Genomic DNA, 57,671 nt, shown 5'->3' with positions numbered 1-57,671 from the left:
ATAGATGGTGATCGGGCCCGCCGAGAACGCGACGGGGTCCAGGCTATGGTAGAGCTCGTTCAGCACGAGATCCCCCTTTCAGATGGATGGGCACGGAAGGCGACACCGGCCTGCGATGCATCGCGTCCGAGGATGCGCCTGCAGGCGATACGCGTCAATCGCCGTTCTGGGCGTCGACGGCACCGGCGTCCCGCGGGTGCGCCGCCGGGCCGCGCCGGATGAAATGCAGGCAGCGGCGGCACTCCTCCTTGATGGCGGACATGCGGTCGACACGCGGATCGAGCAGGTCCTCAAGAGAGGTCGCCTCCGCATGCCAGGGGCGCTGGCAGTGCGTGTAGACGCAGGTCGCCGGACAGGGTGAATAGCGGTCGGCCACGTTGTGCGGGCACTCGTCGACCATATAGCCGGTGAAGCCGTACACACCCTCGCAGCCGCGCACCTCCCAGCAGCGCGCCACGCCGTCAGGACCCTTCGGGTCGATGGGCGCAACGTCTCGCCCGGCCGTATGCCCCACCGCAGCGCCCGGGGCGACCCGGGTCATCTGGGGCGCCGCGTCATTGCGCGATGCCGCAGGCGCCGTATTGCGATCGCGCTTGCCCATAACTCCTCCTTGCCGCCCGCACCGGGTCATGTGCGCCCCGCGGCGGACATAGCCCCTCAACAGCGATGGGGCCGCTTGACGCGGCCCCATTCGTTCACGTTGCTTGAAGGCTTAGAACGGCGCGTACTCGTCGTACAGGTCGGTCATGCCGCCATTCATGTCGTTGACGGCCACGACGCGCGTCACGCCGGGCACATGTTCCTTCAGGATGCGCTCGATGCCCATGGAGAGCGTGAGCTGGCTCATCGGGCAGCCGGCGCAATGACCGGTGAGCTCGAGGGAGACGACACCGTCGTCATCCACACCGTGATATTCCATGTCGCCGCCGTCGGCCTGGAGATTCGGACGGATCTCGTCGAGCACGGCGAGCAGAAGCTGTTCGTTAACGGCCACAAGGGCTCCTTTCCTACAGTGATGCGCACAGGAGAATGCACGCAGGTAGCGTTTATCATATCATGACACCAAGAACTGTTCCCCGCCTGCGGTTCTCGATACGCTCCCCAAAAAAGCCCATGCAATATACCCGGTTTGGCGCCGTCAGCCGGCGAGCCCCGCGGCGACCGTCGCGAAGGCCACGATAACCCCGACGATGCTCTCGCCGCCGAGCACGCCCGACGCCACCACGACGCCCGTCTCCTCGGATGCCTCCGCGTCAAGCCCGCGCGAGGCGCACACGCGGTCGTACACCCAGCGCACCACGGCGCCGAGCACCGTCGTGAGCGACATGTAGAACGGCAGGTACACGCCGAGACCGAGCATCATTGACGGGATGCCCGCGCAGTAGAGCACCGTGCCGGCAACGAGGCCCGCGCAGAAGCCCCCGACGCTCGGGATGCCCGACACCATCGTGGCGACCACATTCGCCTGGGCGGAGACGAACAGCGCGTCGGGGCCGAATGCGTCGGGGCCGTAGGCGCCCACGAGCGCGACCAGGACCGCCACGGCCACGAATGTGCCGAGCACGGCGCCGATGGCCTGCCCCATCCACATGGAGCGCGGGCTCGTGCCGATGATCTGACCCGTCTTGAAATCGCTCATGACGTCGCCCGCAAGACCGCACGCCACGGCGATCACGCCCGCGACGAAGAAGAGCTGCACCTCGGTCGCCTCGGAGAAGGCGGCCACGAACAGCAGGACGATAAGGCCGAAGATCTCCATGGGGTCGATGCCCGACTGGCCGACCGACTGCGCGCTCATGACGGAGCACACGAAAGCGAGCAGCACCACCGCCATGGCGACGAGCGGCCCGAGCCCCAGCGCGAAGCAGACGATGAGCGCGGCGGAGGCGACCATGAGCGCAAGCATCCCGGCGTCGTAGCGCGTGATGAGCCGCGAGACGAACCCAGGTGAGCCGCCGGCACCCTTAGCGTCCACGCGCGCACGGCCCGCGCGCGCCCGACGGATAAGCGGCAGGGCGATGTCCCGGATGACCACGCCGGCGCCCGACCCCATCATGAGGCCCATTCCGAGGCTGCTCACGATACCCTGGGCGCCGACGGCGTCCCACAGGCCGAGGGCGGTACCGCCCACGACGATACCGAACCAGCCGAGCACCGCACCGAGCGCCCAGTAGATGATGGCGCGGCGACCCGCCAGAAAGCCGACGGCCCAGCGCATGGGCGAGTTCTGGATGCCGAAGGCGACGCCCGGCACCGGAAGCTGCGCCACAAGCGACGGCATGAGGCCGAGCACGTCGCGCGCAACGCACCAGAGCCCTGAGATCGCCATGGAACCGAAGAGCTTCCTGCCCGTCGATCCACCGGCGCGGCTCGCGATCAGCGTCTCAGCCGCCGCGGTGCCGATGGGGTACTCCAAGTCCGATTCCTCGACGAAGTGACGCTGGATGAGCGCCGTGCACACGAGACCGAGCAGGGTGCCCGCAAGTGCCACGGCGAGCATCTCGATCCAGTCGACCTCGTCGGTGAGGCCGAGCATCCAGATGCCCGGGATGGTGAAGGCGAGACCACCGGCAACCATGGAGCCGGCGGACATGATGACCTGGGTGATATTCGCTTCGCCAAGAGACGTTCTGCCCACCGCGCGCAACAGCACGAGCGCGGTGATGGAGGTGAAGATGGTCGGCCACGGCAGCGAGCCCATCTTGAGGGCCGTGTACACCGAGGACGCCGTGATGATGACGCAGCCGATGCAACCGATCAGCATGCCGGCTGCAGACAGCTGCCCGCGCAGACCCGCGCGGTCGCTCGTTGAGCTCATAGTATTCTCCTTCGTATATCCGCTCCCCCTCGATCGGGAAGTCGGGTTACGCCTTCGGATTATGGCAGATGGGACAAGTTGCAGCTCCATCATCTTGAGGATGCATAGCAGCATCACGGCTTCGGCCTGCCGGCCCTCCCCTTCCGTCATGCTCTAGAATGATGGCACCCTATACTGTCACGCCTGTCGCAAGGAGCGCTATGGATACCGTGCTGACCGTCGATGTGGGAAACACCACGACGCGCTTCGGCCTGTTCGCCGCGGGCGGCACAGGAGCGCCGGAGCTTATCGGCACCTGCGAGTTCACGACGGCATCGCCCCTCACCTGCGACGAGGCGTGCATCCAGATCGCCCAGGCGCAAACGCTGCTGCCCGCGGCGACGGCCGACGGGGCCATCCTCTCCTGCGTCATCCCCTCGCTGACCGACACCTGGCGCCGGGCGCTCTTGCGCGCCTGCGGAGCGCGCCCGCTTGTCGTGGGACCCGGTTTGAAATCGGGCGTGCAGATGAAATACGACGATCCCTCCGAGGTGGGGCCCGACCGCGTGGCAGATGTCGTGGCCGCGCGTGGCGCCTACGGCGCTCCGGCCATCGTCGTCGACCTCGGTACAACCACGAACTTCGAGGCCATCGATGCCGCAGGGGCCTTCGCGGGCGGCATCATCGCACCGGGCGTGGCGCTCGGCGCCCGCGCACTCGCCGACGCCGCCGCGCGCCTGCCCGAAATCGAGCTGCGCGCACCGCGTCGCGTCATCGGCCGCAGCACGCGGGCGGCCATGCAGTCGGGCGTGGTGCTTGGCGAGGCGGCGCGCATCGACGGCCTCATCGACGCCATGTTGGCAGAGCTCGGCTGCACGGACGACACGCCCGTCATCGTCACGGGCGACGGTACCGCGGCCATCGCGGCCCTGCTGCGTCACGCTGTCACCGTGGACGACACACTCACCCTGCGCGGGCTGGCGCTCCTTTGGCAGGCAAACCGTCCGTAGGACATGCAGCCTTAAGGAGCGTGTCGCATTATGGCAGGCATCCTGTCGCCTCACTCAAACCACGTGAAGATTCGCTTACGTTTTTGTCAGTCTTTTTATCTCTTGACTTGCGCCTACCCCCCCCCTGATAGACTTTCCGGCGATTTGCATGACGAAAATCTGATGGGGGCGAGAGATGGATCGGCAGGCGATGCGTGCACGCGAGCCGCACCGAAGCGCACGCACGCTCTGCGCGGTTGTGCTGGGCTTGCTGTGCGCCCTGCTCGTCTCGGTCGACCTCGCCCCGGTCTCGACGAAGGCCGTCGAGGCGCTTTGGCCCGACCCCACCGGTGCCGTCTACATCGCCCTCGAGGTCCTTTGCTCGTTTCCCGCGCGTGAGAACAGCCTGCTTGTCATCGCGCTCGGCTTTGCGCTCGCGCGCCCGATGGAACAGGTCTTTCTCCGACGCGACACCGATCTGGCGCGCGGCGCCTCCACCTGGATCGTGCCCGCCTTGTTTGCGCTCGCCATGGTGTTCGGGCGCAGCTTCGATGTCGCCGGGACCGCCGAGCTCGTCTGCGGCGGCATCTCGCAGGGCATTAAGGCAACCTTGAACTTTTCCGGTTGGCTGCTGCTCGCGCACACGGGTATCGTTTACCTCTTCAGCTTTCTCGACCGGACCTGCGCACCGTCTGGCGTCGCGCCCGCAAGCGGCACCCGCACCGCGTCGCGCGCCAGCCGTGCCCTCGCGTTCATATTCGACCGCTACCCGTTTGCAGGTCCCGCCGCCCTGCTCGCCCTCGCCTGGCTCCCCTGTCTTATCGGATACGCGCCGGGCCTGTTCATGTGGGATACCGGCACGCAGATCCTGCAGTGGTTCGGCCACCCCAACAACGCAAGCTCCTACCTGAACCTCATCGATCCTGACGTGACCATCCTCACGCAGCACCACCCGCCGGCAACGACCGCCCTCATCGGATCGTTCGTTCAGCTGGGACTGGCCCTGTGGAACAGCGAGACCGCCGGGGTCTTCCTCTACATCTGCCTTCAGTTCGTCTTGGTCATCTGCTCGTTCGCCCATGCCCATGCGGTGCTTGCGCGCGTAGGATGCGCGCGCCAGGAGCGCATAGCCGCCTTCGCCTTCGTGCTCATCGTGCCGGTCTTCTCGAACTACGCCGTGCTGCTGACCAAAGACGTCCTGTTCGCCGCGGCGCTTCTGCTGTTCGTCTCGCAGCTCATCCTGCTCGTGCACGCCCAGCGCGATGAGGGCGCGCGCTTCGCCGTCCGCGACATCGCCCTTCTCGTTGCAGGTGCCCTCGGGATGACCCTCGCGCGCAACGGCATGCTCGTCGCGGTCGCGGCGGGCGTGGCCCCCGTCGCCATCACCTGCCTGCGCACGCAGAAACGCCATCGCCCGCTTGCCGGCACGCGGCGCGGCCTGCGCATCGCCCTCGGCGTATTCATCGCTGTCGCGGCTGTCAACGTCGCCCTCACCGGCGTCGTCTACCCCGCCCTCAAGATCACGCCGGGCAGCCGCCGTGAGACCCTCTCCATCCCCTTCCAACAGACGGCACGCTACGTGAGCAAGCATGGCGATGAGCTGAGCCAGCAGGAGCGCGACGCCATCGGCGCCGTCCTGGATATCGACACCATCGGCGAGGCCTATGACCCGAACAAATCCGACGCCGTGAAGAACACCTACAACGAGGACGCGACGGCGAACGACCTTGCTGCCTACTTACGCGTCTGGGCCGACGAGCTCACGCGCGACCCGGTCTGCTATCTGGAGGCGACCGCCGCCAACTACTACGGCTATTTCTACGCCGGGCACTCCACCCGCTGGTCCTACACCTCCGAGTTCAGCCGCGAAGTTATGGACTGGGACATGCTCACGCCCTACTTCTCCTTCTCGACGCCTGAAAGCACGTTCATCACCAAGCTCGATACTCTGTGCTCGCTGTGGCGCACGGCGTTCCAGAAGCTGCCGCTCACCACCCTGACCATGCAGGCCGCCCTCTACTGCTGGAGCCTCGTCGTCTTGACTGCCTACGCCCTGCGCACCCGACACGGCAATCTGGCGGTCGTGCTTTCGCCCCTGTGGGCAATCCTGCTCATCACACTTATCGGCCCGTGCAATGCCGTCACGTATTTCCGTTACGCCTACCCACTCGCCGTCGTCATGCCGTACGCCTTCGCGTACCTCGCGCGCGGCAACCGACACCCAGAAGAGGTGAGCTCAGATGAATAATGAGACGTACCCGCTCGAAGCCGCACGCGCCGCGGCGCGCAGCAAGGTTACGGAGCGCGTCGCCGTGCTCATACCCTGCTACAACGAGGAAATCACCATCGGCAAGGTCGTCGACGTCTTCCGCCGCGAGCTGCCGGAGGCTGCCATCTACGTCTACGACAACAACTCGTCTGACCGCACGTCCGAAATCGCACGGGCTCATGGCGCCATCGTGCGCTTCGAGCCGCGCCAGGGCAAGGGTGTGACGGTCCGCCAGATGTTCCGCGACATCGAGGCCGACTGCTATCTGCTCGTCGACGGAGACGATACCTACCCGGCCGAAGCCGCCCGCGACCTCATCGAGCCGATCCTTTCCGGCGAGGCGGACATGACCGTGGGCGACCGCCTGACGAACGGGACCTACGCGCGCGAGAACACGCGGGCCTTCCACACCTTCGGCAACAACCTTGTGCGCTGGCTCATCCGCCTGATGTACGGCTACGGCTTCCACGACGTCATGACCGGTTACCGGGCCTTCTCGCGCCTGTTCGTGAAGACGATGCCCGTCCTCTCGAACGGTTTCCAGATCGAGTGCGAGGTCTCCATCCAGGCAGTGGACAAGCGCTGGCGCATCCGCGAGATTCCCATCGACTACCGCGACCGCCCGGCGGGCAGCACCTCGAAGCTTTCCACCGTCTCGGACGGCATGCGCGTCCTCATGGCCGTCGGGTCGCTCTTCAAAGACTACCGGCCCCTGAAGTTCTTCACGCTCGTCGCGATCCTCTTCGGCGTCGCCGGCCTCATCGCCGGCGTGCCGGTCATCGGCGAGTACCTGGCGACCTCGTACGTGAGCCGCGTGCCCTCGGCCATCCTTGCATCCGCTCTCATGTTCTGCGGCGCGCTGTCGCTCTGCACGGGCGTCATCCTGGACACCGTCGCCAAAAACGAGCGCAAGCGCTGGGAACTCTCCGTCTACGAGGCGCAGGAACGAGCTTTGTAGAAGTGGCTGTCCTCAAAGAACAATGGGGCCGCCCCGAAGGACGGCCCCTTTTGCAAGCTGTCGAGGTTTCGCGCGGCTACTTCCGCATCAGGCGCTCCGCGACGGCAGCGACCGCCTCCTCGGAAACCGCCCCGCAGGCGCGGCAAGAACCGCCCTCATCCTCCAACGGATTGCGCATGTCGGCATCCTCCGCGTGATGCGGACGGAAGTGCGCGTCGACCGCGTCCATCTCGAGCGGCTTGATGTGCTCGAGGGTGAAGCCCTTGCCCGCGCGCATGTTCTCCTTAGCGACCGAGATCATGAGCTTGATGCGGTTCAGCTGGTTCACCTCGGAGGCACCCGGGTCGTAGTCGACGGCCACGATGTTGCTCTCGGGGTGACGGCGGCGCAGCTCCTTGATGACCGACTTGCCCACCACGTGGTTCGGCAGACAGGCGAAGGGCTGCGTGCAGATGATGTTCGGCGCGCCGTGGTCGATGAGGTCGAGCATCTCAGCCGTGAGCAGCCAGCCCTCGCCCATCGTGTTGCACAGCGACAGCACCTGGCTCGCCTTATCCGCGAGCGCGCTGATGGGCTCAGGGCGCTCGAAGCGACGCGACTTCTCCAGGATCTCGTCGGCAGGGCCGCGCATCCAGTCGATGAGCTTGATGAGCGCGCTCATGGCCGCGCGCTGCGCGGCGGAGCTGCCGAGCTCACCGCGGTCGTTCTCCGCACCGCTCATGGCGAACAGGAAGAAGTCGAGCAGGCCCGGCACCACGGCCTCGCAGCCCTCGTGCTCGATGACGTCGACGACGTGGTTGTTCGCCGTGGGGTGGAACTTCACGAGGATCTCGCCCACCACGCCCACGCGCGGCTTGGTGCCCTCGCCCACAAGCGGCATGGTGTCGAACGCGCGCACGCTCTCGCGCACGAGCTTCGTGTAGCTGCGGCGCGTGAACGTCGGCGCCAGCTCGCGGGCCTTCGCCATGTACTTCTCGTACAGCGCGTTGGCAGCACCGGGCTCGGCCTCGTAGGGACGGCAGCGGTAGAGCATCTGCATCATGATGTCGCCGTAGAGCACCGCGTACACGGCCGCCTTCAGGATCTGCGGCGTCACCTTGAAGCCGGGGTTGTCCTCATCGAGCTTGACCGCGGAGATGGAGATGACCGGGATCTCGGGATGGCCGGAGTCCTTCAGCGCCTTGCGGATGAGCGCGATGTAGTTCGTGGCGCGGCAGCCGCCGCCGGTCTGCGAGATGATGACGGCGGTCTTCGACAGGTCGTAGCGACCGGACTCGATGGCCTCCATGATCTGGCCCGTCACGAGGATCGATGGGTAGCAGATGTCGTTGTTCACGTACTTGAGGCCCGCCTCGACGGCGCCACGGTCCGTGGAGGGCAGAAGCTCCAGGTTGTAGCCGTTCTTGCGGAAGACCTCCTTCACCAGGTCGAAGTGGATGGGCGCCATCTGCGGACAGAGGATTGTGTAGCCCTCGCGGCGCATCTCCTCGGTGAACTTCACCTTGGGGAACGCCGCCGAGGCGGCACGGCGCTGCGCGGACAGCGCGTACTTGTGCGTCGCGAACACGGGCGCCTCGTCGGAGGGCGCGACCGGAGCGGCATCGCCCTGCTCATAGGTCTCACCCACCGCGGCGGCAGCGAGCGCGCGCTCGGCCTCCTGGTCCTTGAGGGCCGCCATGAGCGAGCGGATGCGGATGCGCGCCGCACCGAGGTTCGAGACCTCGTCGATCTTCAGCACGGTGTAGATCTTGCCGGAACCCTCGAGGATCTCCTGTACCTGGTCGGTGGTGAGGGCGTCCAGACCGCAGCCGAACGAGTTCAGCTGGATGAGGTCGAGGTCGTTGCGCAGCGTCACGAGCTTGGCCGCGCGGTAGAGGCGGCTGTGGTACATCCACTGGTCCACGACGCGGATCGGGCGGTCGGGCTTCACGAGGTGCGCCACCGAGTCCTCGGTGAGCACGGCGAAGCCGAACGAGCTGATGAGCTCAGGCAGGGCGTGGTTGATCTCGGGATCGTTGTGGTAGGGACGGCCGGCGAGCACGATGCCGTGGCCGCCGTGCTCCTCGATCCAGTGGATGGCCTCCTCGCCCATCGTCTGGATCTGCTCGTGGAACTCAGCGTCCACCTCATAGGCGTAGTTCACGGCCTCGTCGATCTCGTGGCGCGTGAGCTTCGGCCCGCGCACGCGGCCGCGACCCGCCTCGGCGTCGGCCACGCGGTCGACCGCCAGAATCTCGTACAGGCGGCGCTTGAGCTCCACGCGGTCGTTATAGGGCACGAACGGGTACATGAACTCGATGTCCTTCTCGGCAAGCTCGTCGATGTTGAGACCGAGCGCGGTCGGATAGCTCATGACGATCGGGCAGTTGTAGCAGTTGCCCGCCGCCGGATCCTCCTTGCGCTCCTTGCGGATGCACGGCATCCAGATGAAGTCCGGGTCCTTGTCGATGAGGTTCATGATGTGGCCGTGGGAGAGCTTGGCCGGGTAGCACACCGACTCCGACGGCATGGACTCGATGCCCGCCTCGTAGGTCTTCTTGGTCGAGTCGTCCGACAGCACCACCGCAAAGCCGAGCTTCGTGAAGAGCGCATGCCAGAACGGGTAGTCCTCATACATGTTGAGCGCGCGCGGGATGCCCACCGTGCCGCGCGGAGCCTCGTCCGCCGCCAGGCACGCGCGGTCGAACAGCAGCTCGTTTTTCTTCTTGAACAGGTTCGGCGCCTCGGTCTTCCCCTTCTTGTGGCCCGCACCCTTCTCGCAGCGGTTGCCGGTGATGAAGCGGCGGCCGCCGCCGAAGTCATTGATGGTGAGCTGGCAGTTGTTGGAGCAGCGGCCGCAGCGCGCATGCTTCTGCGTCACGGTCAGCGTCGCGATCTCGTCGGCCGAAAGGATATGCGAGACGCCCTCGGCGCCGGCGCGGTCGCGCGCGAGCAGGGCGGCGCCGTAGGCGCCCATGCAGCCGGCGATGTCGGGACGGACGGCATCAAGGCCGGTCAGAAGCTCGAAGGCGCGCAGCGTGGCGTCGGACATGAACGTGCCGCCCTGGACGATGACCTGCGTGCCGATCTCGGACGGGTCGCGCAGCTTGATGACCTTGAACAGGGCGTTCTTGATGACCGAGTAGGACAGGCCGGCCGCGATGTCGCCCACCGTGGCGCCCTCTTTCTGCGCCTGCTTCACGCGGGAGTTCATGAAGACGGTGCAGCGGCTGCCCAGGTCGACCGGCTTCTTCGCGCCGATGGCCTCCTTCGCGAACTGCACGACGTCCATGTTCATGGACACCGCGAAGCTCTCGATGAAGCTGCCGCAGCCCGAAGAGCACGCCTCGTTCAGCATGATGTGCTCGATCACGCCGTCGCGCACGCGCAGGCACTTCATATCCTGGCCGCCGATGTCCAGGATGAACTGGACGCCGGGCAAAAACGCGCGGGCACCGCGCAGGTGCGCCACGGTCTCGATCTCGCCGGAGTCGGCCTTCAGCGCCTCGATGAGCAGCGCCTCGCCGTAGCCGGTCGTGGTCACGTGACCGATGGTGCAGCCCGCCGGGATATGCGCGTAGAAATCGGCCATGATGGTCTTGGCCGTGCCGAGGATGTCGCCGTTGTTGTTGCCGTACCAGGTGTGCAGCAGCTGACCGTCCTCGCCGACCATGGCGGCCTTCATCGTCGTGGAACCGGCGTCGATGCCGATGAACACGCGGCGCCCGCTATAGCTCGCAAGATCGCCCTTCGGCACCACCTCGCGGTCGTGGCGCTCCTTGAACTCGCGGTAGGCCTCCTCGTCGGCAAACAGCGGGTCTAGGCGCGCGACCTCGGAACCCTGGGTATCGCCGAGCGCGTCGATGGCGCGAATGAGCTCGGGGAACGTCGCGAGCTTGTTGGACTCGTGCGCCATGGCCGCACCGCTTGCCACGAACAGATGCGCGTTTTCGGGCACGATGCGGTGCGCCTCGTCGAGCTCGAGCGTGATGTAGAAGCGGCGACGGAGCTCGGAGAGGTACTGCAGCGGGCCGCCGAGGAAGGCGACGTTGCCGCGGATGGGGCGGCCGCACGCCAGGCCGGAGATGGTCTGGGTCACGACGGCCTGGAAGATCGAGGCGGCCACGTCCTCGGGACGGGCGCCCTCGTTCAGCAGCGGCTGGACGTCGGTCTTGGCGAACACGCCGCAGCGGGAGGCAATCGGGTAGATGGTGGTCGCACCCTTCGCCAGCTCGTTCAGGCCGGAGGCGTCGGTGTGCAGAAGCGTCGCCATCTGGTCGATGAACGCGCCCGTGCCGCCGGCGCAGGTGCCGTTCATGCGCTGCTCGATACCCTGGTCGAAATAGATGATCTTGGCGTCCTCGCCGCCGAGCTCGATGGCGACGTCCGTCTCGGGGATGAGGGTCTCCACGGCGCGCTTGCTCGCGATGACCTCCTGCACGAACTCCAGACCGAGCCACTGGCTGAGCAGAAGACCGCCCGAGCCGGTGATGGCGCAGGTCATGGGTAGGTTCTTGAGGAGGCCGGACGCGCCCACGAACAGATCGCGCGCGCAGGCGCGCACGTCGGTATGGTGGCGCTGGTACTTGGCGTAGACGATGTTGTTGTCATCGTTCAGCACGGCGAGCTTCACCGTGGTGGAGCCCACGTCGATACCCAGGTGCAGGGTGCCGTAGGCGTTATCCGGGTTCCAGATCGCCCCCTCGGGGACCTGCGCGTTCGACTCGGCGGCAGCGGGCGCGCAGGCGACGCCCTCTGCCGCCTGCGCGCCCGCGCTCGCGGCGTCGACCGTCGCGGGTTCGACGACCTGATCGGCCGCCTTGTCATCCGTTTTCCTCTTGAAGAATCCCATGGTTAGATCTCCTCGGTCTCAAAGTGCAGGTTCAAGAGCTTCATGCCGTATTCCGGCACGTTGATATCGATCGGTTTGCCGTACAGGTCGCCGGGGCGCACGAAGGCGATCACCGTCATGATGCGCGCCATGGTCTCGGGGCTCTCGCGCAGCCCCGTCTCGAACCAGCGCTGGATCACGCCGACCTCGGCGGTGACGACATAGCTCAGGTAATAATCGAAAAACGCGCCGAGCGCACCCGGGAAGATACCCGTCTGCATGCGGCCGGCCACCGCCTCGCGCGCCAGATCGATGAGCTTCTTGATGAAGGCGGGGTCCCCACCCGGGCCGAGCAGCGATCCGATGAGCTCGCCGCGGTCGCGCAGGTAGCTGAGCAGCTCGACCGAACCAGGGGCAGGAGCCAGCTCATCGATATTGCGATAGAGCTCGGGCAGCGTGGCCGCGCCGATGCGCGCGACCAGCTTGCGGATATCCGCCAGAATCGCGCTCTCGACCTGCTCGACGAAGTCCGGTATGTCCTTGTAATGCGTGTAGAACGTGCGCCGTGTGAGGCCCGCGCGCTCGGTGAGCGACGCCACCGTGACGCGCGAGAGGTCCTCGCCCTCGCTCAGCTGCTGCACGAGCGCGTCGAGCAGGGCGTGCTGCGAGCGCAGCGACCGCCGATCGCACTTGAACTCTGCCTGTGGCATGCAGTCCTCTCGGTTGCAATTTCACTACGCGTGCATTATTGCACACAGTGTGTACGAAATTGAGGCGAGCACGGTCTCTGCACAACTGCGAGCGCAGGAGGCGAGGACAGCTGATAGCTGCGACGGCACGGTACCCTGCTGAAGTCCGTATTCAGCCGACGGGTACCTGACGGCCCCTGACGGACTGTGCGGACAAAGTGGGCATACTAAGGGCATGCATCGAAAAGGAGTTGGTCCGCTATGTCCGTTGTTGCCGCGTTCGCCGTCCCGCACCCGCCGCTGATCGTCCCCGGCGTCGGCCATGGTCGCGAGGCGGAAATCCAAAAGACGATCGACGCCTATCGCGAGGTCGCGCGCCGCATCGCCGATCTGGCACCCGAGACGATCGCGATCTCGAGCCCGCACTCCACCTCGTACCTCGACTACCTGCATATCTCGCAGGGAGACGGCGCGTCGGGCACCTTCGCGCAGTTCGGCGACCGCGCCGACGGCAGCCGCGTGACCTACGACCGGGATTTCATCGACGCGCTCTGCCGCGCAGCGGATGCATGCGGCCTTGCCGCCGGGACAGCGGGCGAACGCGATCCCGAGCTCGACTGGGGCGTGCTCGTGCCCCTGCATTTCGTGCAGGAGGAATATGCCCGCAGGCGCGACGCCGGCACGGAGCCGCCCGCCTACCGCGTCGTGCGCATGGGTCTATCGGGCCTCTCGCCGCGCGACCATTACCGCATGGGCCAGCTCGTCCAACACGTTGCCGACAAGCTGGGGCGCCGCGTGGTCACAATCGCCTCGGGTGACCTCTCCCACAAGCTGAAAGATGACGGCCCCTACGGCTTCTCACCCGATGGCCCCGTCTTCGACGACTACGTCTGCCGCGCGTTTGCCGACGGCGACTTTCTCGCTCTTCTGACCGCCGACCCCGGCATGTGCGAGCGCGCCGCCGAATGCGGGCTGCGTTCGTTCCAGATCATGGCGGGCGCCCTCGACCGCACGCCGGTCGCACCCGAGCTGCTCTCGCACGAAGGTCCCTTCGGCGTGGGATACGGCATCGCCGCGTTCACGCCCACGGGCCCCGCCGGCACAGACGAAAACCGCGCCTTCGCCGAGCAGTACGATGCGTGGCATGCCGATGCGATTGCGCGCACCCGCGCCGCGGAAAGCCCCTGGGTCCGTCTGGCGCGCTTCTCACTCGAATCGTACGTGCGCGAGGGCAGGCGCATCGACCCGGCATGCGACCTGCCCGCCGACCTCGCCGCCGCGCTGCCCGACGAGCTCACCTCCACGCGCGCCGGCGCGTTCGTCTCCCTCAAGAAGGACGGCCAGCTCCGCGGCTGCATCGGCACCATCCTGCCCACGCGGGACACGCTCGCCGCCGAGATCTGCGCAAACGCCATATCGGCGGGCTGCCGCGACCCGCGCTTCTCGCCCGTGGAGGCCTCCGAGCTCCCCGAGCTCGTCTACGACGTCGATGTCCTGTCCGCCCCCGAGCCCATCGACGGCCCGGAGGACCTCGACCCCAAGCGCTACGGCGTCATCGTCAGCGCGAGCCGCGGTCGGCGCGGGCTGCTGCTGCCCGATCTCGACGGCATCGACACGGTCGAGGAGCAAATCCGCATCGCCGCGCGCAAGGGCGGCATCAACCCGGACGAGTCGAGCGTACGGCTCGAGCGGTTCACCGTCACGCGCCATCTGTAGGGCTGAAAGCCCGCGCGCCGCGGGCAGAATCGAGACGCCATGGAAGCTCGCGAACCATATGCGACCTGTACGGTCTGCCCGCATCACTGCCGGCTCTCCCCCGGACAGCTCGGCGCCTGCCGCGCCCGGCGCAACAGGGACGGCGCGGTCGTCGCCGACAACTACGGACGCGTGACATCGCTTGCCCTCGACCCCATCGAGAAGAAGCCGCTCGCCCGCTTCATGCCGGGAACGCTCGTCGTGTCGCTCGGGAACTACGGATGCAACCTGCACTGCCCGTTTTGCCAGAACGCCGAGATATCGCAGGCAGGAAAGACACAGGTTCCATGGCGGGACCTCTCCCCTGAAGAGCTCGTCGCGCTCACGGCCGACGCACGCGGGCGAGACCGGCGCGTCGTCGGCATCGCCTATACCTACAACGAGCCGCTTGTGGGCTGGGAATACGTTCGCGACTGCGCCCGCCTCGCACACGAGCACGGCCTCGTGAACGTGCTGGTGTCGAATGGATGCGCCGCGCGCTGCGTTCTCGACGAGCTGTCGGGTCTCATCGACGCGGCGAATATCGACCTCAAAGGATTCACCGATGCCTTCTACGATGCCTGCGTGGCGGGTCCAGGCGCGCTCGCGTGCGTGCGCGACACCATTGCGCGCCTGGCAGCGGACCCCGCATGCCACCTTGAGGTCACCACGCTTATCGTGCCCGGCATGAACGACACGGAAGACGAAATCGACGCGGCGGCGTCCTGGCTCGCTGGGCTCGATGGCGGCCGCGGCGCCGACACGATCACCTACCACGTCACCCGGTTCTTCCCCCGCTGGCACATGCGCGACCGCGCGCCGACGCCCGTCGAGACCGTCTACCGGCTCGCCGACGTAGCGCGCCGCCATCTCGCGCACGTCTACACGGGCAATTGCTAGCCCCGCGGCGGGGCGCGACGCCAAGGACTCCCCGCCGCCTACGCACCCGCGCATTTCGCGACGTTGTGGGCGTCAGCGAGCACGCGGGCGATGTCGGCGACGATGACCATGCCGCGGTCGGCGATCTGCGCGGGCAGCAGGTCATACCGGTCAGCGACAGCACGCCCCGCCGCCTACCGGAACATCATGATGTTCCGAAGGCAGGGGCGGCAAGCGGGCGGCAAGCGGGCGGCGACGCACACGAACAGACGGGCCGCACCCGCACGGCATCGCTACTCGATGCGCGTGTAGGCGGGAACCCGGCTCTGCCTCCTCAGCGTCGCCAGAATGTGGCGCGGCACGGCGTGCAGCGCGCAGGGGCCGATCACGGTGCCGGCCGCGCGCTTCGCCTCCCGGCTGCCGTTCGCCGTCGCGTAGGCGTGCTCGAAGCGCTCGAGCATCGCGATGTCGTTGCCGCCGTCGCCGTAGACCGCGACCTCATCCTCCTCGATGCCGTAGAAGCGCGCGAGCCAGGCGATCGAGGCGCCCTTGTTGACTGCCGGGTCGGTCAGCTCGAACATCACCGGCGAGAACGGCGCGTTGACCACCAGGTCCGCATGCGCGGCGACAAACGCCTTCAGCTCCTCGGCGCGCGCCGGGTCGGGCACGCGGCAGTTGACCTTGAGGACCTCGCGCTCCAGCAGGACGGCCAGCGGCGTCTCGAAGTGAATGGAGCTCTGGAACGTCTGGCGCATACCGCGCATGGCGATCTGGCGCCACCACGGGTCGGAGGAGAAGCCCGCCATGCGCATGTCCGCCGTGCCCGTGGCGAACATCCCCTCCAGCGTGACGCATTCGAAGCAGATGTCGGGAAATGCCGGCACGAGCTCCTCAAGTAGCCGCGGCTGGAGCGGGAACGTCTTGAGCACGCCCTCGGGGCCGACCACGATCGACCCGTTGCCGCTGCACATCTCGACCGGCAACCCGTCAAAGCCGTGCTCGCGGTTGGAGAGCATGGTGCGCCCGGTGGCGAGCACCATGTGCGCCCCTGCATCGGCCACCGCCCTCACCGCGCGCGCCACGGTGCGGTCAACCTTGTGAAACGCGTTCAGCAGCGTGCCGTCCAGGTCGGCGGCGAACAGTTTGATCATGTGGGTCCCCCACTCTCGCGAATCTGCCGCCCTCCATGGTACTCCCAGCCGAGATGCAGACCGCACGTGACCTACCGCGCATGACGCAACCCTGACGGGACGGCGCGCATGCGCATGCGCGCAAAAAGACCGGGGCCGCCGCATGCCGAGTTGATATCGGCACGCAGCGGCCCCGGGCACGAAGGCACGGTATCGACCATGGGTGGAAGGCGCGCTACCCGAGCGCGACGTCGAGCACCATCATGATGACGAACCCCACAATCACCCCGAACGTTCCCACGTTGGAATGCTCGCCCAGATGGGCCTCGGGGATGAGCTCTTCGACGACCACGTAGATCATCGCGCCCGCGGCGAAGGAGAGCAGCCACGGCATGAACGGCTCGATCCAGGAGGACGCGAGCACGACGAGAATGCCGAAGATGGGCTCGACGATACCCGACAGGCTGCCCATGACGAACGCCCGCCGGCGCGACATGCCCTCGCGCACCAGCGGCAGCGAGATGGCGGCGCCCTCGGGGAAGTTCTGCAGGCCGATGCCGAGCGCCAGGGCAAACGCCATACCCAGATACGCCTCGCCGGCAGCGCCGGCGGTTTGCGCCGCCATGGCGAACAGCAAGCCCACGCTCATGCCCTCGGGGATGTTGTGCAGCGTCACCGCGGAGACGAGCAGCGTCGTGCGCTTCCAGCTGCTCTGCAGGCCCTCCGGCTCGTCGGAATCCATGTGGAGGTGCGGCAGCAGGCTGTCGAGTAGCACAAGGAACGCCACGCCGAGCAAAAAGCCTCCCGCAGCGGGGATCCATCCGATCTGCCCCAGCGCCTCCGCCTGCTCGATAGCCGGGTTCAGCAGCGACCATACGCTCGCCGCGATCATCACGCCCGCCGCAAAGCCCAGGAAAATGTGGTGCATGAGCTTGCGCTCGCTGCGGAAGAAGAACACCACGGCAGAGCCTGCCGTCGTCATGAGCCACGTGAAGCCGCAGCCCAGCGCTGCCCACGTCAGGGCGCGCATCACCTCGGGAGAAAACATAGGGAACCTCGTTTCCAAACTTCTGCCGAGCGCAGCGCACCGACAGATCATCTTGTATTACTGCTTATCCCCGCACAACCGAAGCGCATTCACCTCCGAACGGGGCAGACGGCGCCGCACCATCCGAAAACGCCGACCGGGGCGCTCCACACCAGATGCCGTCGCGCCGAGCATCTGCGGGCACGCTCCCGCGGGCGCGCCCGCGTCGGCGCCGCGGCGCCGCGCTCCGTCCTCGCCTGCATCCGCCTCGTCTGCGCATCCTCGGCCGCAAAAGCCTTTGGCCGAAACGCCTTTAACGCAGGAGCCCCGCAAGACGCGGATACACCTCATCGAGCGTGTCGAACATGCGCCCCATGGCGGCGATGCCGAACAGCCCCGCAACCTCCGGCACGAGGAACACGTCGCTTTCACACGTCAGCATGGCGGACTCATCGATCACGTATTTCAGCCAGCGGTACTCGCCGTTGAGCGCGTTGATCTCCTCAAGTGCCTGTGCACGCATCTCCGGGGCGACCTCGCCGAGTGGAAGCGTCTCGAGATGGGCGCCGCGGTCGTTCACGCGGATGAGGATCGTCACGCGCGGCACGTGGGCGCCCGCCCAGCCGACGCGCACGGTATCGAACACGTTGGTGTCGTCTTCGGGGGTGTCGCTGCGGTGCTCGATGCCTGCCGCGCGCATCTCGTACATCAGCGCACGCGTATTGTCGTACATGAATGGTCCTCTCGTCTCTTCCCGAAACTCCACGAGCAGCATACAGCCGCCTGTCCCCGCAGGGTACCGCTCCCGATGGGGTCCGTCGACCCTGGCGGGCATATCCGCCGGATGCGCCCGGCATGCCGGATTCGACTGCATCCGAAATGTTATCGCACCTATCATATTTCATCATCACGCACACCGCTGCGAAAACGGCGGCACGCAGCCGCCTCGCTCTCCGCCGCCCTCACCGGACGAGCCGCCCGCCGCGGCGCGTATACTGCCGTATGGAGCAACCCTCGCACACTCGCCACACATCGGGCGTCGTTTTGTGAGACACTGAATTTCTTGAGGGAATGAAGGCCCATAGATGGGATTGAATCTTTATGGGGAGGAAGCGCACAGCATGTACCTTTCGCGCATCGCAACACCTGACGATGTCAAGGTGCTCGACCGTTGCGAGCTCCCCTTGCTATGTAGCGAAATTCGCGAGGCCATCATCGCCAGCTCCGCTGCCGTGGGCGGCCATGTCGGCCCCAATCTCGGCAGCATCGAGCTGACGGTCGCCCTGCACCGCGTGTTCAACTCCCCGCACGACAAGATCATCTTCGACGTCTCGCACCAGACCTACGCCCACAAGGCGCTCACCGGCCGCGCGCGGGCCTATCTCGATCCGGCGCACTACAACGAGGTGTCGGGGTTCTCCAACCCCACCGAGTCCGAGCACGACCTGTTCGCCATGGGCCACACCTCGACCTCCATCGGCCTCGCCCTCGGCATGGCCTGCGCGCGCGACCTCGCGCACGACACCTACGACGTCGTCGCCATCATCGGCGACGGGTCGCTATCCTGCGGCCTAGCGTTCGAGGGGCTCGATAACGCCGCCGACTACACCGGCGGCCTCATCATCATCGTGAACGATAACGAGCAGTCCATCGCCGAGAACCACGGCGGCCTCTACCGCAATCTCGCCGAGCTGCGCGCAAGCCGCGGCACCGCGCCGAACAACCTCTTTCGCGCGCTCGGCCTCGACTACCGCTACGTCGGCGAGGGCAACGACGTCCTCGCGCTCGTCGACGCCCTCGAAAAGCTGCGAAGCTGCGACCATCCTGTCGTGGTACACGTGCATACGCGCAAGGGCATGGGGTTCGCGCCCGCCGAGCGCGATCCGGAGGGCTGGCACCACGTGGGTCCCTTCGATCGCGAAACCGGCCAGAAGCTCTCCTCCCGCACCGCGAGCGCAGGCCCCGACTACGCCGAGCTGACCGCCGCCGCCCTCATATCGCGCATGCAGGACGATGAAAACGTCATCGCCATCACGGCCGCGACCCCCTACATCATGGGGTTCACGCCGCAGCGCCGGGCGCAGGCGGGTCGGCAGTTCGTCGACGTGGGTATCGCCGAGGAGTATGCGGTCACGTTCGCCGCAGCGCTTGCCCGAGCGGGCGCCAAACCGGTCCTCGGCATCTACGGCACGTTTCTGCAGCGCGCCTACGACCAGCTGTGGCACGACGTCTGCCTGAACGGCACGCCCGCCACCATCCTAGTCTTCGGGGCATCCGTGTTCGGCACGACCGACCAGACCCATCTCGGCTATTTCGACATCTCGATGCTCGGCAACATGCCGGGCCTGCGCTACCTGGCGCCCACGGGCCCCGAAGAGTACCTGGCGATGCTCGCTTGGTCGCTCGACCAGCGCGACTGCCCCGTTGCGATCCGCGTTCCCGTGGCGCTGCCCTACCCCGCCGCCGCACTTCCGACCGATGCGGCCTTTGATGCGCCGGCCTATCAGACGGTGCGGACGGGCTCGCACATCGCCATCCTCGCCCTGGGAGACTTCTTCGTGCTCGGCGAGCAGCTGGCGGCAGCAATCGAGCAGCGCGCGGGCATCGTCCCGACGCTGGTGAACCCGCGCTTCGTCACCGAGCTCGACAAGCCCTACCTCACCGAGCTCGCGCAGACGCACGACCTCATCATCACGCTAGAGGACGGCGTGCTCGAGGGCGGATGGGGCGAGAAGATCGCCCGCTACCTCAGCCCGCTCGGCACGCATGTGCGCTGCCACGGCGTGCACATCGGCTTCCCCGACCGCTACGTACCCCAGGAGCTCCTCGCAGAGAACGGCATGACCGTCGACGCCATGGCCGAAGACGCGCTTCGGCTGCTGGGCACCATCGAGTAGGGACGGCCCTGCTATCAAGCGGAGCGGGCATCCTGCCGTTCGCCGACCGCTGAACGGCAGGCGAAACATCCTATCTACCATAGGGGGTATAAACGCGAGCGGTGCGCCGCGTGCGCCCGCCTGTCCGAACCCGTCTCGATGGAAGCCCGCTCATGCTCGACCACCTCATATCCGCGTCAACGACCTCGATGGCATGGCCGCCTACTACGAGCGCGTCATGGGAACCCTCGGCTACCACAAGGGCGTCGAGTGCCCCGGCGGCGTGCAGTTCGTGAACGATGAGGACGGCGACGCCGTGTGGATCTCGCCTGCCAAGGAAGGCGTCCCGGTCGCGCCCGGCCACTACGCATGGCGCGCGAAGAGCGCCGAGGCAGTTCGCGCCTTCTACGAGGCGGCGCTTGACGGCGGCACCGACAACGGCGCGCCGGGACCGCGCGACTACCACCCGGGCTACTACGCCTGTTTCATGCTCGACCCCGAGGGCAACAACATCGAGGCTGTCATCCACGACTACCAGGCTTGATGCCCAACCACCATCGCCCTCTCCTTCTGAAGCGGCCGCTTACGGCCGCTTTTCATGTTGTATGGCACCGAGAAACCATGGCTTCCGACGCAATTGCAGCAGCCCGCCGAAAAGGCAGCACGACATCGCCCAAGGCGACGCCGTGCACTCAGCCTCCTCCAAACGGGGCCGCTTGCCCCGGGCTACCCTTCGCGCGGTTGCCCCACACTCTCGAGTTGTTCCAAATTGACGCTATTAGGTGCTCTCTTGGGCGGGACCCAACCAACGACATCGATCCGCTGAGGAAAAACCCTGTTGGGCGACTGTCGCTCGGTCCGATTTGATGTGACACCGGCAAGTGGGAACCTAATCGGTAACAACGATCTTTTGCACAGTGCTGTACTCCCCCCCCGGACGGCCGGCAGCTCTAGCTCGGGTCCTTTCCGTAGAAGTTCCAGAACCTGAGTGTTTTCGGGAAGGCCATCGCCCGGTCGAGTATCTATTTATTCCTTAGATACTTTATAAGCGCAATCAGTGCGACGATGTAGAACGCATACTGCACAACGAGAAGCAACAAGCTTAGGAGCGTTATTGGTTGTATCAACATGGGTTGCACCTACTCTATTGGCCAACTTACTGCTACAGCGAATGCGAGTAAGGACATAATCCCAGTTTTGCGCAATTTGATGCTACCGGTCATATGGCGCCTCCATTTCTATCAGCGATATCAATTTATGAAGGTGAGTCCTCGTCGCTCATCTCCGTTTCGATTCATGATTCGTTTTGAAATTTGGCTGAGCTCTGCGGCGTTTACGTCGCTTTATCTGGATGCTTTTCCGCAGGGATGGCAAATAATGGCATACTCATTACGCTGTAGAGCATTCATCGTTCGCCCCTCCCTCTTTATTAATTTATAAATACTGTAAACTCGCTGCAGCTTGCAACTTGATTCGAGCTGGCCAACGGCTGTTTATGAAGCGCAGGTGGCATATCTACTACGATTGATTGTGCAACACTGCACAAAGAGCGTTGTATCGGAAATAGCAAGCAACGGGCGGTCCCAGGCCCTCCCCCGCGTTGCGCGACAACAGGTGCGGTTAGCGTCCACCGGCGCCACCAACCCAAGCAGCAGGTCTACGGGGCGTAGGTGGCGCGCGGCGGCGCCGTCCGGATAATGAAGAACGGACAACGGACAACCGAGAAACGAAGGGAATCGCCATGAGCACCTATCTGACCGCCGAGACCATCCGGACCCTGCGCGAGGCGCGCGGTCTGACCCAGCGCGACATCGCCGAGCGGATCGGCGTGACCGACAAGGCCGTATCGAAGTGGGAATCGGGACGGGGCCTGCCCGATATCTCGCTGGTGGAGCCGCTCGCCGGCGCGCTCGGCGTCTCCATCGCCGAGCTGCTCACCGGGGACGTCCGCGCGAATGCAAACCGCGCGGGCAACATGCTCCGCTCGCGCTTCTACGTCTGCCCGCTGTGCGGCAACGTGATCCATGCGCTCGGCGAGGGCTCGTTTTCCTGCTGCGGCGTGACCCTTCTGCCGCAGGAGGCGGAAGACGCCGCCGAGGACCCCGGGCATGCCGTGCACGTCGAGCGCATCGAGAACGACTGGTACCTCACGCTTGACCATCCCATGACCAAGGACCACTTCATCAGCTTCGCCGCGTACGTGACCTCAGAGCGCACCACACTGGTGAAGCTCTATCCCGAGCAGACCATGGAGGTGCGCTTCCCCATGCGCGGCAGTGGGTACCTGTACATCTACTGCAACCGCCACGGCCTGTTCCGCCTGCGCACCCCGCGCGTCGAGCGCCGTGCCGGCCAGCTTCCGGTACTCTAGGTTTCCCGCGCTATACTGAGAACCGGCCCGACGGGGATCGCCCCTGCGGGCCCCATGCACGCGCGATACCAGGGAGGCCTTTCGATGGACATCCTCGTTCTTCTTCCGTTCAACGACGACGAGCGCGCGATCATAGAGGCCGCCGCACCAGATGGATCGCGCATCACCTACACCACCAAAGCTGACGTCACAGACGAAGAGATCGCCCGCGCCGAGGTCATCGTCGGCAACCTCGCGCCCGCACGGCTGGCGGCAGCGGAGCACCTGCGCTTGCTTCAGCTGAACTCCGCCGGCTTCGACCAGTACATGGCGCCGGGCACGCTGCCAGCGGGCGCGCACCTCGCCTGTGCGGTCGGCGCATACGGTCAGGCCGTCTCCGAGCACCTGCTCACCATGATCCTCATGCTCATGAAGCACCTCGACGCCTATCGAGACGATTTCTGCGAGCACGCCTGGCGCGACCACGGGTCCGTCACCACCATCGCCGGCGCGCGGGTCCTCGTTCTCGGCGCCGGTGACATCGGCAGCCACTTCGCCCGGCTCGCACGCGCCCTCGGCGCACACGTCGCGGGCGTGCGACGGCACGCAGGCGACATCCCCGACGGATTCGAGCACATGCACACGATGGACGAGCTGCCCAAGCTGTTGCCGCAGGCCGATGTCGTCGTCTCGTTCCTGCCGAGCTCGCCGGACACGCGCGGCCTCGTCGACGCCGCGTTTCTCGCCCGCTGCAAACAAGGCGCCTACTTCGCAAACGGTGGACGCGGCGACCTCGTCGTGCAGTCGGACCTGATCCGCGCGCTCGAGGACGGACACATCGCCGGTGCCGCTCTCGACGTGACGACCCCCGAGCCCCTGCCCGCCGACGACCCGCTGTGGGACGCCCCGAACATCTTCATCACCCCGCATGTCGCCGGCCAGTTCCACCTGCCGGTCGTGCTCACGAACATCGCCCGCATCACCGCGGAGAACCTGCACCACCTCGCTGCGGGAGAGCCCTTGCGCAACGACGTGCCGCTCTCGCGCTAACACCGCGGCCGGCAGGCGACAGCCGGTCAGCCGCGAACCAAGTCCATACGGGGTATAACCTACGCCGGCAGCATCATCGCTGTACGCAATCAGGCAACATGATCTGGGAGGGAATATGAAGGTACTGCTCGTCAACGGCAGCCCGCACAAGGAGGGCTGCACCCATCGCGCACTCGTCGAGGTCGCGCACACGCTTGAGGAGAATGGCATCAACGCCGAGATCTTCTGGATCGGCGCCAAGCCCGTCGGCGGCTGCGTCGCCTGCGGCGGATGCTCCACCAAGGGCGCCTGCGTGTTCGACGACGTCGTGAACGAGTTCCGCCAGAAGGCCGCCGAGGCCGACGGGTTCATCTTCGGCGCGCCCGTGCACTATGCGCACGCGGCAGGCTCGCTAATCGCCTTTATGGACCGCCTGTTCTACTCCAACGGTCGCGCCGGCGAGCCCAACGTCTTCAAGTTCAAGCCCGCAGCGGCCGTCGTGTCGGCGCGCCGCGGCGGCACCACCGCCGCCCTCGACGACATCCAGAAGTTCTTCACCATTTCGCAGATGCCCATCGTGAGCTCGCGCTACTGGAACAACGTCCACGGCAACACCGCCGATGAGGTCGAACAGGATGCCGAGGGCCTGTGGACCATGCGCCAGCTCGGCCGCAACATGGCCTGGATGCTCTCCTGCATCGAGGCGGCCCGCGCAGCCGGCATCGAGCTTCCCGCCGAGGAAGCCGGCACGCAGACGAACTTCATCCACTAGGAGAACCACTCCGCACAGACAAACAGGCATCATGAGCGATGCCGACGAGCATGCGCCCCCGGGCCCGTTGGACCCGAGGGCGCATCACTTCCACCCTGCCATGCGTATCACCCCTGCCCCTCCGCCCGGGACAGACAGCGCCGAAAGGACCCGCTGCGCCCGTTCAGGACGCCCGCGCCCCCACAGCCGGCAGCACCGCGCGCGTCCGGACCCGCAGACGGCCTGTCATCGCAGGTGAACGGCACTCGGGGAATGAATGAGGGGAAATCGACATGAATGCGCGTGTCGTTTGTCCCCACGCACAAGCCCCCGTACACTGGGACAACCTATCAGCATCCAAGGGGGCCGGATGCAATCCGCTTCGGCACGCCCACATCCAGACCGTCCAAGCAGAGGGGTACGCCATGACACTGATTCAGAAAGACATCTCAGCCCCTCTCGATGACGATCAGCTCAGCGAGATCTCGGTAGGTCTCATGTTTTCCGGAAAAGAGCACCGGCCCGCCTCCGAGTGCTTCAGGTGCCCCTATTGCGCCAGCAGCGACTTCAACGTCATCGGAACGCTGCCCGACAATCCCTCCCTTCTCGAAGTGGAGTGCGCGAAGTGCGCACGGCGCTGCAAGCTCGACACGAAAACCGGCTACGCGATCGGATGCTAGGAAGACGCCGACCATCGGGCTTCCGCGGCCGAAGGCGCAGGCGCCCCGCACGGAAAAACCTGGGATGACATATCCGGCATGTTCCAGCCAGCGGACCTCGCGTCGCAGCGGGCCCTGACATCTACCAGGTCGCAGCGTCCGCCTCGCGAATCTTGAGGTCCGCGCAGAAAAACGCCCGCAGCGCGTCGATGGCGTTCGCAACGTCATGGGCGCCGGCGGTCTCGAAGCTCGAGTGCATGGCTAGCTGTGCGCACCCCACGTCCACCGCATGGAGGCTCACCTGCGTATTCGAGATGTTGCCGAGCGTCGAGCCGCCCGCCATGTCGCTGCGGTTCGCAAACGTCTGATAGGGGACGCGGGCATCGTCGAGCACCGAGGCGAGCACTGCGCGGCTGAACGCGTCGGTGCAGTAGTGCTGGTTTGCCGCCTCCTTGATAACAAGGCCGCCGTTTATGCGCGGAGCGTTCTCGCCGTCGGCCATCTCAGGTCGATTCGGATGGCGCGCATGCGCGTTGTCGCAGCTCACGAGCATCGACGAGGCCAATGCGCGACGAAGATTCTCCGCGCCGGCGCCCAGCGCCCCGTTGATGCGCGCGAGCGCGTCGGAAAGCAGCGTCGAGGCGGCACCCTGCTTGGTCTCGGACCCGACCTCCTCGTTGTCGAAGCAGGCGAACACGCTGATGTCGTGCTCGTTGGACGAGGTGACAAACGCCCGCAGGGCCGCATACGCGCACATGAGATCGTCGAGGCGCGGCGCCGAGATAAACTCGTCATCGGCGCCCCACACCCGCCCCGGAACGCGGGACACGAGGAACAGGTCGCGCGCCACGATGGCGTCCGAATCGACGCCAAGTGCCGCGGCGACCAGCGCATCGACCGCCCCGCGCCCGCGCGCACCCGCCGATATGAGCGGGCACAGATCGTGCGCCCGATTGGGAGCAAAACCTTTGTTTACCTCGCGATTCATATGGATGGCAAGACTCGGGATGATGGCCACGTCCTCGTCGAGCGAAACCAAGCGGCTCTCGACGCCGCGCTGTGTGCGCACCATCACACGGCCCGCGAGCGACAGCGGACGGTCGAACCACGTGTAATCGATCATGCCGCCGTACGCCTCCACATTGAGGCGCGTGCAGCCATCCGGCCCCTCGAGCTCGGGGTTCGCCTTCAGCTTGAACGTCGGCGAGTCACCATGCGCTGCCGCGAGCTGGAAATGGTAGTGCGCGGACTCGACCTTGTCACCGATACGCCAGGCGACGACACTCGATCCGTTGCGCACCGTGTAGCACCGATCGCCCGGCGCCATGTGCCACGCCTCGCCCTCGGGCAGATAGGTGAAGCCCGCCGCATCGAGCCGCGCGCGAATCGCCGCTGCCGTGTGGAACATGCTCGGACTCTCCTCGATAAACGACACGAGCCCGCGCGCCTCGTCCGCAGACGCCTCCCGCCCATCGATATCTTCTGGTGCCATCGTGCTGCCATCCTTTCCCATCGGTCGGTATCGGCACCACAGTATAGGCCCCTGCGGACGCCGCGCGCCCGCTCTTGACTTGAAGGGCACTCCAGGGGGTAGGCTGTGCGAGATGACGCCATGCGAAGGAGGAGCCATGAGGATCGCCGAGGTATCGAAACGCACCGGGATATCCACGGACACGCTGCGCTATTACGAGCGCATGGGGCTTCTCCCCCACGTCCGGCGCAACGAGCGCGGCGTCCGCGACTACGACGAAACCGATCTGGCGCGCATCCGGTTCATCAAGTGCATGCGCTCGGCCCACGTCTCCATCGAGGCGCTCGTGGAGTACATGGCGCTGTTCGCACAGGGCGACGCGACGCTCGAGGCGCGCAAGGATATCCTCGTCGAGCAACGCGAGATCGTGCGCGAGCGAATCGCCGCCATGCAGGAGGGACTCGATCGGCTCGACTACAAGATCGCCCATTACGACGACCTTATCGTCGAGGCGGAGCGCACGATGCAGAAATAGACGGCTGTCCCCCACTCGAGCACACGGCGTCCTTTCCCCACATTGCCACGTTATACTTTAGTTTGAGAGAGTATACTCACGCGGTTCCGTCCGCTCCCCGAAAGGAGACCGGCATCATGCCCGAATCCATCAGCCCCCTGCGCCCCGCCGAGGCGCAGCGCCTGCTCCACGCACTCGTCGATGCCCTCGACGGTGCTCTCAGCTGCCGGCGCGGCGCCATCGAGCTCGCCGTTATGACCATCGCGGCAGGCGGCCATCTGCTGCTCGAGGACGTTCCGGGCATCGGCAAGACCACCCTCGCCCGCGCGTTGGCGGGCGCCGTGCGCGCCCGTGCGAGCCGCATCCAGTTCACGCCGGACATGCTGCCCTCCGATCTCACGGGTGTCACGGTCTTCGACCAGTCCGCCAAAAGCTTCACGTTCCACCCCGGTCCGCTGTTCGCGCAGGTCGTCCTCGCCGACGAGATCAACCGTGCGAACCCCAAGACGCAGGCTGCCCTGCTCGAGGCCATGGGGGAAGGGCACGTGACCGTCGACGGCAAGACCTATCGGCTGCCGCGCCCGTTCATGGTCATCGCCACGCAGAACCCCATCGAGATGGAGGGCACCTACCCGCTGCCCGAGGCCCAGCTCGACCGCTTCATGTGCCGTGTGAGCCTGGGCTATCCCGATGCCGAGGCCGAGGCGCGCATGCTCATGGCGCCGAGCGGCCGCGATCCCGCCTCCGGTCTTGCCCCCGTCTGCACGACCGACGAGCTGCGCGCCCTCGCCGGAGCCGCCGCGAACGTCCACGTCGCGCCGGCCGTGGCCTCCTATGCCGTCGCGCTGCTGGACGCGACGCGTACCAGCCCGCTCACGCGCCTCGGGGCATCACCGCGCGCCGGCTTGGCGCTGCTCGCCATGAGCCGCGTGCGCGCACTCGCCCGCGGTCAGAAAGCGGTCTTTCCCGGCGACATCCGCGCCATGGCGCCCACCGTGCTCACCCACCGCATCGTCTTCACCGACCCGCAGGCCACCTCTGCCGCCCCGTCCCATCAGGCCGAGCTGCTCGAACACATCTTGGCCGACGTGCCCGCGCCACGCAGGCGCTGATGTATCGAGGCCACTATGGCAACCGGGAAGCGAACAGCCTCACATGAGCGCGTGCGCCGGCGTGTCCGGCAGCTCACGCGCGGGCTCGACGGCAGGGGCCGTCCCTTCCTGCGCCCGACTGCCGGCGGCATCATCGCCCTCCTGCTCGCCGGAGCGCTCCTCGTCGCCGGAGCCGGGCTGTTCTCCACGGAACTCGTTGCCGCCGCACTCGCCTGCGCGCTCGCGCTTGCCTGCGGCCTCGCGAGCATCCTGCTCGCCCTTGCGCAGCAGCGGACGAAAACGCGCGAAGGAACATCCGACCGCCACGAGGTGCAGCGCGCCGCCATCCGTGTGCTGCACCTTGCGGCAGCGCGCCCGGTTGCCCGCACGGCGACCTGGGCCCGCATCGACCAGCGCGGACGCATCAAGGGGACCTTCGCGGGAGGCGCTCCGGCAGCGCGTGGCCTCTATCGGGCGAGCGGCTGCCGCGTGACGTTTATTGATCCCTTCGGCTTCTGGTTGGCACGTGTAACCGAGCCGTCGCACCAAGAACGCTGGATCGCCCCGACCCCGCCCGCGCAGGCGCATCCCGCGCTGGGCGCGCTCACGCGACGGGCAGCCCCGTATGCCGCCACCGATGACACCGCGCGGACGGCCTCCCTCGTGCGGCCCTACGAGAAAGGCGACTCGCTGCGCACCGTCGCGTGGCGCCAAAGCGCCCACCATGGCCAGCTCATGTCATACGATCCGGACCGCGCGCACCCGATCGTGCCCCTCGTCGCCGTCGATACCCTCGAGGTGACAGACGCCGATGTCCTGGCAGCCGAGGCGCTCGGTGCCTGTTTGACCCTCGCCCGACAGGCGGGCGCGCGCAGCGACATCTCCCTGACCGACGGCGTGGACCGCGCGACGGGCGTGCAGCGCATCGAGCGCTTCTGCGCCGCCCTCGACGCGGACGATGCAGGCGCTGCGACCATCGGCACCGAAGCGGAACGGCGCGCCCGCGCCATCGCTCGTCTGGCGGCCCAGGGCCTCGATGCACGCAATCGGCGCCCGGTCGTCCTCGTCGCCGAGCGCGCGGATGCGGCCCTCGCACAGCATCTAGAAAGGCTTCTCGGGACGCGCCTGACCGTCGTCATTCCCCGCGATGCCGGAACGATCGCGCCGGCACCCGGTATTGACGGGGAGGGACAGGGGGCGTTTCCACAGGTCCCTGCGCCCGGCACCAGGCGGCGCGACGACCGGAAGAGGTCCAACACCCCGTTTCCGGTCGCCGTCGCCAACGCCGTCTGCTGCGGCGTCGCCATGCTTCTCTCCCTCCAGCTGCTGACCACGATGATCGAGCCGGCCTTCTGGTCGCGCTTCGCCGGCATCGCCCTGACTGCCGTCGCCCTCGTCGCCACGCTTGCAGAAGGCGTCCCCCGTATCCGCCATCGCCCGGCGCGCGAGCTCGTCAACATCCTCGCACTCGTCATCGTCGCCGCCGCCTCGATCGCCGGTGCGGCCCAGACGATCGCCACCGCATCCGGCATCGACGTCTTCGACGCCGCGTCCGACCTCTCTGCCCTCGATATCGACGGCACGGCGGGCGGCCTCTCCTGGATCTCGCCTGTCGTCGCACGCGGCCTGCACGAGCTGTATTTCGGCCAATGGGTGCCGGTCTCGGTGAACCCTGTCTCCGACGCCGCACTCACGCTCGCCATACTGCCCGCAGCGGTGGCGGTGCAGCTGCTCTGCGGCACGCGCAGGCTGCGTCCGTGTATAGCCGCCCTGCCGCTTGGCCTGGCAGCCTCCCGCGTTGCGTTCATGGGAGCCGCGAACAGCACGGCCGAGATCGTCATCATCCTCTGCTGCGGCCTCTCCCTGCTCGTTCTCGGGCAGGTGCGGGGCGCCGTCACGCCTGCGCATGAAGATGATGCCGGGCCGCAGGCCCCGCGCTCCGTGCCCCGCGCCCTCAGCGCATGGCACCCCCTCGCCTGCGCGGTCTCTTTGGCACTCGCCCTTGCCGCCTGCGCGCTCGCGCCCGCCGCCACGCGCGCCGCCCAGGGTCTCCCCCTCCGCCTTGACGTGCAGTCGAACGTGCTCGCCGGCAACACCGTGAGCCCCATCGTGGACCTGCGGCACGACCTTACGCGCAGCGGCGAGACCGTCGCCCTCGCCTACCGAACCGGCTTGAACCGGCCGCTCTATCTCGAGCTCGCCACCTTGAGCGACCTTGACGGAACCACCTGGGCACTCGACGGGGCGCCCACGGGCGGTGCAGCGGGCGCGCTGTCGCTTCTTTTCCCGAGCGACGCCGATACCGCAGCGCACGCCCTGCCCGGCACGGACACCGCCGACGACCTGTTGACCGCGCTGTTCCGCGATGACGGCATGCGGGCCGTCGGCAGCATCCGCGACATCGCCGCCACCATCGTGATCGACGGCCTCGCATCGCGATTCGCGCCGGTACCCATCGGCGCATTCGGCACGACCGTCCCGCACGACAGCCAATCGCAGGGCTGGCGCTGGAGCGATACCGGCACCGTCTACAGCGAGAACACCACCACGAATCGCGGTCTTTCCTACACCGCGGAGGCCGCCTACATCGAGCCCGTCACGAGCGCTTCGGGACTGCGCGCGCTCGCGCAGGACCTCGAGCTGGCGCTCTGGAGCCGCCTGTGGTCGCGCGAGGGCGTCGCCGGCGCCGAAGACTGGAAGGCGCTGGGCAGCAGCATCGACGAGCTGATCGAAGCGGGGCGCGAGTCGGTCGATGGACGCTATCTCGAGCTGCCCGGCAATCTGCCCGAGAGCATCAGCGATGTCGCCGCGGACCTGCGCGTGGACCGGGGGCCGACAACCTACGGCAATGAGGAGCTCTCGCAAGAGATCGCCCAGCTCGAGCAGCTGATCACCTATTTTTCCGACAGCCGCTTCACCTACACGCTCGACGTCGCGGACGCGGGCGACAACCTCGAGGCCGTCGCGCGATTCCTCGACACGGGCGAGGGATACTGCGCGCACTACGCGTCCGCCTTCGCGGTGCTCGGACGCGCACTCGGCATCCCCACGCGTGTCGCGCTGGGCTACCGCGCAAGCAACGCGCAGGACGGCGAGGGGCGCTATGTCGTCACGAACCGGGATCTGCACGCCTGGTGCGAGGTGTACCTCTACGGCATCGGCTGGATTCCCATCGATATGACGCCCGCGTCGGCGAACGCTGCACAGGGCACCGACGCACCCGACGACACCGACGCCCCTGAAGACCCCGCGCAAGACGAGCAGAGCGAACCGGAGGAGACCGAGCAGCCGACTGAGACGAGCGAACCCGATACCGATGACGCCACCACCGATGGGCAGGGCGCCGGCCTATCTGGCAGCACGCAGCCCGATCTCGTCGCCGTTCTGCGCAGCCTTGCGCAACGCGCGCTCGAGACGCTCGCGCACGCGGCCCCCTACCTCGGCGTCGCCCTCGTTATCGCGGTTCTCGCCTTCGCCCCGCGCATCCTGCGCGCCCTTCGGCGCGCGTGGCACCTCTACGCCGTCAGTCGTGCCGGGCAGGCGCCGGCCCGCGCGATCGAGGGCGCCTGGGCAGAGGCGCTCGACCTCGCTCGCCGCCAGAAAGCCAGATGGGACCGCAGCGCCACCGAGGAGGACATCGCCCGCGCCATGGCGCAGACAATCCCGCGCGCGGCAGCTGCCGCGACGCGCCTCGCCGCCCTCGTCTGCCAGGCGCGCTACGGCGCCTGCGCACCCCGCGTCACCGCAGACGAACTCCGCGCGCAGCTGGAGCCATTTGCCGCCCCGTTCCGGACGCGACCCGGACGCGACCAATAATGAAAGCAGGTCAAGCTACCGCGCGCACGGCAACCTGCCTCAGCAACCGGCACCGCCGCGCGGCACCTGCGCCGGCAGGACCGCTGCGACCACAAGCTCGATCAAGCGCTCGATGGGCATCTCGCCTGAAGAACCCATCCATCGATTGATCGCCCCGAGCAGCCCTGACAGGTAGAACTCCCGCAGGACGTCCTGCTCCTCTTCCGTCAGGCCCTGCTCGGGGATGATGAAGCGGTCGAGCAGCGGCGCGATGATTTCCTTCAGGTGCTCGCCGAACGACGGGTCGCCACCGATGAGACGTGGCATGTAGGCGCTGAAGCGCTGGGTGAGCTCCACGATGAACCCCATGTGGTGCGAGAAATCGAGCGTGTCGTCGAGCAGCAGGCGCTTTTGCACGAGCATGCGCACCTGCTCCAGAATCTCGCTTTCAAGCTGGTCGAAAAGGTCGTAGACATCACGGAAGTACAGGTAGAACGTCGCACGGTTGTAGCCGGCGCGCTCCGCGATCTCGCGCACCGTGATCTTCTCGATCGGCCGGTCGCGATAGAGCTCCCAAAAGGCCTGCGTGAGGTTCGCCCGCGTCTGCTCGGTCACCTGAGGCTGCTTTCTCATGGTCTTATTCCACCTTCCCGCCTGCGGCGCGGCAGGCACGGTCACCGGCGCCTCGGCAGCGATCGCTCGACAATCGCCGCCGATGTGTCGAGTGGCCCTCCAACCTGCCCGGCAGCTTCACTATACTGCAAGGTAGACAACACGCTGTCGAGTAATCGAGGGGGCGCTCGCCTCATGGCATATATAGAGTTCACCGATGTCCTCAAGGTTTACGGCCAAGGAGAAGCCGAGATCCACGCGCTGGACGGCGCGAGCTTCACGGTGGAGCGCGGCGAGCTCGCCGTCATCCTCGGCGCCTCGGGCGCAGGCAAGACGACCGCGCTCAACATCCTCGGCGGCATGGACTCCGCCACCGCCGGCACCGTGCGCGTCGACGGCCGTGACATCTCGGGTGCCACATCTGCCGAGCTCGTGGAATACCGCCGCTCCGACGTGGGCTTCGTCTTCCAGTTCTACAACCTCGTGCCCAACCTGACCGCACTCGAAAATGTCGAGCTCGCCGCGCAGATCTGCCCCAACTCGCTCGACGCCGCGGACACGCTTGCCAAAGTCGGCCTGGGCGATCGCATGAACAACTTCCCCGCCCAGCTTTCCGGCGGCGAGCAGCAGCGCGTGGCCATCGCCCGCGCGCTCGCGAAGAACCCCAAGCTGCTGCTGTGCGACGAGCCCACCGGCGCTCTCGACTACCAGACGGGCAAGCAGATCCTCCAGCTTCTGCAGGACACCTGCCGCCATGACGGCATCACCGTGGTGATCATCACCCACAACTCGGCGCTCGCCCCCATGGCAGACCGCCTGATCCGCTTCAAGAGCGGAAAGGTCATCGACATGGCGACGAACCCCCATCCCACCCCCATCGCCCAGATCGAGTGGTAGGCGGGTGACACGATGGCGTCGGCACATGCGAAGGACATAGCCCGCACCGTCCGCGGCAACCTCAAGCGCTTCATCGCGATCGCCGTGATCTGCGCGCTCGGCATCGCCATGTTCTGCGGCCTGCGCGCCTCATGCCAAGATCTTCGCAACGCTGCCGACGAGTTCTTCGACACGCAGCATCTCTTCGATATCCAAGTGCTCTCGACCCTGGGCCTCGACGAGGGGGACCTCCGGGCCCTCGCCTCCGTGGACGGCGTCGAGACCGTCGAGGGCGGCTGGAGCGAATCGACCTATACGGATGTGGACGGGGCGCGGGCGACCGTCGAGGTCAAGGCCTTGAGCGATGAGGACCTGAACATCCCCTATATCGTGGAGGGCGGGCTGCCCGAGCGCGCAGGCGAGGTCGCCGTCACGCAGAAGTTCGTCGACGCGAGCGGCCTGACCATCGGCGACACCGTTGAGATCGCCGAGGCGGACAACGAGGATGAGGCCGTCTTCGCGCGCCGCCCCTACACCATCGCCGGCATCGTCGTCGACGCCATGGACGTCTCGAACCCCGAGCTGTCGTTCCGCTCGAGTTCCACCTCGGACTATACGTTCATCGTGAGCCCCGAAGACGTCACCACCGACACCTACACCGTCGCCTACCTCACCGTAGCCGGCGCAGACGAGCTCGCCTGCTATTCGGATGCCTACGGCGAGCGCGTCGCCGCCGTGACCGACGAGATCGAAAACGAGATCCGCAGCGACCGCGAGATGGCCCGGACCGCAACCGTCAAGGCGGATGCGCAAGGCGAGCTCGATGACGCCCGCGCGGACTACGAGCGGGAGCGCGCCGAAGCCGAGGCGGAGCTTGCCGACGGACGCGCGGAGCTCGACGACGCCGCAGCGCAGCTCGCCGACGCGAAACAGGAGCTGATCGACGGCCAGGCAACGATCGACGACGGCTGGGCAGAGGTCGCCTCAGGCGAGGCTGATCTTGCCGACGGGCGCGCAGAGTTCGACCGCGGCGCCGCCGAGGGGGCCGCCGAGGTCGAGCGGACCCTTGCCGAGGCGCTCGCTGAGGGTCAAGCGCAGATCGACAGCCAGATCGCAGACGGGCGCGCGCAGGGCGTCGTCGAGCTCGACCGCCAGTTCGAGGTCGCCCGCACCCAGGCCCAAGCAGAGCTCGACGCCGCCATCGCCGATGGATACGACCAGGGTCTGGCCCAGCTCGAGGAGCAGTTCGGCGCCGCGCGCGACCAGGCGCAGGCCGAGCTCGACGAGCAGATCGAGGCGGCGCGCGCAGACGCTATCGCCCAGGTCGATGCCCGCATCGACGAGCAGCGCCAGCAGGCGACCGGCGAGCTCGACGAGAAACTCGAAGCTGCGCGCGACGAGCAGTACGCAGCCATCAAGCAGAAGGCGGACGCCGAGCTCGCAGCGCAACAGCTACCCGGCTACGACGAGCTCGTGGAGCTCCGAGGCGATCTGCAAAGCGAACTCGACACGCTGAATCAGACCATCGACAGCTATACCGATGCCGCACGCCAGCTCGAGGATATCGAGGCTCAGCTCGCCGCCCTCGATGCAGATGACCCGGAAAACGAGCAGGCCATCGCCGAGCTGACCGCGCAGGCGCAGCAACTCCAACAGGTCATCGACGGCGTCGATGCGCAGGGCGGCATCGATGCGCTTCGGGACAGCGCGGCGGAACTCGGCGAGCGCACAGGCTCGATCGACGCCGCCCTCGCCCCCATCGAGCAGGCGTTCGACACCGTGGACGACGAGATCGCAAAGCAGCGCGAGCAGGGGCTCGCCGCCATCGAAGACCAGCTCGCCCCCGCCTACGACGAGGCGGTCGCGCAGGTTGACGAGCAGATCGCCGAGCAGCGCGAGCAGGCGCAGGCCGAGCTCGACGAGCGCCTCGAGCAGGAACACGCCGCCGCGCTCGATGCGCTCGAAGACGAAATCGAGCAGCAGCGCGCCGATGCCCAGGCGCAGCTCGACGCCCGCATGGAGCAAGAATACGCCGCCGCGCTCGCCACGCTCGACCAGACAATCGCCGACGAGCGCGCACGCGCCGAGGCGACCCTCGAGGCACAGATGGCCGCGGGCCGCGACACCGCCTATGCGCAGCTGAACGCCCAGCTCGCCTCGGCGCGCGCCCAGCTTGACGACGCCGCCGCGCAGCTTGCCTGCGCCCGCGCGCAGCTCGAAGAGGCGCAGGCCGAGCTCGAAGACGGCCGCACCGAGTACGAAGAAGGACTCGCCGACTACCAAGACGGTCTGGCCGAATGGGAGGAGGGCCGCGCCGAGGCTGACGAGAAGTTCGCGGACGCCGAGGCCGAGCTCGCCGACGCTCAGGCCGAAATCGACGATATCGACACCGCCACCTGGTACGTCCAGACCCGCTCGTCGCTCTCCAGCTACTCGTCCGTCGAAAGCGACGCTGACTCCATCGAGGCCATCGGCACGCTCTTCCCCATCGTGTTCCTCGTCGTCGCCGTGCTCGTCTCGCTCACGACCATCACGCGCCTCGTCGAGGAGGAGCGCGGTCTCATCGGCACGTACAAGGCGCTCGGCTACCGCAACAGCGAGATCTACGCGAAGTACCTCATCTACGCGCTCGCCGCCTGCCTAACCGGCGGCATCGCCGGCCTCATCCTCGGCTTCATCGCGCTGCCCGCCTTCATCTTCGTCGTCTTCGGCATCATGTACCTGCTGCCGGGCTACGCCTTCGCCTTCGACCCTGTCTACGGCTTCGGCGGCACGGCCATCTTTGTCGTCGCCGTCGGCGGCACCGCCTATCTCGCCTGCCGCTCCGAGGTGCGCCAGACGCCCGCCGAGCTCATGCGCCCGAAGGCTCCCAAATCCGGCTCGCGCATCTTCCTCGAGCACATCCCCGCCATCTGGCACCGGCTCTCGTTCCTGAACAAGGTCACCGCGCGCAACCTCTTCCGCTACAAGCGCCGCTTCCTCATGACGGTCGCCGGCATCATGGGCTGCACCGCCCTGATCGTCTGCGGCTTCGCCATCAGGGACTCCGTGGCCGAACTCGTGCCCGAGCAGTACGAGCGCATCGCGCACTACGACATCATGGCCGTCACGAACAGCGGCGACCATGACGACGCGGCGCTCGAGCTTTCCCACGACGACCGCGTCGACGAGCTCGTCCGCATCTACATCGACACCGCGACGCTCAAGTACTCAGACGGCGAGGAGAGCGTGCAGCTCATCATCTTCCCGGACGACTACCGCACCGCCGACAAGCTGGCGCGCTTCATCAGCGTGACCGACCTCGACACCGCCGAGCCCATCGACCTTCCCGAGCGCGGCGCCGTCATCACGCAGAACGCCTCGGAGGTGCTCGGATTCACCGCCCACGACACCGTCGAGGTGCAGGATTCCCAGCTTGAGCAGGCCTCCGTCGAGGTTGCGCATGTCGCCCGCAACTATCTGGGCAACTACATCTACATGAGCGAGAGCGCCTACCGCGCCGCCTTCGGCGACGAGGCGAGCGCGCTGGATGATGGCACCTTCGAGCCCAACGGCGTGCTCGTGCGCTGCAGCGGGAACGCGGACGCCGAGGCATCGCTGACCGACAGCCTGACCGACGACGCGCGCTTCCTCTCCGTCACGAGCACCTCCGAGCTCGCAGGCGACTTCTCGCAGTCGTTCACCCTCATCAACGCCGTCGTCGTCATCGTGCTCGGCATGGCTGCCGCACTTGCCTTCGCCGTCCTGTTCACGCTCTCCACGACGAACATCTCCGAACGCGAACGCGAGCTGGCGACCATCAAGGTGCTCGGCTTCCGGCCGCGCGAGGTGCACCACTACGTGAACAAGGAGACCATCATCCTCACGATCATCGGCATCGTATGCGGCCTGCCGTTCGGCTACGTGCTCGGCGACGCGCTGCTGCACGTGCTCAAGATGCCGCAGATCAGCTTCCTGACCGTGGTGACGCCCCTGAGCTACCTGCTCGCCGCCATCTTGCCGCTCGTGTTCGCGCTCGTGGTGAACCTCATCACGAACCGTACCCTGAACCGCATCGACATGATCGAGGCGCTGAAGAGCGTCGAGTAGCGGCAAGCAAGCAGAAGCGTCCCCGATGAGGACAAGCTAGAAAATCACGAGACCGACCGCGAGCAGGGCCGGCATGACGATGAGGGACAGCAGGGTCGAAAGCGACACGAGGCCCGCCCCGAAGCGGTAGTCTCCCCCGAACATCTGCGGAAACATCGCCGAGACCGTGCCGCAGGGGGCAGACAGGGCGATGAGGACGACGAGCTTCACCACGGCGTCGAGCGGCAGGGGCGCGAGCACCGCCATCACGATCGCCGGCACCACGAGCAGGCGCAGGGCGCAGGCGGCATAGAGGTTGCGGTCGCGCACGAGGCTGCGCAGGTCGGTCTGGGCGAGATAGGTACCCATGACGAGCATGGCGAGGCCCGTGTTGAGGTTGCCCAGGTCCTGCGCCGTCACCTTGATGACCCCGGAGAGGTTGATCGAGCAGCAGAACAGGATGATGCCGATCACGACGGCGATGACGGAGGGGTTCGTGGCGATCTTTTTCGGGGAGACCTTCGAGGCGTCCTGCGAGATGAGCCACACGCCGTAGCTCCAGATGAGCGGCACCTGGCCCGCCATGCACGCCGAGATGTAGAACACGCACTCCTCCCCGAGCACGCTCTGCACGATCGGGATGCCCATGAACCCCATGTTCGAGATGGTGATGCCGAGCTGTGCGGCGCGACGCCGATCGCGAAAATACAGGCGCGCGACGGCAGCCGAGAGCACCGTGAATGCAAACGAGAGCACGAAGCACGCCGCGCCCGCCACGAGCTTCTCGGCATCGAAGGAGATCGCCAGCGCTTGCAGGATGACCGCCGGCGTGGCCACGTAGAGCGCGACGTTCGAGAGCTGGGTCGACCCCTTGTTGTCCACGAACGCGCCGCGATACAGCGCCGCACCAACCACCATCATGAGGAACATGGCGATCACTTGCGCAATCATGACCGGCATCGTCGTGGCAACCGACATCGCGCGCATCCCCTTCCAATCCCGCTTCGCCCATCGAACCCCATCCATTGTGAACCAAGCGAGGCATGATTTTGCCCAGATGTCATCACGACGGCGTTGATGGCCGAACAGGCACGAGAAGGCCGCATCACACCGATGCGACGGGTCCCCGCGGGCAGTTTTGCGAAAGGACCAGTCGGGCTAGCCGGCGTTCTTCTCAGCGTCGAGCGGGCGAATGAGGATGAACGGCGTGAGCTCACGGGATTGTCCCGCCGGGTTGTCGGCGATCAGCGCCGCCAGCTCCTCGTCGGATTGCGTAAGTGACGACGCATGGCCCAAGATCTCGACGTTCAGGTCGTTAGCGTCGACCACCATCATCTTTACGCCGAGTTCGCGCTCTACGTGGCCACGCCGGCGGTCATCCTCTGCCAGCAACAGCTTCACGAACACCCCTCCTCGCCGCGCACATAGGTAATGGATTACTCTAGCGCCCGAACCTTATGCGACATTTATGGCCGCGCACCCGCCCGCACGGATCGGGCGTCGCGCTTTGGGCGCTTACAGCAGGCGGCGCGCAACCGGAGCCGCGCGCCGCCTTCGGCGCCCCTCGCATCGGGCGCCGCGTTCTCTTATTGTCCCTGTCGCCGTGAACGGCCTGCCTACTCGACGAGCAGCTTCGCGATTTGCACCGCGTTCGTGGCGGCACCCTTGCGAATCTGGTCGCCGCAGCACCAGAACGTGATGCCGCGCGCCGCGTTCGGGTTGGAGATGTCGCGACGCAGGCGACCGACCCAGATGAGGTCCTGGTCGGAGGTGTCGATGGGCATGGGGTAGCGGTCGTGCGCGCTCTCGGCGTCGCGATCGTCCACGAGCTTCACGCCCGGCGCGGCCTCGAGTGCGGCGCGGGCCTCATCGAGCGTGATGTCGCGCTCGAACTCGAGCGTGATGCTCTCGGAGTGCGAGCGCAGCACCGGCACGCGCACGCACGTGCAGTTCACGCGGAGGTCCGGCAGGTGCATGATCTTGCGGCCCTCGTTTTGCAGCTTCATCTCCTCAGAGGTGTAGCCCTCCTCCTTGAAGCCGCCGATCTGCGGGATGAGGTTGCTCACGAGCTGAGCGGCGAAGGCGCGGGGCTCGGGGATCTTATCGCCTCGGCCCATGGCGGCGATCTGCGCCTCGAGCTCGGCCATGCCCGGCGCGCCCGCGCCGCTTGCCGCCTGGTAGGTCGACACGATCATGCGCGTGACGCCCGCAACCTTGTGCAGCGGCCACGTGGGCACAAGCCCGATGATGGTGGCGCAGTTGGGGTTCGCGATGATGCCATGGTGCCAGGAGATGTCCTCGGCGTTGATCTCGGGCACGACGAGCGGCACATCCGGGTCGAGACGGAACGCATGGCTGTTGTCCACGACCACCGCACCGGCCTTAACGGCGTGGGGCAGAAGCTCGCGCGCAAGGTCGTCCTCCACGGCGCCGAGCACGATGTCGCAACCGGCGAACGCGTCGGGACCCGCCTCGGCGATCGTCACCCCGCCGAACGGCGTGTCGACCTGCTTGCCGGCAGAGCGCGCGCTCGCGAGCAGCCGAAGCTCGCCCACGGGGAAATCCTGCTCGGCCAAGCACTGGATCATCTGCGTGCCCACGGCGCCCGTCGCGCCGAGGATGGCCACGGTGTACTGCTTCATAAGGTATCTCCTCCCATAGGGTGACGGGCCGGACGGGCCATGTCACCATGGCGCGCCGCGTCGGCTCCTCGCATCCGATGCCGCCAGGCAGCGCCGGGTCCGTCCCGGCTGCCATCCTGGCAGATAAGCTCTTAGAACGGCTGGGGCGTGGGCTCCAGGTCCTTCGTCTCGACGATGCCGTTCTCGTCCGAGAACGCCTTGTAGATCGTCTTGATGGCGAGCTCGAAGTCCTTCTCCTCGACGCCGACGATGATGTTGATCTCGTCGCAGCCCTGCGTGATCATGCGCACGCTCACGCCCGCCTGGCCGAGCATGCCGAACAGGTGGCCAGCCACACCGGCGCGGCCGTGCAGGTTGCGGCCCACCGTGGCGATGAGCGCGAGGTCCTCCACGACCTCGATCTCCAGCGGCTGGACCTCCTCCTGGATGTCGGCGATGATCGAGTAGAGCGAATCGTGCACGTCGTCGGCCTGCACGACGGCGGCGAACTGGTCGACGCCGGTGGGCATGTGCTCGACGCTCACGTTGTAGCGCTCGAACACCGACAGAGCGCGGCGCATGAAGCCGATGCGGCTCGTGGTGCGGTCGCGGGCGACGTTGATGGCCAGAAAGCCCCGCTTGCCGGACACGCCGGTGATGATGGGCTCGCTCTCGCCCTCCTTGGCGTGCTCGGAGATGATCGTGCCGGGGTCTGCCGGCGCGTTCGTGTTCTTGATGACGAGCGGGATCCCCGCCTCGCGTACCGGGAAGATGGCCTCCTCGTGCAGGACGGAGGCGCCCATGTAGGACAGCTCGCGCAGCTCCTCGTAGGTGATGCGCGCGATGGGCTGGGCGTCGGGCACGATGCGCGGGTCGGCGGAGTAGAAGCCCGACACGTCCGTCCAGTTCTCATACAGGTCGGCGCCGAGGCACTTCGCGAGAATCGAGCCGGAGATGTCGCCGCCGCCGCGATCGAGCAGGCAGATGCGCCCCTCGCGCGTGGCGCCGTAGAAGCCGGGCATGACGAAGCCGCCGCGCGGCGCGCGCTCGTCAAGCAGCTCGGCGGTGCGCGTCATGGACAGCGTGCCGTCGTGATGGAAGGCGACGACGTCGGCGGCATCCAGAAACGGCAGGCCCAGATACTCGGCCATGAGGCGCGCGGTGAAGTACTCGCCGCGGCTGACGAGCTCCTCGGTGGAGAAGCCACCCGAGCGGGCCTTGTCGCAAAACGCGTCCATCTCCTCGCGGATGGGATAGGAAAGACCGAGTTCATCGGCGATGTCGACATAGCGCTGCACGATGTCGTCGAGCAGATCGTCGCACGACACGCTGTACTTCACGTGCGCGCCCACCAGATACAACAGGTCGGTGACCTTGGCGTCGCCGCTGCGGCGGCGCCCGCAGGCGGAGACCACGACGAACCGGCGCGCGGGATCGGCGTCGACGATCCCCTTGATCTTCCTGAAGTGCTCGGCATCCGCGACGGAGGAACCGCCGAACTTGGCTACTTTGATCATGTGCTTCCCGAAAACCTTCCCTTGAGTATGCAAACGCGCGCCGCAGCGGATATCCCCGCCCTCGGCGCGCAATCAGCAGATAGCAGGTGTCACTTTAGTACGTGCAAGTGTACTAGAGCACCCCTCGCGTTATGCACCGGCAGACGAAAACGGCAGGTTTTGTTTCCAAACTGAAAACGTCTCGTGTTCGAGCGAGGAAGCATGCGGCGGGCGGGAGCGCGGCGCGCAGGCACTCTGCTACGATAGAGCACGATTGACCAATTTCTTGTTGACGAGGAGTTTTTCGATGGCCCAGTATCACAGCACGCGCGCGCTTGCGCCCACCTACACGGCCAAGCAGGCGATTCGCCGCGGTATCGCCGCCGACGGCGGCCTGTTCGTCTCCGACGAGCTGGGGGACACCGCCATCGACATCGAGACGCTTGCCGACAAGGACTATTTCGAGCTCGCCCGCGAGGTGCTGGGGGCGCTTTTGCCCGATTACACCGCCGACGAGATCGCCGCATGCGTGGAGGAGGCCTATCGGGGCACCTTCGCCTCCGACGAGGTCACGCCGCTCGTCCCCCTGAAGCAGGCTCCGGGCGCCGACGGCGTGCCCGCCTACGTGCTCGAGCTGTTCGGCGGCCCCACGAGCGCCTTCAAGGACGTCGCACTGCAGATGCTCCCCCGCCTCATGGCGCGCACCGGCACGGGCGAGACCGCTGACGAGAAGATCATGATCGTGACCGCCACCTCGGGCGACACGGGCAAGGCGGCGCTCGCCGGCTTCGCCGACGCGCCGGGCTGCGGCATCACGGTGTTCTACCCCGAAGGCAAGGTCAGTCGTGTGCAGGAGCTGCAGATGAGCACGCAGGAGGGCGTGAACGTGGCCGTCTGCGGCGTGCGCGGCAACTTCGACGACGCGCAGAGCGCCGTGAAGCGCATCTTCGCCGATACGGAGCTCGCGAAGCGCCTGGCGGATGCGGGCGTCGTGCTCTCGAGCGCGAACTCCATCAACGTCGGCCGACTCGTGCCGCAGGTCGTCTACTACTTCGCCGCCTACGCGCAGCTGCTGCGCGCCGGCGCCATCCAGGCCGGCGACGCCGTGGAGTTCTGCGTGCCCACCGGCAACTTCGGCGACATCCTCGCCGGCTACTATGCGCGTCGCATGGGCCTGCCGGTGAGCCGCCTCGTCGTGGCGAGCGACAAGAACAACGTCCTGTTCGACTTCCTCACCACCGGCACCTACGACCGCGAGCGCCCCTTCTTCACCACGACCTCGCCGTCCATGGACATCCTCATCTCGTCGAACCTCGAGCGCCTGCTGTACTTTGCCTCGGACGGCGACTGCGAGCTCGTGTCCAGCCTCATGGCGAGCCTCAGCGAGTCGGGCTCCTACACGGTCCCCGCCGACGTGCTCGCCCGCATCCAGGAGGTCTTCGGCTGCGGCTGGGCCGACGAGGACCAGGTGGCAGCGGCCATCAAGAGCTGCTGGGACGCGAACGGCTACGTGATCGACCCGCACACCGCCTGCGGCTACCACGTGCTCCAGGAGCTGCCGGCGGCCCCGAACACCGCCGCGCGCGTGCTGCTGTCCACGGCGAGCCCCTACAAGTTCCCCCGCGCCGTCGCCGGTGCGCTCGGCCTGTTCTGCCCGCCGGATGACTTCGCCTGCATGAAGGTGCTGGAGAAGGCCACGGGCACGACCGCCCCCGCACAGCTCGCGAACCTGCAGGGCAAGCCCGTCCTGCACACCGATGTCGTCGACATCGACGGCATGTCCGCCTACGTGGAGCGCGCCGCAAAAAGCCTCTAGCCTGAAGCCGCGCGGCGCACGGCCGTCCGAGAGGAGTCCCTCATGATCAAGATCACCGTTCCCGCCACCAGCGCGAACCTGGGTATCGGCTACGACACGCTCGGCATGGCCGTGAGCCTCTACTCCCACTTCACCTTTGAGCGCGCCGATGAGCTCACCATCACCGGCTGCCCCGAGGAGTTCCGCAACGAGGACAACCTCGTGTACGTCTCCTTCGTCGACGCCCTGCGCGAATGGGGCGAAGAGCCCTTCCCGGTGGCCATTGACATCCAGACGGACGTCCCCGTCGCGCGCGGCCTGGGCTCCAGCTCCACCTGCGTCGTCGCCGGCATCATGGCCGCCGCGGCCCTCACCGGCCACATGGTCGACCGCGCCGAGCTCGTCCGCATCGCCACCGCAGTGGAGGGGCACCCCGACAACGTTGCCCCCGCCATCCTGGGTGGCGCCGTCTGCTCCTTCACGCCCGAGGGCGGCCTGCCGCGCTGCCTGCGCTACGAGGTCTCCGACCGTTTGCGCTTCATCACCGTCATCCCGCCCTACGAGGTGCACACGAGTGCGGCGCGCAAGGTCGTACCCCAGGAGGTGCCGCTGTCGACCGCCGTCTGGCAGATGGGTCGCATCGCGGGCATGACGCGCGGCCTGGAGACCGGCGACACAGACCTGATCGCCGCCGCCAACGACGACCGCCTGCAGGAGCCCTACCGCCGCCCGCTCATCCCCGACTACGAGGACATCCGCCGCGTGTGCCTCGACGGCGGTGCCAAGACGCTGTGGATCTCCGGCTCGGGCTCCACCCTCATGGCGGTGACGGACGACACCATCGTGGCGAAGTTCCTCCAGGTCCGCCTGCAGGAGCGCTTCCCCGGCTGCGACACGCATATCCTCACCTGCGACACCGAGGGTGCCCAGATCGAGTACCTGTAAGGCGGCATGCTCCGATGTGGGGCCGCGATGCCCTCCCGGACGTCCTCGCCGCTGCGCGGCTGCGGAATGTCCGGGAGGGCATCGCGGCCCCACAGCGACAACTCCGCTTCTAGGATGCTGCGGGAGAACAGCGCACACCCGGTTTTGGGCGCTATCATACTCAGCAACGGTATCGCACAACAAAAAGGAGCTATCCGTGGCCCGTACCGATACGCCCGAGAAGACGCCGCTTTCGCTTCCCGTCACCATCATCTGCCTCGTGTTCGCGCTCTCACCCGCTATCGCGCTCGCAGTCATGTGGGGATCTCTGCCCGAGGTCATCCCTGCCCACTGGGGCGAGGCGGGTATCGACCGCTGGGGAACCAAGATGGAGATGGTCGTCGTTCCCGTCGTCGGGTTCATCCTGAGCGGTCTTCTGCTCTTCGGCGCCCGGCGCGCGCATGCGGACGACTACGTGTCGTTTCTGAGCGGCGAGCTCTCCGAGCGCACCGTCATGGTCGTCTCGAGCATCGCCACCTCGCTCATCGCGCTCGGCGGCATCATCGCTTGGATCGCCGGCGCTCTCGACCCCGCGGCTGTGGCAAACCCCGGCGATCCCGCCGCCCTTTCGTGGCAGGTGCTCGGCGTCCCCGCGATCTTCCTCGTCGCCGGTCTCCTCATGGCGATGCGCTCGCTCAATATGCCCGAAAACGACGAGGTCCTCGGCGAGCAGTACCACGCCCAGCGTATCGCGGGCGCGAGCATGGTCATCGCCGGCGTCCTCATGGGTGTGCTGTCGGCGCTCATCCTTCCCGGCACGATGACCCAGGTCGGCCAGGCCGTCATCGCCGCCATCGACATGGCCTTCGTCTTCATCCTGCTGCGCCCCTGGCTCTAAGAAACACCACGCGGGCAGCCATACCAACCAGTACATCATCACCAACTTGCCGAACGTCTCGCTAAGACATCCCCTGAGCGAGACGTTCGGCAAGTTGACGCTCGGTCGTGCCCGCCGCGGAAGCGCTCAGCGGCCCGCGCAGGCAGGCATGGATTTATCAGGGCATTCCCGTTCGACGCATAGAGCTCGGCTACCATAGACCTCGGTAAACGAGGGAAAGGAAGACGGTTATGGCCCCCACCATCGGCATCATCGGCGCGCTCGACAAGGAAGTGCGCCAGATCTACCACGAAATCGAGCATGGCACCGTTGCCGACGAGGCGGGTCTCACCATCATGGGCGGCGAGTACTTCGGGTTCAACCTCGTTGTCACGACCGCCGGCATGGGCACGGTGAACGTCGCCGCCGCCGCGCAACACCTCATCACCCGCTACGGCGCGAACGCCCTCATTTTCTCCGGCATCGCCGGCGGCCTCAACCCGGCGCTTCATATCGGCGACGTCGTCATCGGCGAGCGCCTGCGCTACATCGATACCGACACCGCGCTCATCGCCGAGTCGACCCCGCACCTCGAGGAGTTCACCTCCTCCGATTTCCTCGTCGACCTCGCCGAGCAGACCCTGATCGCCCACGGCTTCGTCGACGCCACCCTGCCCGCCGACCAGGTCGCCCCGGGCACCGAGGTGCGCCGCGTCGCCGACGCCAGCCCGTACCGCCGCAACAACGCCGACGCCGAACCGCCCCGCTACCTGCGCGGCACCATCGCCACGGGCGACCGCTTCATCACCGGCTCGGAGCTGCGCTGCGCCGTCATCGCCGCCACGCAGGCCGATTGCGCCGAGATGGAGGGCGCGGCTGTCGCGCACATCGCCGCCAAGAACCGCATCGACTGCCTCGTGCTGCGCGCCATCTCAGACAACTGCGACGAGGCCTACGACGCCTTCTGCGAGCGTGAGTTCGACCTCGACGAGTACGCGCGCAACGCGAGCGCCCTCACCCTGTCCATCATCCGCCGTCTGTCGGCGAAGCTCGGCCTCATGGAGCACAGCCCCTACGCCGAGTAGGTGCCCGCGCCCCACCTGCGGCCATCTTTTGACCGAGAGGAGACATCCATGGCAGACGCCATCAACTACCGTTCCGCGAAGTTCGTCGCCAGCTACGGCAAGGCATCGCAGATCCCGCCCTCGACCTGCCCCGAGGTCTGCTTCGTGGGCCGCTCGAACGTGGGCAAGTCGTCCATCATGAACAAGATCTTCGAGCGCAAGAACCTCGTGAAGGTGTCGAGCACGCCCGGCAAGACGAGCAACGTCAACTTCTTCATCGCCGACGACATCCACTTCGTCGACCTGCCCGGCTACGGCTTCGCGCAGCGCTCCAAATCCGAGCGCGAGCGCTGGGCCGACCTCATCTTCGATTTCCTCGACATGGACCGCAGCTTCAACCTCGTGGTCTCGCTCGTGGACATCCGCCACGACCCGAGCAAGCTCGACCACCAGATGATCGAGTTTTTGCAGGAGGGCGGGTTCCCCTTCGTCGTCGCCCTCACCAAGGCCGACAAGCTCTCCCGCAGCCAGCAGGGTCGCCAGCTCGCCACCATCCGCAAGCAGCTGAACGTCCCGGCAGAAGACATCATCGTCACCTCCTCGCAGACCGGCCAGGGCATCGACGAGCTCAAGCGCCGCATCGAGGCCGCCTGCCTCGATGACGAGGACGACGAGACCCCCGAGGGCGCCGAGGAGTAGCGCCTGCCAGCAACAACCCCCGCAGCCGTGTGGATGAAAAAGGCGGCCCGCATGGGGCCGCCCGGACTAATCGAGCTCCTTCAATCCCTGGTAGAGCTGCCAGTACTCGCCGTGCAGCGCGAGCAGCTGCTCGTGGGTGCCGCGTTCGATGATCTTGCCGTGCTCGAGCACCATGATGGCGTCGGCGTTGCGCACGGTCGACAGGCGATGCGCGATCATGAACGTCGTGCGCCCCTCCATGATGCGGTCCATTCCGCGCTCGATGAGCTTCTCGGTACGCGTATCGATGCTCGAGGTCGCCTCGTCCAGGATGAGGACCGGCGGGTCGGCCACGGCCACGCGCGCGATGGCGAGCAGCTGCCGCTGGCCCTGCGAGAGGTTCGCGCCGTCGGATGTCACCATCGTGTCGTAGCCTTCCGGCAGGCGCCTGATGAACGAGTCGGCACAGGCCGCCTCAGCCGCCGCGCGCACCTCCTCATCGGTAGCGTCGAGCTTGCCGAAGCGGATGTTGTCCGCGATCGTGCCGGTGAACAGGTGCGTATCCTGCAGCACGATGCCGAGCGAGCGGCGCAGGTCGCTCTTGGCGATGTTGCGCACGTCGATGCCGTCGTAGGTGATCTCGCCGCCGTCGATCTCGTAGAAGCGGTTGATGAGGTTCGTGATGGTCGTCTTGCCCGCGCCCGTCGATCCCACGAAGGCGATCTTCTGGCCCGGTTTGGCGAACAGGTTGAGGTTCTCCAGCACGAGATGTCCCGGCACGTAGCCGAAGTCGACGTCGTGGAAGCGCACGTCGCCGCGCAGCGGGATGCGCCCGCAGGCGAGCATCGTGCCGTCCGCGCCGCGCACCGTCTCGGTCGCACAGGCACCCGACGCGCGTGCGGGCACGTCCTCGCCGCCGCGCACCGCCTCGCTGCATGCGGAGGCGTCCTGGGCGACCAGCTTGCCATAGGCGCCGATTCCCATGCCGTCGGGCACCTTCCAAGCCCAGCTGCGCTCGCCGGTCCGCTCGAGCGTCACCGTGCCCGCATCCACCTCGGGCTCGAGCTCCATGGCGCCGAAGAGGCGCTCCGCGCCCGCCAGGGCGTTCAGCAGGAAGTTCCCGAGCTGCGTGAACTGGTTGATGGGCATGGCCGCCTGACGGACGAACACCACGTAGCTCGCCAGCGCGCCCACGTCGACCATCCCGTTGATGGCGAGCAACGCCCCCACGACCGCCACGATCGCGTAGTTCGCATACCCGATGCACACGGTCGCCGGCACCATCGTGGCCGCATAGGCCTGCGCCGAGGTGCCCGCGGCGCGCAGCTCGTCGTTGCGCTCGAAGAACTCGGCGACGTTGGCCGCCTCGTGGTTGAACACCTTCACGACCTTCTGACCGGACACCATCTCCTCCACGTAGCCGTCGAGCGCGCCGAGCGCGTTTTGCTGCTTCGCGAAGAAGCGGCCGCTGCGGCTGCCGGAGTACTTGATGTAGAGGGCGATGATGAGATCGCACGCCACGGTGATGAGCGTGAGCTGCCAGTTCAGGATGAAAAGCACCACCATCGTGCCCACCATCTGGATGGATGCTTGGATGAGGTTCGCGAAGCTGTTGTTGAGCGCCTCGGCCACGGTATCCACATCGTTGGTGAAAAAGCTCATGACGTCGCCGGTGCGCGTGCGGTCGAAATACGACAGCGGCAGGCGCTGGATGTGCGAGAACAGGTCGCGACGGATGTCGTAGACCACCTTCTGGGCGGCGCGCACCATCGTCTGGGTGTAGCCGAGCGCGCTCAGAACGCCAAGGGCGTAGACGCCGGCCGTGAAGGCGCAGAGCGCAGGCAGCTGCTCGGCGTGCCCCTGCTCGAGGGCGTTCACCACCGGGCGCACCATGTAGGTGCCCACGAGGTTCGCAACCGCGGAGATGGACACGAGGACGGCCACCACCGCCAGCGAAATCTTCGCATGCCCCATGTAGGCGAGCAGGCGCGCCAGGGTGTGGCGCAGGTTCTTCGGGCGCGCACGCGCCGTCGTCTTAGCGGCCATCGCGCTCACCTCCCTTCCCGGCAGGTGCACCCAAGGCGCCACCGGCTGCCGTCGCCTCCTGGGCCCGCTCCATCTGCGATGCGTAGATCTCCTGGTAGATGCTGTCACCTGCCAGCAGCTCGTCATGCGTGCCGAGGGCGTGGATGCGCCCGTCGTCCAGCACGACGATCAGGTCGGCGTCCATGACGGAGGTGATGCGCTGGGCGATGATGAGGCAGGTCACGTCCACCAAGGTGGTGAGGTTCGCGCGGATCTTCGCGTCGGTCGCCATGTCGACTGCGCTCGTGGAGTCGTCGAAGATCATGATGCGGGGATGCTTGAGCAGCGTGCGCGCGATGCACAGGCGCTGCTTTTGGCCGCCGGACACGCCGGCGCCGCCCTGGCCGAGCTCGCCGTCGAGCCCGCCGATGCGGTCCAAGAACTCGTCGGCGCATGCGAGCTTGCAGGCGGCGAGCAGCTCCTCATCGGTCGCGTCGGGATTTCCCCACTTCAGGTTCTCGCGGATGGTACCGGAGAACAGCACGTTGTTCTGGAGCACGATGCCCACGGCGTCGCGCAGCGCCGCCACGTCGTAGGAGCGCACGTCGGCACCGCCCACGAGCACGCTGCCCGCGCTCGGGTCGTACAGGCGGCAGATGAGCTGCACGAGCGAGCTTTTGCCCGAACCCGTGCCGCCCAGGATGCCCACCGTCGAGCCCGCGGGAATGAAGAGGTCGACGCCCTCGAGCACGTTGGCCGCGGCGTCCGCGCGGTACTTGAAGTCCACCTGGCGAAACTCGATCGAGCCGTCCGGCACCTCGCGAAGGGCCTCCTCCGGCGCGGGCAGCGCGAGCTCCGGCTCCTCGTCGAGCACCTCGCCCACGCGACGCACGCTCGTGAGCGCGCGCGTGAGCAGCAGAAACACGTTCGAGATCATCATGAGCGAGTTCATGATCTGCAGCACATAGCTCATGAAGCTCGTGAGCTCGCCCACGGTGAGGCGCCCGGCGATGATCATGTTGCCGCCGATCCACAGCACGAGCGTGGCGGTGGTGTACATGGACAGCTGGTGCACGGGCAGGTTCAGCACGGCGGTGGAGAACGTGCGCGTCGAGCGGCCGGCGAGCGCGCCGTTCACGCGGGCGAACACGTTGCGCTCGTGGTCCTCGCGCACATAGGCCTTCACGGCGCGCATGGCGGTGAGATCCTCCTGCACCGCGCCGTTCAGGTCATCCATCGACTCCTGCAGCGTGCGATAGAGCGGCAGCACGCGCCAGGTAATCAGGCCGAGCGCGATGCCGAGCGCCGGCAGGACGACGAAGAACACGCCCGCGAGCTCCATATTCATGCTGCAGGCGTAGAAAAGGCCCATGAGCAGGATCACCGGACCGCGCACCATGGGGCGAAAACCGCTTGAGATGGCGTTCTGGATGACCGTGATGTCGGTCGTCAGGCGCGTGACGAGCGATGACGTCTGGTAGCGGTCGATGTTGCCGAACGCGAACGTCTGGATCTTCTCGTACTCCGCCTGGCGCAGGTTGGCGCCGAGCCCCATGGCGACGCGCGCCGCGAAGCGCGCATAGGCCAGGCCGAGGCCGAGCGACGCGAGGGCGCACACGAGCATGAGGGCACCTTGGCTGAAGATAATCCGGAAGTCCCGCTGGACGATGCCCTCGTCGATGATACGGGCCATGAGCAGCGGGATGATAAGCTCGATGGAGGTCTCGAGCGCAACCGCGATGGCGCCGAGCACGGCGTCGCGCCGATACGAGCCCAAATACGAAAGCAGTCGCTTGAGGTCACTCATCGCGCACCTCTTCCGATTCGCTGTCCTGCGCGAGATGCGCCCGCATGTTCGCCTGTACGCGATCGAGCAAATCATGGAGCTGCGCGCGCTCGGCGTCGGAAAGACCTGCGAGCATGACCTCGTCGGTGCCGGCGCAGACGCGGTCCCATGCGCGCACGGTCTCCTCGCCCTTCTGGGTGAGCTCAACGGTGCGACGGCGGCGATCTTCTCCGGGAACGATACGCACGAAGCCCGCGCGGCACAGCGCATCCATCATCCGCGAGACGGCAGCCGGGTCGACGGAGAAATACCGTGCCAGGTCACGCTGGCTGCTTCTGCCGTGCACGGCAAGGTAGGACAACATGCGCGGCTGACCTGGCCCCAGCCCCAAAGCGGGCAGGTGCGGATGGTTGCAGCCCCTCATGAGATGAAACATCATGCTGACCTGCATGTGGAAATCCGTGAGCGAAAACCCGAACGGAAGCTCTTCCATAGCGACTCCTTGATATATCAATGATTGACATATCAAGTATAGCGAGGTTTCCGCCTTCGTGAACGTACCCGAGGGGTTTTCTATATGCGGGGCGGGCAGTCGCGATGGCTGCCCGCCCGAGGTTTAAGCGTATATGGAAGTAAGGTTAGTCGTCGTCGCGATCGTCCCAGTCAGCGTGATCATCATCGCGATCGTCGACGCCGTCGTCCCAGTCGTCGTCATGATCGTCATCACGATCGTCGTGGTCATCCCAATCGTCGCGATCGTCAGCGTCATCGGCCCAGTCGTCGGCGTCGTCATCGTCATCCCACAGCTCGCGGTCGTCCCAATCGTCGTTGCGCTCGAAATCGGCCTCGAGCACCTTGCCGGTGCGCGCGTCGACCTCGTAGTCGTACTCAACGCCACCTGCCACGAACTCAAGCTCGTACACTCCGTCATCGAGCTCATACTCATGATCGTTGAACCTTGCGGTCGCAGGGTCGATGCCAAGTTGCCCAAGCACGATCTCCTTGGCGGCGTCGATGCCGATGAGGCCGGCGTCGTCCAGCCTGTCGGTGCCCACCGCATAGGCGCCCGAGCCAAGGCCGCACTCCCCTGCCGTGACCTTAACGCTCTCGGCAATGCGCTCCATAAAGTCATCGCTCGGATACGTTGAGCCCTCGGCAACCTTCAGGACGATGTTCTTTTCACGCCCGCCAACGCCGCCGGCGAAGTACCCGTCCGCATCGATCTCGCGGACGAGTTCGCTCATGACCTCGTCGGCAGGACGGCCACGGTAGTCGTCGTAGTCGGCAAGAACGCTCCGACCATCATCGTTGGCGCCCTCGAGCTCCACGACGTTGCCTTCACCGTCGTAGGAGAGCTCGATCTCGGGGTTCACGCTCATCAGCACATAGCCCGCCACCTCGGACGCCGCTTCGCTCGGGACGCTCACAGCGGCCGTCGTCTGTCCGGTACCGCCGCACCCACTCAGCGCCGCCGCCAACACCATGCTCATACCCAAACCAGCAACCAGAGCCTTCCTGTTCATGCGCTTCATCGTTTGCCTCCTTTGTATGTGCGGTTATCTTTGAACCGATTTACCTTGCAGTGTTAGGGTGCGGATGGGCATGGTATAAAACCGGGGTCGGAGCAAAAACTTTTTTGAGAAAAGTTGGGAACCGTCCAGCGAGTAGCGTTTTTGCTGGTCACAGCCGAAAGGGAACGCAGAGCTCAGGCAGGAACGGCCCGATTTGCATGCGCTCAGTCATCGTCATCAGCATCGTCGTCGTAGTCGTCGCCATCGTCGTCATCGTCTTCATAGTCGTCGTCATCGCCATCATCATCGTCCTCCAAAGCCGGAACACCCGGGTCTGCCGGGACTTCTGGCACCGGAAGGACATCTGCGGTGGAAGTCGATGCTGCGGCAGGCTGGCTCCCACTGCCCGCTGCATCCCCCGCAGGCACGTCCTGCTCCGCCGGAACCGCGCGTTCGCTTTCCTCCGGCGCTTCTTGCGCTTCCGCAGCGCGGGCAGCATCCTGCGCCGTGATGACAATCACCTCGCCGCCCATGTATTTCTCGAGCTCACCGACGATGCGCCCCTCAACCTCCGAGGTCCACGCCTCATCGTCGGAATCGGCATCGATGACAATCGTGTCTCCGGGATCGAGATAGCGCTGTTTGCGGGAACGGTCCGCAAGATCATTGGTCACCGTCTCGATATCCTTGCCGTACGCTTGGTACCCCTCGATGAGCTCGACACCGTCATCGTTTTCACCCTCGATGCCCACCACGCGGTCGAAGCGGTTGACGTCCATGCGCACTTCGGGGTTGATGCGCATGCGGACGGCACCGATGGGCGTCTGCCAAAACGCAAAGCCGCCAACCGCCACCGCGATAAGGCACGCAGCGGCCGCAAACCAGCGCACGAGTCGACCGGGCCGCTTGTGCGCGGGTGCATCGTCAACAACAGACAGATGGTCCGCGGCGTCGCACAGATACACCTCGTCCAAAACGTCGCCCACGGCATAACCCAAGTTGGGCACCGTGTAGAAGCGCCCCTCCTGGTCGAGCACGACCGCAAAACTCGTCGCGCATTCCATCACCAAATACTTCATCGCGCATCGACCCCCTGATGTGCATCGAGTCTGCAGAGGTGGCCACGGATGATTTCGAACCCGTTCGTATACGCCAGCAGCAACGCGACCAGATACTTGCGGTGGCGTTCAAGCGTTTTGCGCTCCACGCCGCTGCCTTCCGCCAAGTCGGAGATCGGGAGCTTTCCGGTCCGCTCCAGCCGGTCGAGCATGTCGCGGTGCTCGCGTGCATACGTCAAGGCGCGACGGCACGCGTCGAGCGTCCGCTCCTGCTTGGGGCAATTCTCGGCGACATCGGTGAGCTTGACTTCGAACGACGCGAGCATGCGCGTGAACTCCTCGATTTCGGTCCGGGTGGCAGCGCGCGTGTGGCGCTCGCCGATTTCGTCATGCCCGGAATCCACCTGGTCGAGCAGCGTCTTGTTCTCGTCGCCATCCTGCTCAAACTGAGGCGCGTCCAACGACACCACGCGGGTGTGGCGCGCCTCGCGCCGCCGATAGTCGATCAGCCGGTTGCGTATCATGCGCGCCGCCAGGGTCAAAAACGCACCGCGCTGCCGGTCGTACACCTGCGTTGCCTCATGAAATGCGAACATGGCGATGCCCAACTCGTCATCGACGCCCGCAACGGGCCGTCGCGCCATGAACTTGGCGGTCTCCGACGTTATGAACGGCAGGTAGTCGCGCACGAGCTCGTCGGCTTTGTGTGCGTCTCCCTTGACGGCGCACACCCGCGCGCCGATGTCTTTGCTCAATCCCATGGCCTTCCTCTCTGCCATTAGGATGCGCAGGGACATCCGGCAGTTTCGGGGTCGAGGACCAAAAAGGTACAGACCTACAGGCTATAGGGGATCAATCGGCTCATCGGTAAACGTACGAGCAGGGTTATGTAAGGCGCCCGTAAGGTAAAAAACCTCTCGGGCAATTTCACATGCTGGGGCTATTCCACGCGGCCGGTGGCGAGGATGTGTTCGAGGGCCTCTTCGTCAAGCACGGGCACACCCAGGCTTTCGGCCTTGGTGAGCTTGGAGCCCGCCTTGGGGCCTGCCACCACGTAGCTTGTCTTTTTGGACACCGAGCCGGTCACCTTCGCACCGAGCGCCTTCAGGGCGGCACCCGCCTCGTCACGCGTGCGGTTCACGAGCGTGCCGGTCAGCACGAAGGTGAGGCCGGCGAGCGGCTGCGCCTCCGCAAGATCGGCCGCCACCCCGGTCTCTGCCGCGGCGCGCTCGGCGGCGCCGGAGAGGTCCTCCTCGAGCGAGAGGCCCGCCGCGCGCAGGCGGTCGAGCACCGCCAGGTTCTCCGGCACGGACAGGAACTGCTTCACGCTCTCGGCGATCTTGGGACCGATGCCGTCGATGGCAGCGATGTCCTCTTCGTTGGCCGTGACCAGCGCATCGACCGTCAGGAAACGCTGCGCGATAAGCTCGCCCACCGACTTGCCCACATGGCGGATGCCGAGCGCGAACAGCACGCGCCCGAGCGGCTGCGCCTTCGACTTCGTGAGCTCGTCGACGACCTTCGTGGCGATGGTCGTGCCGACGGGGATGGGGTCGCCCGCGCGCACGCCGCGGCGCTTGTCGTCCTTCAGGTAGGTGCGGCCCGTGTCGAGCGCAGCGATCTGGTCGACCGTGAGGCTGTAGAAATCGGCCACATCGTGCAGAAGCCCCGCCTCGATCATCTTGTCCACGAGCTCCTCGCCCACGCCGTCGACGTCCATGCATCCGCGGCTCACCCAATGAAGCAGGCGCTCCTTCAGCTGCGCCGGGCAGTCGATGGACACGCAGCGGTAGGCGACCTCGCCGTCCTCGTGCACCACCGGCGCGCCGCAGGCCGGGCAGGTTGCAGGCATGCGCCAAGGTTCCGCCCCCTCGGGGCGCTTCTCCAAAACAGGCCCCACGACCTCGGGAATCACGTCGCCCGCCTTGTGGACGATGATGGTGTCGCCCTCGCGCACGTCCTTGCGGTGCACCTCGTCCTCGTTGTGGAGCGTGGCGCGCGCGATGGTGGAGCCGGCCACGGTCACCGGGTCGAACTCCGCCACCGGGGTGAGCACGCCGGTCCTGCCCACTTGGATGCGGATCTCACGCAGCACCGTGGTCTTCTCCTCCGGCGGAAACTTGAAGGCGATGGCCCAGCGCGGTGCGCGCGCCGTGAATCCGAGCTCGTCTTGCTGGTCGAACCGGTCGACCTTCACGACCACACCGTCGATGTCGTAATCGAGGTCGCCGCGGTGCGCAAGCGCGTCGGCGCAGAACGCGTGCACCTCGGCGGGCGTGTTGCAGCGCGCGACGTTAGGGTTCACCGAGAAGCCCGCGTCGCGCAGCCAGGCGAGAAAGTCGTGCTGAGAGTCGACATGGAGCGGCGTCGTGTCGGCTACGGCATACAGGAACGTCGCGAGATCGCGTCGGGCCGTGACCTTCGGATCCTTCTGGCGCAGGCTGCCCGCAGCGGCGTTGCGCGGGTTCGCGAACGGGTCGCGCCCCTCCGCATCCGCCTCCTCATTCAGGCGCACGAAGCTGCCCTTGGGCATGTACACCTCGCCGCGGACCTCGATGGGTTTCTCGCGGTCCGCCCCCATATGGGCGAGGGCAGAGGCGGACAGGTGCATGGGCACATCGCGGATCGTGCGTACGTTGAGCGACACGTCCTCGCCCGTCGTGCCGTCGCCGCGCGTCGCCGCGCGCACGAAGGCGCCGTCCCGGTAGGTGAGCGCCACGCCCAGGCCGTCGATCTTGAGCTCGCAGGTGTAGGTAGCCTGACCTGCGCCCAGGGCGTCTTCGGTACGCTGGAGCCACTCGTCAAGTTCCTCCAGGTTCATGGCGTCATCCATGGAGTACATGCGCGCCATGTGCGTGACGGGGGCGAATTGCTCGGACACGTAGCCGCCCACGCGCTGCGTGTAGGAATCGGGCGTCACGAGGTCCGGATAGGCGGCCTCGATCTGCTGGAGCTCAACCAGCAGCTTGTCGAAGACAGCGTCGGTGATCTCGGGCGCATCGAGCATGTAGTAACGATACGCATGGTAGTCGAGCAGATGACGAAGCTCCGCCGCGCGCTCGGCCGCCGCGTCGTGCTGTTGCGTATCCGACGGCACCTGGTCGCGCTCTTTCGTCCCGTCAAGCGTCCCGTCACCAAAAAGGCTCTGCTGCTCCACCATGGCTCCCCTCCCGATCGGTTTCAATCGGTGTATAGGGTACCATCTCGGCGCGACAGGCTCCGCCGCTCGCATCGGCCGTGCGAAAACCTCCGTCAGACCGTCCTGGTCCAGAAGATCAGAACGATCATCGATCCGCAGACGATGACCAGAAACGCCGTCCACCAAAACGAGAAATAGGGCAGGATCAAGCGGTAGAACACCGTATTGGGCAGCGAGCCGCCAGGGCGTCGGCCTTCGATGAACGAGACGATATCAAGAGCACTCGTCAGGCTGCGGTCGCGCCGGACCTTCTCCGCCCGGAAGGCCCACACGAAATACCATACCATGGCGACGAGACGCAAGACGATCAGCAGGGGCTCAACGCCCCGACGTTCGGCATCTGAAAGCGCTGACAGGGCAAACGAATCGATGAGCGCCTCGACGATGAGGTCCAGGAAGTAGAGCGCACCCGCGCAGATCCACATGATGAGCGTGTGGAGGGCGTCGGCCGTCTCGTTGATCATGCGCTGCGCATCCGCATCGAGCAGCTCGTCAACCGTGACGCCGAAGTAGATCGCAATGAGCTTCAGGCTCTCAACGTCGGGAAGAGTCCTGCCGCATTCCCATCGGCTCACCGCCTGCCTCGGCAATCTGGGCGGCGACCTCCTCGAGCGCGGCGGCGCGGCGCGCGCTCATGACGACCTTGGCGCCCTCCGCAGCAAAGAGCTTGGCAATGGCGGCGCCCACGCCGGAGTTTGCGCCGGTGACAACGGCGACATTGTCTGCGAGACGGTCCATGGCGGTCCTTTCCCGGGTAGGTTGCGGATGCGCACGCGGCGCGTAGCGCAGCGTAACGCGTCATGCCAGCGCGGCGAGCGAGGTTTCGGCGCGGGGCGAGAGCGTATTCGGGGTGTGGACGACGGCGTCAAAGGGGACGACCCCACGGCGAGAAGAACCGTGGGGTCGCATAGGGGACTCACTCGGAGGCATCCGGGGCGTCGTCCGGGACTGAAGCATCGTCCGGGGCCGGATTCGGGGCCTCGCCGGCATCAGCGGACGCCAGGTCGTCGTTATCGGGCGCCGGGCCATTGGGGTCGTCGCCCGGGACGGCCTCGGCGGGGTCGGCCTTGGAGCGCGAGCGGATGACGCCCCCCAGGATAACGGCCGCGCCGCCCAGGACGAGAAGGGCGCCGATGCCCATGAACGCGACGTCGCCGGTTTGGGCGAGCAGGCCCCAGGTGGTTTCCGGCGTGCCGGGCGCACTCGGGCTCTCGGGGGTGCCGGGGCTCTCGGGCTCGTCCGGCTCTTCGGGGCCTTCGGGGT

Annotated in this window: 45 protein-coding genes and 1 pseudogene (1 of these 46 running past the window's edge); 21 read left to right on the top strand and 25 right to left on the bottom strand. The window is 66.5% G+C overall.

What is annotated here, in order from left to right; all coding sequences use genetic code 11:
* The 4 genes from lgt to H6A21_RS05450 all read right to left on the bottom strand — a co-directional run.
* Positions 1 to 66 carry the start of a prolipoprotein diacylglyceryl transferase gene (gene lgt, locus H6A21_RS05465; protein ID WP_204561116.1) on the bottom strand. The gene continues 759 nt to the left of window position 1, outside the view, so the window shows 66 of its 825 coding nt (coding positions 1-66); the start codon lies at positions 64 to 66; its stop codon lies off the left edge, out of view.
* 88 nt (positions 67 to 154) lie between these two features.
* Entirely contained in the window at positions 155 to 601 is a 447-nt protein-coding gene (locus H6A21_RS05460; protein ID WP_204561114.1) for a hypothetical protein, read from the bottom strand.
* A gap of 111 nt (positions 602 to 712) precedes the next feature.
* Positions 713 to 994, bottom strand: coding sequence for a NifU family protein (locus H6A21_RS05455; protein ID WP_204561112.1), 282 nt, complete (start codon positions 992 to 994; stop codon positions 713 to 715).
* 144 nt (positions 995 to 1,138) lie between these two features.
* Positions 1,139 to 2,818: an OPT/YSL family transporter gene (locus H6A21_RS05450; RefSeq protein ID WP_204561110.1), complete on the bottom strand. Its 1,680-nt coding sequence runs from the start codon at positions 2,816 to 2,818 to the stop codon at positions 1,139 to 1,141.
* Positions 2,819 to 3,018: 200 nt separating this feature from the next.
* On the opposite strand from H6A21_RS05450, the gene H6A21_RS05445 reads away from it, so the two are divergent.
* The 3 genes from H6A21_RS05445 (at position 3,019) to H6A21_RS05435 (ending at position 7,013) form a co-directional block, all read left to right on the top strand.
* Positions 3,019 to 3,807, top strand: coding sequence for a type III pantothenate kinase (locus tag H6A21_RS05445; protein WP_204561108.1), 789 nt, complete (start codon positions 3,019 to 3,021; stop codon positions 3,805 to 3,807).
* A 175-nt stretch (positions 3,808 to 3,982) separates the two neighbouring features.
* Complete coding sequence (locus H6A21_RS05440; protein WP_204561106.1) at positions 3,983 to 6,034, top strand: DUF6020 family protein; 2,052 nt, start codon at positions 3,983 to 3,985, stop codon at positions 6,032 to 6,034.
* A complete protein-coding gene (locus H6A21_RS05435; RefSeq protein WP_204561104.1) occupies positions 6,027 to 7,013 on the top strand; it encodes a glycosyltransferase family 2 protein in 987 nt (328 codons plus the stop codon). Before H6A21_RS05440 ends, H6A21_RS05435 begins: the two co-directional genes overlap by 8 nt.
* Positions 7,014 to 7,089: 76 nt before the next feature.
* Here the strand turns inward: H6A21_RS05435 and H6A21_RS05430 are convergent, their stop codons facing one another.
* Both H6A21_RS05430 and H6A21_RS05425 read right to left on the bottom strand, forming a co-directional pair.
* Positions 7,090 to 11,844: a 2-hydroxyacyl-CoA dehydratase gene (locus H6A21_RS05430; RefSeq protein ID WP_239462683.1), complete on the bottom strand. Its 4,755-nt coding sequence runs from the start codon at positions 11,842 to 11,844 to the stop codon at positions 7,090 to 7,092.
* A 2-nt stretch (positions 11,845 to 11,846) separates the two neighbouring features.
* A complete protein-coding gene (locus tag H6A21_RS05425; protein WP_204561102.1) occupies positions 11,847 to 12,533 on the bottom strand; it encodes a TetR/AcrR family transcriptional regulator in 687 nt (228 codons plus the stop codon).
* A 240-nt stretch (positions 12,534 to 12,773) separates the two neighbouring features.
* On the opposite strand from H6A21_RS05425, the gene amrA reads away from it, so the two are divergent.
* Both amrA and amrS read left to right on the top strand, forming a co-directional pair.
* On the top strand, positions 12,774 to 14,228 hold the full coding sequence (gene amrA, locus H6A21_RS05420) for an AmmeMemoRadiSam system protein A (RefSeq protein ID WP_204561100.1): 1,455 nt from the start codon (positions 12,774 to 12,776) through the stop codon (positions 14,226 to 14,228).
* A 39-nt stretch (positions 14,229 to 14,267) separates the two neighbouring features.
* Entirely contained in the window at positions 14,268 to 15,146 is an 879-nt protein-coding gene (gene amrS / locus H6A21_RS05415) for an AmmeMemoRadiSam system radical SAM enzyme (RefSeq protein ID WP_204561098.1), read from the top strand.
* Between the two features lie 272 nt (positions 15,147 to 15,418).
* Here amrS and H6A21_RS05410 read toward each other — a convergent pair whose 3' ends face one another.
* From H6A21_RS05410 to H6A21_RS05400, 3 genes are all read right to left on the bottom strand, one after another.
* Entirely contained in the window at positions 15,419 to 16,276 is an 858-nt protein-coding gene (locus H6A21_RS05410) for an HAD hydrolase family protein (RefSeq protein WP_204561096.1), read from the bottom strand.
* 214 nt (positions 16,277 to 16,490) lie between these two features.
* A complete protein-coding gene (locus H6A21_RS05405; protein ID WP_204561094.1) occupies positions 16,491 to 17,303 on the bottom strand; it encodes a ZIP family metal transporter in 813 nt (270 codons plus the stop codon).
* A gap of 292 nt (positions 17,304 to 17,595) precedes the next feature.
* The gene (locus H6A21_RS05400) at positions 17,596 to 18,015 is read right to left on the bottom strand and encodes a YbjN domain-containing protein (protein ID WP_204561092.1); all 420 of its coding nucleotides are present in this window, start codon (positions 18,013 to 18,015) and stop codon (positions 17,596 to 17,598) included.
* Between the two features lie 388 nt (positions 18,016 to 18,403).
* On the opposite strand from H6A21_RS05400, the gene H6A21_RS05395 reads away from it, so the two are divergent.
* The 6 genes from H6A21_RS05395 to H6A21_RS05370 all read left to right on the top strand — a co-directional run bounded on the left by H6A21_RS05395 (position 18,404) and on the right by H6A21_RS05370 (position 24,968).
* Positions 18,404 to 20,179 (top strand): 1-deoxy-D-xylulose-5-phosphate synthase, encoded by a 1,776-nt coding sequence (locus H6A21_RS05395; RefSeq protein ID WP_204561090.1) that lies wholly within the window; start codon positions 18,404 to 18,406, stop codon positions 20,177 to 20,179.
* Positions 20,180 to 20,192: 13 nt separating this feature from the next.
* Entirely contained in the window at positions 20,193 to 20,702 is a 510-nt protein-coding gene (locus H6A21_RS05390; protein WP_342636065.1) for a VOC family protein, read from the top strand.
* A gap of 1,197 nt (positions 20,703 to 21,899) precedes the next feature.
* The gene (locus H6A21_RS05385; RefSeq protein ID WP_204561088.1) at positions 21,900 to 22,529 is read left to right on the top strand and encodes a helix-turn-helix domain-containing protein; all 630 of its coding nucleotides are present in this window, start codon (positions 21,900 to 21,902) and stop codon (positions 22,527 to 22,529) included.
* A gap of 84 nt (positions 22,530 to 22,613) precedes the next feature.
* Positions 22,614 to 23,558 (top strand): D-2-hydroxyacid dehydrogenase, encoded by a 945-nt coding sequence (locus H6A21_RS05380; RefSeq protein WP_204561086.1) that lies wholly within the window; start codon positions 22,614 to 22,616, stop codon positions 23,556 to 23,558.
* 115 nt (positions 23,559 to 23,673) lie between these two features.
* On the top strand, positions 23,674 to 24,309 hold the full coding sequence (locus H6A21_RS05375) for a flavodoxin family protein (RefSeq protein ID WP_204561084.1): 636 nt from the start codon (positions 23,674 to 23,676) through the stop codon (positions 24,307 to 24,309).
* Positions 24,310 to 24,713: 404 nt separating this feature from the next.
* Positions 24,714 to 24,968, top strand: coding sequence for a hypothetical protein (locus H6A21_RS05370; protein ID WP_204561082.1), 255 nt, complete (start codon positions 24,714 to 24,716; stop codon positions 24,966 to 24,968).
* Positions 24,969 to 25,089: 121 nt separating this feature from the next.
* Here H6A21_RS05370 and H6A21_RS05365 read toward each other — a convergent pair whose 3' ends face one another.
* Positions 25,090 to 26,439 carry a M18 family aminopeptidase gene (locus H6A21_RS05365; RefSeq protein ID WP_204561080.1) on the bottom strand — a complete coding sequence of 450 codons (1,350 nt, stop codon included), beginning with the start codon at positions 26,437 to 26,439 and terminating at the stop codon, positions 25,090 to 25,092.
* 136 nt (positions 26,440 to 26,575) lie between these two features.
* Here H6A21_RS05365 and H6A21_RS05360 point away from each other — a divergent pair, with 136 nt between their 5' ends.
* The 3 genes from H6A21_RS05360 (at position 26,576) to H6A21_RS05350 (ending at position 31,839) form a co-directional block, all read left to right on the top strand.
* Positions 26,576 to 26,953, top strand: coding sequence for a MerR family transcriptional regulator (locus tag H6A21_RS05360; protein ID WP_204561078.1), 378 nt, complete (start codon positions 26,576 to 26,578; stop codon positions 26,951 to 26,953).
* Positions 26,954 to 27,069: 116 nt separating this feature from the next.
* Positions 27,070 to 28,044, top strand: coding sequence for an AAA family ATPase (locus H6A21_RS05355; protein WP_204561077.1), 975 nt, complete (start codon positions 27,070 to 27,072; stop codon positions 28,042 to 28,044).
* A 15-nt stretch (positions 28,045 to 28,059) separates the two neighbouring features.
* Positions 28,060 to 31,839, top strand: a complete 3,780-nt coding sequence (locus tag H6A21_RS05350) for a transglutaminaseTgpA domain-containing protein (protein WP_204561075.1) — start codon at positions 28,060 to 28,062, stop codon at positions 31,837 to 31,839.
* A 39-nt stretch (positions 31,840 to 31,878) separates the two neighbouring features.
* Here H6A21_RS05350 and H6A21_RS05345 read toward each other — a convergent pair whose 3' ends face one another.
* On the bottom strand, positions 31,879 to 32,451 hold the full coding sequence (locus H6A21_RS05345) for a TetR/AcrR family transcriptional regulator (RefSeq protein ID WP_204561073.1): 573 nt from the start codon (positions 32,449 to 32,451) through the stop codon (positions 31,879 to 31,881).
* 174 nt (positions 32,452 to 32,625) lie between these two features.
* Between H6A21_RS05345 and H6A21_RS05340 the strand changes: the two genes are divergently transcribed.
* Together H6A21_RS05340 and H6A21_RS05335 are read left to right on the top strand one after the other, a co-directional pair.
* A complete protein-coding gene (locus H6A21_RS05340; RefSeq protein ID WP_204561071.1) occupies positions 32,626 to 33,327 on the top strand; it encodes an ABC transporter ATP-binding protein in 702 nt (233 codons plus the stop codon).
* 12 nt (positions 33,328 to 33,339) lie between these two features.
* Positions 33,340 to 37,395, top strand: coding sequence for an FtsX-like permease family protein (locus H6A21_RS05335; protein WP_204561069.1), 4,056 nt, complete (start codon positions 33,340 to 33,342; stop codon positions 37,393 to 37,395).
* Positions 37,396 to 37,431: 36 nt separating this feature from the next.
* On the opposite strand, the gene H6A21_RS05330 is transcribed toward H6A21_RS05335, so the two are convergent.
* From H6A21_RS05330 to H6A21_RS05315, 4 genes are all read right to left on the bottom strand, one after another.
* Positions 37,432 to 38,352 carry an AEC family transporter gene (locus tag H6A21_RS05330; RefSeq protein ID WP_204561067.1) on the bottom strand — a complete coding sequence of 307 codons (921 nt, stop codon included), beginning with the start codon at positions 38,350 to 38,352 and terminating at the stop codon, positions 37,432 to 37,434.
* A gap of 180 nt (positions 38,353 to 38,532) precedes the next feature.
* Complete coding sequence (locus H6A21_RS05325; RefSeq protein WP_204561065.1) at positions 38,533 to 38,775, bottom strand: hypothetical protein; 243 nt, start codon at positions 38,773 to 38,775, stop codon at positions 38,533 to 38,535.
* A 215-nt stretch (positions 38,776 to 38,990) separates the two neighbouring features.
* Entirely contained in the window at positions 38,991 to 40,016 is a 1,026-nt protein-coding gene (locus H6A21_RS05320) for an aspartate-semialdehyde dehydrogenase (RefSeq protein ID WP_204561063.1), read from the bottom strand.
* A gap of 131 nt (positions 40,017 to 40,147) precedes the next feature.
* Positions 40,148 to 41,512: an aspartate kinase gene (locus H6A21_RS05315; protein WP_204561055.1), complete on the bottom strand. Its 1,365-nt coding sequence runs from the start codon at positions 41,510 to 41,512 to the stop codon at positions 40,148 to 40,150.
* Between the two features lie 286 nt (positions 41,513 to 41,798).
* Between H6A21_RS05315 and thrC the strand changes: the two genes are divergently transcribed.
* From thrC to yihA, 5 genes are all read left to right on the top strand, one after another.
* On the top strand, positions 41,799 to 43,307 hold the full coding sequence (gene thrC / locus H6A21_RS05310) for a threonine synthase (protein ID WP_204561053.1): 1,509 nt from the start codon (positions 41,799 to 41,801) through the stop codon (positions 43,305 to 43,307).
* A 42-nt stretch (positions 43,308 to 43,349) separates the two neighbouring features.
* On the top strand, positions 43,350 to 44,231 hold the full coding sequence (gene thrB / locus H6A21_RS05305) for a homoserine kinase (RefSeq protein ID WP_204561051.1): 882 nt from the start codon (positions 43,350 to 43,352) through the stop codon (positions 44,229 to 44,231).
* A gap of 196 nt (positions 44,232 to 44,427) precedes the next feature.
* Positions 44,428 to 45,108 carry a DUF1648 domain-containing protein gene (locus H6A21_RS05300; protein WP_204561050.1) on the top strand — a complete coding sequence of 227 codons (681 nt, stop codon included), beginning with the start codon at positions 44,428 to 44,430 and terminating at the stop codon, positions 45,106 to 45,108.
* A 230-nt stretch (positions 45,109 to 45,338) separates the two neighbouring features.
* Positions 45,339 to 46,172 (top strand): 5'-methylthioadenosine/S-adenosylhomocysteine nucleosidase, encoded by an 834-nt coding sequence (locus H6A21_RS05295; protein ID WP_204561048.1) that lies wholly within the window; start codon positions 45,339 to 45,341, stop codon positions 46,170 to 46,172.
* Positions 46,173 to 46,220: 48 nt separating this feature from the next.
* Complete coding sequence (gene yihA, locus H6A21_RS05290; RefSeq protein ID WP_204561046.1) at positions 46,221 to 46,850, top strand: ribosome biogenesis GTP-binding protein YihA/YsxC; 630 nt, start codon at positions 46,221 to 46,223, stop codon at positions 46,848 to 46,850.
* A gap of 66 nt (positions 46,851 to 46,916) precedes the next feature.
* Here yihA and H6A21_RS05285 read toward each other — a convergent pair whose 3' ends face one another.
* From H6A21_RS05285 to H6A21_RS05240, 10 genes and pseudogenes are all read right to left on the bottom strand, one after another.
* Entirely contained in the window at positions 46,917 to 48,875 is a 1,959-nt protein-coding gene (locus H6A21_RS05285) for an ABC transporter ATP-binding protein (protein ID WP_204561044.1), read from the bottom strand.
* A complete protein-coding gene (locus H6A21_RS05280) occupies positions 48,865 to 50,661 on the bottom strand; it encodes an ABC transporter ATP-binding protein (RefSeq protein ID WP_204561042.1) in 1,797 nt (598 codons plus the stop codon). The genes H6A21_RS05285 and H6A21_RS05280 overlap by 11 nt, the downstream gene beginning before the upstream one ends.
* Positions 50,654 to 51,133, bottom strand: coding sequence for a MarR family winged helix-turn-helix transcriptional regulator (locus H6A21_RS05275; RefSeq protein ID WP_204561040.1), 480 nt, complete (start codon positions 51,131 to 51,133; stop codon positions 50,654 to 50,656). The genes H6A21_RS05280 and H6A21_RS05275 overlap by 8 nt, the downstream gene beginning before the upstream one ends.
* 145 nt (positions 51,134 to 51,278) lie before the next feature.
* Complete coding sequence (locus H6A21_RS05270; protein ID WP_204561038.1) at positions 51,279 to 52,172, bottom strand: PepSY domain-containing protein; 894 nt, start codon at positions 52,170 to 52,172, stop codon at positions 51,279 to 51,281.
* Positions 52,173 to 52,375: 203 nt separating this feature from the next.
* A complete protein-coding gene (locus tag H6A21_RS05265) occupies positions 52,376 to 53,230 on the bottom strand; it encodes an anti-sigma-I factor RsgI family protein (protein ID WP_204561036.1) in 855 nt (284 codons plus the stop codon).
* On the bottom strand, positions 53,227 to 53,970 hold the full coding sequence (locus H6A21_RS05260) for a sigma factor (protein WP_204561028.1): 744 nt from the start codon (positions 53,968 to 53,970) through the stop codon (positions 53,227 to 53,229). Before H6A21_RS05260 ends, H6A21_RS05265 begins: the two co-directional genes overlap by 4 nt.
* 179 nt (positions 53,971 to 54,149) lie before the next feature.
* Entirely contained in the window at positions 54,150 to 56,369 is a 2,220-nt protein-coding gene (gene ligA / locus H6A21_RS05255) for an NAD-dependent DNA ligase LigA (protein WP_204561026.1), read from the bottom strand.
* A gap of 92 nt (positions 56,370 to 56,461) precedes the next feature.
* Positions 56,462 to 56,983, bottom strand: coding sequence for a helix-turn-helix transcriptional regulator (locus H6A21_RS05250; RefSeq protein WP_204561024.1), 522 nt, complete (start codon positions 56,981 to 56,983; stop codon positions 56,462 to 56,464).
* On the bottom strand, positions 56,943 to 57,146 hold the full coding sequence (locus H6A21_RS05245) for an SDR family NAD(P)-dependent oxidoreductase (RefSeq protein WP_204561022.1): 204 nt from the start codon (positions 57,144 to 57,146) through the stop codon (positions 56,943 to 56,945). Before H6A21_RS05245 ends, H6A21_RS05250 begins: the two co-directional genes overlap by 41 nt.
* Positions 57,147 to 57,324: 178 nt before the next feature.
* Positions 57,325 to 57,671 (bottom strand): annotated as a pseudogene (locus tag H6A21_RS05240) (hypothetical protein); the annotation flags it as partial.

It is taken from the genome of Collinsella tanakaei (assembly GCF_016902615.1).
Taxonomy (GTDB): domain Bacteria; phylum Actinomycetota; class Coriobacteriia; order Coriobacteriales; family Coriobacteriaceae; genus Collinsella; species Collinsella tanakaei_A.
The sequence above is the reverse complement of the archived record's forward strand: the minus strand, read 5'-3'. Positions and strand labels throughout refer to the sequence as shown.

Excerpts from the sequence above, each read along its gene's own strand:
- H6A21_RS05260 (WP_204561028.1), bottom strand. The coding sequence starts at position 53,970 with ATGGGATTGAGCAAAGACATCGGCGCGCGGGTGTGCGCCGTCAAGGGA.
- H6A21_RS05360 (WP_204561078.1), top strand. The coding sequence starts at position 26,576 with ATGAGGATCGCCGAGGTATCGAAACGCACCGGGATATCCACGGACACG.
- yihA (WP_204561046.1), top strand. The coding sequence starts at position 46,221 with ATGGCAGACGCCATCAACTACCGTTCCGCGAAGTTCGTCGCCAGCTAC.
- ligA (WP_204561026.1), bottom strand. The coding sequence starts at position 56,369 with ATGGTGGAGCAGCAGAGCCTTTTTGGTGACGGGACGCTTGACGGGACG.
- thrB (WP_204561051.1), top strand. The coding sequence starts at position 43,350 with ATGATCAAGATCACCGTTCCCGCCACCAGCGCGAACCTGGGTATCGGC.
- H6A21_RS05315 (WP_204561055.1), bottom strand. The coding sequence starts at position 41,512 with ATGATCAAAGTAGCCAAGTTCGGCGGTTCCTCCGTCGCGGATGCCGAG.
- H6A21_RS05395 (WP_204561090.1), top strand. The coding sequence starts at position 18,404 with ATGTACCTTTCGCGCATCGCAACACCTGACGATGTCAAGGTGCTCGAC.
- H6A21_RS05430 (WP_239462683.1), bottom strand. The coding sequence starts at position 11,844 with ATGGGATTCTTCAAGAGGAAAACGGATGACAAGGCGGCCGATCAGGTC.
- H6A21_RS05445 (WP_204561108.1), top strand. The coding sequence starts at position 3,019 with ATGGATACCGTGCTGACCGTCGATGTGGGAAACACCACGACGCGCTTC.
- H6A21_RS05350 (WP_204561075.1), top strand. The coding sequence starts at position 28,060 with ATGGCAACCGGGAAGCGAACAGCCTCACATGAGCGCGTGCGCCGGCGT.
- H6A21_RS05440 (WP_204561106.1), top strand. The coding sequence starts at position 3,983 with ATGGATCGGCAGGCGATGCGTGCACGCGAGCCGCACCGAAGCGCACGC.
- H6A21_RS05460 (WP_204561114.1), bottom strand. The coding sequence starts at position 601 with ATGGGCAAGCGCGATCGCAATACGGCGCCTGCGGCATCGCGCAATGAC.
- H6A21_RS05380 (WP_204561086.1), top strand. The coding sequence starts at position 22,614 with ATGGACATCCTCGTTCTTCTTCCGTTCAACGACGACGAGCGCGCGATC.
- H6A21_RS05295 (WP_204561048.1), top strand. The coding sequence starts at position 45,339 with ATGGCCCCCACCATCGGCATCATCGGCGCGCTCGACAAGGAAGTGCGC.
- H6A21_RS05280 (WP_204561042.1), bottom strand. The coding sequence starts at position 50,661 with ATGAGTGACCTCAAGCGACTGCTTTCGTATTTGGGCTCGTATCGGCGC.
- H6A21_RS05330 (WP_204561067.1), bottom strand. The coding sequence starts at position 38,352 with ATGTCGGTTGCCACGACGATGCCGGTCATGATTGCGCAAGTGATCGCC.
- H6A21_RS05410 (WP_204561096.1), bottom strand. The coding sequence starts at position 16,276 with ATGATCAAACTGTTCGCCGCCGACCTGGACGGCACGCTGCTGAACGCG.
- H6A21_RS05370 (WP_204561082.1), top strand. The coding sequence starts at position 24,714 with ATGACACTGATTCAGAAAGACATCTCAGCCCCTCTCGATGACGATCAG.
- amrA (WP_204561100.1), top strand. The coding sequence starts at position 12,774 with ATGTCCGTTGTTGCCGCGTTCGCCGTCCCGCACCCGCCGCTGATCGTC.
- H6A21_RS05335 (WP_204561069.1), top strand. The coding sequence starts at position 33,340 with ATGGCGTCGGCACATGCGAAGGACATAGCCCGCACCGTCCGCGGCAAC.
- H6A21_RS05345 (WP_204561073.1), bottom strand. The coding sequence starts at position 32,451 with ATGAGAAAGCAGCCTCAGGTGACCGAGCAGACGCGGGCGAACCTCACG.
- H6A21_RS05245 (WP_204561022.1), bottom strand. The coding sequence starts at position 57,146 with ATGGACCGTCTCGCAGACAATGTCGCCGTTGTCACCGGCGCAAACTCC.
- H6A21_RS05340 (WP_204561071.1), top strand. The coding sequence starts at position 32,626 with ATGGCATATATAGAGTTCACCGATGTCCTCAAGGTTTACGGCCAAGGA.
- H6A21_RS05435 (WP_204561104.1), top strand. The coding sequence starts at position 6,027 with ATGAATAATGAGACGTACCCGCTCGAAGCCGCACGCGCCGCGGCGCGC.
- H6A21_RS05285 (WP_204561044.1), bottom strand. The coding sequence starts at position 48,875 with ATGGCCGCTAAGACGACGGCGCGTGCGCGCCCGAAGAACCTGCGCCAC.
- amrS (WP_204561098.1), top strand. The coding sequence starts at position 14,268 with ATGGAAGCTCGCGAACCATATGCGACCTGTACGGTCTGCCCGCATCAC.
- H6A21_RS05355 (WP_204561077.1), top strand. The coding sequence starts at position 27,070 with ATGCCCGAATCCATCAGCCCCCTGCGCCCCGCCGAGGCGCAGCGCCTG.
- H6A21_RS05425 (WP_204561102.1), bottom strand. The coding sequence starts at position 12,533 with ATGCCACAGGCAGAGTTCAAGTGCGATCGGCGGTCGCTGCGCTCGCAG.
- H6A21_RS05275 (WP_204561040.1), bottom strand. The coding sequence starts at position 51,133 with ATGGAAGAGCTTCCGTTCGGGTTTTCGCTCACGGATTTCCACATGCAG.
- H6A21_RS05405 (WP_204561094.1), bottom strand. The coding sequence starts at position 17,303 with ATGTTTTCTCCCGAGGTGATGCGCGCCCTGACGTGGGCAGCGCTGGGC.
- H6A21_RS05365 (WP_204561080.1), bottom strand. The coding sequence starts at position 26,439 with ATGGCACCAGAAGATATCGATGGGCGGGAGGCGTCTGCGGACGAGGCG.
- H6A21_RS05270 (WP_204561038.1), bottom strand. The coding sequence starts at position 52,172 with ATGAAGCGCATGAACAGGAAGGCTCTGGTTGCTGGTTTGGGTATGAGC.
- thrC (WP_204561053.1), top strand. The coding sequence starts at position 41,799 with ATGGCCCAGTATCACAGCACGCGCGCGCTTGCGCCCACCTACACGGCC.
- H6A21_RS05450 (WP_204561110.1), bottom strand. The coding sequence starts at position 2,818 with ATGAGCTCAACGAGCGACCGCGCGGGTCTGCGCGGGCAGCTGTCTGCA.
- H6A21_RS05385 (WP_204561088.1), top strand. The coding sequence starts at position 21,900 with ATGAGCACCTATCTGACCGCCGAGACCATCCGGACCCTGCGCGAGGCG.
- H6A21_RS05320 (WP_204561063.1), bottom strand. The coding sequence starts at position 40,016 with ATGAAGCAGTACACCGTGGCCATCCTCGGCGCGACGGGCGCCGTGGGC.
- H6A21_RS05265 (WP_204561036.1), bottom strand. The coding sequence starts at position 53,230 with ATGAAGTATTTGGTGATGGAATGCGCGACGAGTTTTGCGGTCGTGCTC.
- H6A21_RS05400 (WP_204561092.1), bottom strand. The coding sequence starts at position 18,015 with ATGTACGACAATACGCGTGCGCTGATGTACGAGATGCGCGCGGCAGGC.
- H6A21_RS05375 (WP_204561084.1), top strand. The coding sequence starts at position 23,674 with ATGAAGGTACTGCTCGTCAACGGCAGCCCGCACAAGGAGGGCTGCACC.